The organism is Priestia sp. 3CA3 (assembly GCF_056836725.1).
Genome location: NZ_JBXENJ010000003.1, coordinates 57,672 through 115,342, shown reverse-complemented (window position 1 = coordinate 115,342; position 57,671 = coordinate 57,672). Strand labels below are relative to the sequence as shown.

Annotated in this window: 58 protein-coding genes, 1 pseudogene and 3 riboswitches (2 of these 62 cut by a window edge); of the genes and pseudogenes, 38 read left to right on the top strand and 21 right to left on the bottom strand. The window is 39.1% G+C overall.

The features are described 5' to 3' along the window. From AC1VNJ_RS10005 to AC1VNJ_RS09995, 3 genes are all read left to right on the top strand, one after another. On the top strand, positions 1–792 hold the 3' portion of the coding sequence (locus AC1VNJ_RS10005; RefSeq protein WP_208732696.1) for a hydroxymethylglutaryl-CoA lyase. The gene continues 165 nt to the left of window position 1, outside the view; only the last 792 of its 957 coding nucleotides appear in the window; its start codon lies off the left edge, out of view; it ends in the stop codon at positions 790–792. A gap of 151 nt (positions 793–943) precedes the next feature. After that, on the top strand, positions 944–2,392 hold the full coding sequence (locus AC1VNJ_RS10000) for an aldehyde dehydrogenase family protein (RefSeq protein ID WP_290097892.1): 1,449 nt from the start codon (positions 944–946) through the stop codon (positions 2,390–2,392). A gap of 91 nt (positions 2,393–2,483) precedes the next feature. Next, positions 2,484–3,347, top strand: coding sequence for a sugar phosphate isomerase/epimerase family protein (locus tag AC1VNJ_RS09995; RefSeq protein ID WP_482640752.1), 864 nt, complete (start codon positions 2,484–2,486; stop codon positions 3,345–3,347). Between the two features lie 252 nt (positions 3,348–3,599). Here the strand turns inward: AC1VNJ_RS09995 and atzF are convergent, their stop codons facing one another. From atzF to AC1VNJ_RS09970, 5 genes are all read right to left on the bottom strand, one after another. Then, positions 3,600–5,351, bottom strand: coding sequence for an allophanate hydrolase (atzF, locus tag AC1VNJ_RS09990; protein ID WP_482640751.1), 1,752 nt, complete (start codon positions 5,349–5,351; stop codon positions 3,600–3,602). Positions 5,352–5,365: 14 nt separating this feature from the next. Beyond that, on the bottom strand, positions 5,366–8,977 hold the full coding sequence (uca, locus tag AC1VNJ_RS09985) for an urea carboxylase (RefSeq protein WP_323873850.1): 3,612 nt from the start codon (positions 8,975–8,977) through the stop codon (positions 5,366–5,368). 16 nt (positions 8,978–8,993) lie between these two features. Beyond that, positions 8,994–9,647, bottom strand: coding sequence for an urea amidolyase associated protein UAAP2 (locus AC1VNJ_RS09980; protein WP_098626043.1), 654 nt, complete (start codon positions 9,645–9,647; stop codon positions 8,994–8,996). A gap of 20 nt (positions 9,648–9,667) precedes the next feature. Then, positions 9,668–10,405, bottom strand: a complete 738-nt coding sequence (locus AC1VNJ_RS09975) for an urea amidolyase associated protein UAAP1 (protein ID WP_033578194.1) — start codon at positions 10,403–10,405, stop codon at positions 9,668–9,670. Between the two features lie 47 nt (positions 10,406–10,452). Further along, positions 10,453–10,557, bottom strand: a riboswitch (guanidine-I (ykkC/yxkD leader). Between the two features lie 124 nt (positions 10,558–10,681). Continuing rightward, positions 10,682–12,031: an APC family permease gene (locus tag AC1VNJ_RS09970; RefSeq protein ID WP_482640750.1), complete on the bottom strand. Its 1,350-nt coding sequence runs from the start codon at positions 12,029–12,031 to the stop codon at positions 10,682–10,684. A gap of 63 nt (positions 12,032–12,094) precedes the next feature. Beyond that, positions 12,095–12,196, bottom strand: a riboswitch (guanidine-I (ykkC/yxkD leader). 211 nt (positions 12,197–12,407) lie between these two features. Next, a riboswitch (purine riboswitch) is annotated at positions 12,408–12,509 on the top strand. A gap of 509 nt (positions 12,510–13,018) precedes the next feature. On the opposite strand from AC1VNJ_RS09970, the gene AC1VNJ_RS09965 reads away from it, so the two are divergent. After that, positions 13,019–14,344 carry an amidohydrolase family protein gene (locus AC1VNJ_RS09965; RefSeq protein WP_482640749.1) on the top strand — a complete coding sequence of 442 codons (1,326 nt, stop codon included), beginning with the start codon at positions 13,019–13,021 and terminating at the stop codon, positions 14,342–14,344. Between the two features lie 47 nt (positions 14,345–14,391). Here the strand turns inward: AC1VNJ_RS09965 and AC1VNJ_RS09960 are convergent, their stop codons facing one another. Then, positions 14,392–14,589: a cold-shock protein gene (locus AC1VNJ_RS09960; RefSeq protein ID WP_013055689.1), complete on the bottom strand. Its 198-nt coding sequence runs from the start codon at positions 14,587–14,589 to the stop codon at positions 14,392–14,394. 422 nt (positions 14,590–15,011) lie between these two features. Here AC1VNJ_RS09960 and AC1VNJ_RS09955 point away from each other — a divergent pair, with 422 nt between their 5' ends. The 8 genes from AC1VNJ_RS09955 (at position 15,012) to AC1VNJ_RS09920 (ending at position 21,844) form a co-directional block, all read left to right on the top strand. After that, positions 15,012–15,644, top strand: a complete 633-nt coding sequence (locus tag AC1VNJ_RS09955; RefSeq protein WP_033578197.1) for an NAD(P)-dependent oxidoreductase — start codon at positions 15,012–15,014, stop codon at positions 15,642–15,644. Between the two features lie 173 nt (positions 15,645–15,817). Then, on the top strand, positions 15,818–16,804 hold the full coding sequence (locus AC1VNJ_RS09950) for a Gfo/Idh/MocA family protein (protein WP_482640748.1): 987 nt from the start codon (positions 15,818–15,820) through the stop codon (positions 16,802–16,804). A 573-nt stretch (positions 16,805–17,377) separates the two neighbouring features. Continuing rightward, the gene (locus tag AC1VNJ_RS09945; protein ID WP_014461319.1) at positions 17,378–17,920 is read left to right on the top strand and encodes a peroxiredoxin; all 543 of its coding nucleotides are present in this window, start codon (positions 17,378–17,380) and stop codon (positions 17,918–17,920) included. Between the two features lie 116 nt (positions 17,921–18,036). Further along, positions 18,037–18,480, top strand: coding sequence for a TlpA family protein disulfide reductase (locus AC1VNJ_RS09940; protein WP_013055693.1), 444 nt, complete (start codon positions 18,037–18,039; stop codon positions 18,478–18,480). 472 nt (positions 18,481–18,952) lie between these two features. Then, complete coding sequence (locus AC1VNJ_RS09935) at positions 18,953–19,564, top strand: sigma-70 family RNA polymerase sigma factor (protein WP_033578199.1); 612 nt, start codon at positions 18,953–18,955, stop codon at positions 19,562–19,564. Beyond that, the gene (locus AC1VNJ_RS09930; protein ID WP_013055696.1) at positions 19,557–19,703 is read left to right on the top strand and encodes a YvrJ family protein; all 147 of its coding nucleotides are present in this window, start codon (positions 19,557–19,559) and stop codon (positions 19,701–19,703) included. The genes AC1VNJ_RS09935 and AC1VNJ_RS09930 overlap by 8 nt, the downstream gene beginning before the upstream one ends. Before the next feature lie 4 nt (positions 19,704–19,707). Beyond that, positions 19,708–19,935, top strand: coding sequence for a helix-turn-helix domain-containing protein (locus AC1VNJ_RS09925; RefSeq protein WP_013055697.1), 228 nt, complete (start codon positions 19,708–19,710; stop codon positions 19,933–19,935). 376 nt (positions 19,936–20,311) lie between these two features. Continuing rightward, entirely contained in the window at positions 20,312–21,844 is a 1,533-nt protein-coding gene (locus AC1VNJ_RS09920) for a diguanylate cyclase domain-containing protein (RefSeq protein WP_230683443.1), read from the top strand. Positions 21,845–21,872: 28 nt separating this feature from the next. On the opposite strand, the gene AC1VNJ_RS09915 is transcribed toward AC1VNJ_RS09920, so the two are convergent. The 5 genes from AC1VNJ_RS09915 to AC1VNJ_RS09895 all read right to left on the bottom strand — a co-directional run bounded on the left by AC1VNJ_RS09915 (position 21,873) and on the right by AC1VNJ_RS09895 (position 24,147). Beyond that, complete coding sequence (locus tag AC1VNJ_RS09915; RefSeq protein WP_013055701.1) at positions 21,873–22,046, bottom strand: twin-arginine translocase TatA/TatE family subunit; 174 nt, start codon at positions 22,044–22,046, stop codon at positions 21,873–21,875. 73 nt (positions 22,047–22,119) lie between these two features. Further along, positions 22,120–22,434, bottom strand: a complete 315-nt coding sequence (locus AC1VNJ_RS09910; RefSeq protein WP_033578200.1) for a DMT family transporter — start codon at positions 22,432–22,434, stop codon at positions 22,120–22,122. A 1-nt stretch (position 22,435) separates the two neighbouring features. Next, on the bottom strand, positions 22,436–22,777 hold the full coding sequence (sugE, locus tag AC1VNJ_RS09905; RefSeq protein ID WP_028412237.1) for a quaternary ammonium compound efflux SMR transporter SugE: 342 nt from the start codon (positions 22,775–22,777) through the stop codon (positions 22,436–22,438). Between the two features lie 42 nt (positions 22,778–22,819). After that, on the bottom strand, positions 22,820–23,410 hold the full coding sequence (locus AC1VNJ_RS09900) for a TetR/AcrR family transcriptional regulator (protein ID WP_014461312.1): 591 nt from the start codon (positions 23,408–23,410) through the stop codon (positions 22,820–22,822). A gap of 83 nt (positions 23,411–23,493) precedes the next feature. Further along, complete coding sequence (locus AC1VNJ_RS09895) at positions 23,494–24,147, bottom strand: hypothetical protein (protein WP_034269809.1); 654 nt, start codon at positions 24,145–24,147, stop codon at positions 23,494–23,496. 908 nt (positions 24,148–25,055) lie between these two features. Here AC1VNJ_RS09895 and pgsB point away from each other — a divergent pair. From pgsB to AC1VNJ_RS09865, 6 genes are all read left to right on the top strand, one after another. Next, positions 25,056–26,237, top strand: coding sequence for a poly-gamma-glutamate synthase PgsB (pgsB, locus tag AC1VNJ_RS09890; RefSeq protein WP_482640747.1), 1,182 nt, complete (start codon positions 25,056–25,058; stop codon positions 26,235–26,237). Between the two features lie 16 nt (positions 26,238–26,253). Next, positions 26,254–26,703, top strand: coding sequence for a poly-gamma-glutamate biosynthesis protein PgsC (gene pgsC, locus AC1VNJ_RS09885; protein WP_013055707.1), 450 nt, complete (start codon positions 26,254–26,256; stop codon positions 26,701–26,703). Between the two features lie 40 nt (positions 26,704–26,743). After that, positions 26,744–27,940 (top strand): CapA family protein, encoded by a 1,197-nt coding sequence (locus AC1VNJ_RS09880; RefSeq protein ID WP_028412240.1) that lies wholly within the window; start codon positions 26,744–26,746, stop codon positions 27,938–27,940. 29 nt (positions 27,941–27,969) lie between these two features. After that, the gene (locus tag AC1VNJ_RS09875) at positions 27,970–29,532 is read left to right on the top strand and encodes a gamma-glutamyltransferase family protein (RefSeq protein WP_028412241.1); all 1,563 of its coding nucleotides are present in this window, start codon (positions 27,970–27,972) and stop codon (positions 29,530–29,532) included. Between the two features lie 20 nt (positions 29,533–29,552). Then, on the top strand, positions 29,553–29,756 hold the full coding sequence (locus AC1VNJ_RS09870) for a CapE family protein (protein WP_014461308.1): 204 nt from the start codon (positions 29,553–29,555) through the stop codon (positions 29,754–29,756). Between the two features lie 123 nt (positions 29,757–29,879). Next, positions 29,880–31,442, top strand: a complete 1,563-nt coding sequence (locus tag AC1VNJ_RS09865) for a gamma-glutamyltransferase family protein (RefSeq protein WP_034269815.1) — start codon at positions 29,880–29,882, stop codon at positions 31,440–31,442. 26 nt (positions 31,443–31,468) lie between these two features. On the opposite strand, the gene AC1VNJ_RS09860 is transcribed toward AC1VNJ_RS09865, so the two are convergent. After that, a complete protein-coding gene (locus tag AC1VNJ_RS09860; protein ID WP_482640746.1) occupies positions 31,469–31,918 on the bottom strand; it encodes a staygreen family protein in 450 nt (149 codons plus the stop codon). Between the two features lie 148 nt (positions 31,919–32,066). Between AC1VNJ_RS09860 and AC1VNJ_RS09855 the strand changes: the two genes are divergently transcribed. From AC1VNJ_RS09855 to AC1VNJ_RS09845, 3 genes are all read left to right on the top strand, one after another. Then, positions 32,067–32,234: a hypothetical protein gene (locus AC1VNJ_RS09855; RefSeq protein WP_460113644.1), complete on the top strand. Its 168-nt coding sequence runs from the start codon at positions 32,067–32,069 to the stop codon at positions 32,232–32,234. A gap of 222 nt (positions 32,235–32,456) precedes the next feature. Further along, a complete protein-coding gene (locus AC1VNJ_RS09850) occupies positions 32,457–32,930 on the top strand; it encodes a hypothetical protein (RefSeq protein ID WP_028412244.1) in 474 nt (157 codons plus the stop codon). Between the two features lie 129 nt (positions 32,931–33,059). Continuing rightward, a complete protein-coding gene (locus AC1VNJ_RS09845; protein ID WP_328240762.1) occupies positions 33,060–33,719 on the top strand; it encodes a haloacid dehalogenase type II in 660 nt (219 codons plus the stop codon). 30 nt (positions 33,720–33,749) lie between these two features. Here AC1VNJ_RS09845 and AC1VNJ_RS09840 read toward each other — a convergent pair whose 3' ends face one another. The 3 genes from AC1VNJ_RS09840 to AC1VNJ_RS09830 form a co-directional block, all read right to left on the bottom strand. Further along, a complete protein-coding gene (locus AC1VNJ_RS09840) occupies positions 33,750–33,932 on the bottom strand; it encodes a CsbD family protein (protein ID WP_014461302.1) in 183 nt (60 codons plus the stop codon). A gap of 140 nt (positions 33,933–34,072) precedes the next feature. Further along, entirely contained in the window at positions 34,073–34,564 is a 492-nt protein-coding gene (locus tag AC1VNJ_RS09835; RefSeq protein WP_328171665.1) for an NUDIX hydrolase, read from the bottom strand. An 89-nt stretch (positions 34,565–34,653) separates the two neighbouring features. Then, positions 34,654–36,204 carry a glycoside hydrolase family 10-like protein gene (locus AC1VNJ_RS09830; protein ID WP_247807307.1) on the bottom strand — a complete coding sequence of 517 codons (1,551 nt, stop codon included), beginning with the start codon at positions 36,202–36,204 and terminating at the stop codon, positions 34,654–34,656. A 215-nt stretch (positions 36,205–36,419) separates the two neighbouring features. On the opposite strand from AC1VNJ_RS09830, the gene AC1VNJ_RS09825 reads away from it, so the two are divergent. The 12 genes from AC1VNJ_RS09825 (at position 36,420) to rpiA (ending at position 46,714) form a co-directional block, all read left to right on the top strand. After that, on the top strand, positions 36,420–37,274 hold the full coding sequence (locus tag AC1VNJ_RS09825) for a MurR/RpiR family transcriptional regulator (protein WP_033578206.1): 855 nt from the start codon (positions 36,420–36,422) through the stop codon (positions 37,272–37,274). A gap of 14 nt (positions 37,275–37,288) precedes the next feature. Beyond that, positions 37,289–37,594 (top strand): PTS sugar transporter subunit IIB, encoded by a 306-nt coding sequence (locus AC1VNJ_RS09820; RefSeq protein ID WP_028412249.1) that lies wholly within the window; start codon positions 37,289–37,291, stop codon positions 37,592–37,594. An 80-nt stretch (positions 37,595–37,674) separates the two neighbouring features. Further along, positions 37,675–38,976 carry a PTS sugar transporter subunit IIC gene (locus AC1VNJ_RS09815; RefSeq protein ID WP_033578207.1) on the top strand — a complete coding sequence of 434 codons (1,302 nt, stop codon included), beginning with the start codon at positions 37,675–37,677 and terminating at the stop codon, positions 38,974–38,976. A gap of 54 nt (positions 38,977–39,030) precedes the next feature. Further along, a complete protein-coding gene (locus tag AC1VNJ_RS09810; RefSeq protein ID WP_033578208.1) occupies positions 39,031–39,297 on the top strand; it encodes a hypothetical protein in 267 nt (88 codons plus the stop codon). Positions 39,298–39,313: 16 nt separating this feature from the next. Continuing rightward, positions 39,314–40,630 carry a 6-phospho-beta-glucosidase gene (locus AC1VNJ_RS09805; RefSeq protein WP_482640745.1) on the top strand — a complete coding sequence of 439 codons (1,317 nt, stop codon included), beginning with the start codon at positions 39,314–39,316 and terminating at the stop codon, positions 40,628–40,630. A 1-nt stretch (position 40,631) separates the two neighbouring features. Continuing rightward, a complete protein-coding gene (gene anmK / locus AC1VNJ_RS09800) occupies positions 40,632–41,777 on the top strand; it encodes an anhydro-N-acetylmuramic acid kinase AnmK (RefSeq protein WP_228307515.1) in 1,146 nt (381 codons plus the stop codon). A gap of 17 nt (positions 41,778–41,794) precedes the next feature. Beyond that, positions 41,795–42,130 carry a PTS lactose/cellobiose transporter subunit IIA gene (locus AC1VNJ_RS09795; RefSeq protein WP_013055725.1) on the top strand — a complete coding sequence of 112 codons (336 nt, stop codon included), beginning with the start codon at positions 41,795–41,797 and terminating at the stop codon, positions 42,128–42,130. Beyond that, positions 42,127–43,215: a DUF871 domain-containing protein gene (locus AC1VNJ_RS09790; protein ID WP_328158052.1), complete on the top strand. Its 1,089-nt coding sequence runs from the start codon at positions 42,127–42,129 to the stop codon at positions 43,213–43,215. The genes AC1VNJ_RS09795 and AC1VNJ_RS09790 overlap by 4 nt, the downstream gene beginning before the upstream one ends. A 4-nt stretch (positions 43,216–43,219) precedes the next feature. After that, positions 43,220–44,113, top strand: coding sequence for a BadF/BadG/BcrA/BcrD ATPase family protein (locus AC1VNJ_RS09785; protein ID WP_482640744.1), 894 nt, complete (start codon positions 43,220–43,222; stop codon positions 44,111–44,113). 35 nt (positions 44,114–44,148) lie between these two features. Then, a complete protein-coding gene (gene murQ, locus AC1VNJ_RS09780; RefSeq protein WP_482640743.1) occupies positions 44,149–45,063 on the top strand; it encodes an N-acetylmuramic acid 6-phosphate etherase in 915 nt (304 codons plus the stop codon). A gap of 309 nt (positions 45,064–45,372) precedes the next feature. After that, the gene (locus AC1VNJ_RS09775; protein ID WP_482640742.1) at positions 45,373–45,963 is read left to right on the top strand and encodes a hypothetical protein; all 591 of its coding nucleotides are present in this window, start codon (positions 45,373–45,375) and stop codon (positions 45,961–45,963) included. A gap of 82 nt (positions 45,964–46,045) precedes the next feature. Then, entirely contained in the window at positions 46,046–46,714 is a 669-nt protein-coding gene (gene rpiA, locus AC1VNJ_RS09770) for a ribose-5-phosphate isomerase RpiA (protein ID WP_033578214.1), read from the top strand. A 32-nt stretch (positions 46,715–46,746) separates the two neighbouring features. Here the strand turns inward: rpiA and AC1VNJ_RS09765 are convergent, their stop codons facing one another. After that, entirely contained in the window at positions 46,747–47,340 is a 594-nt protein-coding gene (locus AC1VNJ_RS09765; protein ID WP_013055735.1) for a YdbC family protein, read from the bottom strand. A 136-nt stretch (positions 47,341–47,476) separates the two neighbouring features. Between AC1VNJ_RS09765 and AC1VNJ_RS09760 the strand changes: the two genes are divergently transcribed. Beyond that, the gene (locus AC1VNJ_RS09760; RefSeq protein ID WP_482640741.1) at positions 47,477–49,408 is read left to right on the top strand and encodes a hypothetical protein; all 1,932 of its coding nucleotides are present in this window, start codon (positions 47,477–47,479) and stop codon (positions 49,406–49,408) included. Between the two features lie 59 nt (positions 49,409–49,467). On the opposite strand, the gene AC1VNJ_RS09755 is transcribed toward AC1VNJ_RS09760, so the two are convergent. Then, a complete protein-coding gene (locus AC1VNJ_RS09755) occupies positions 49,468–50,523 on the bottom strand; it encodes a L,D-transpeptidase family protein (RefSeq protein WP_014461286.1) in 1,056 nt (351 codons plus the stop codon). A 565-nt stretch (positions 50,524–51,088) separates the two neighbouring features. Continuing rightward, positions 51,089–51,763: a class I SAM-dependent methyltransferase gene (locus tag AC1VNJ_RS09750; protein ID WP_328241140.1), complete on the bottom strand. Its 675-nt coding sequence runs from the start codon at positions 51,761–51,763 to the stop codon at positions 51,089–51,091. A gap of 131 nt (positions 51,764–51,894) precedes the next feature. Between AC1VNJ_RS09750 and AC1VNJ_RS09745 the strand changes: the two genes are divergently transcribed. Together AC1VNJ_RS09745 and AC1VNJ_RS09740 are read left to right on the top strand one after the other, a co-directional pair. Continuing rightward, positions 51,895–52,764 carry a LysR family transcriptional regulator gene (locus tag AC1VNJ_RS09745; protein ID WP_034269863.1) on the top strand — a complete coding sequence of 290 codons (870 nt, stop codon included), beginning with the start codon at positions 51,895–51,897 and terminating at the stop codon, positions 52,762–52,764. Positions 52,765–52,796: 32 nt separating this feature from the next. Continuing rightward, positions 52,797–53,150, top strand: coding sequence for a DUF4181 domain-containing protein (locus AC1VNJ_RS09740; protein ID WP_063248229.1), 354 nt, complete (start codon positions 52,797–52,799; stop codon positions 53,148–53,150). 37 nt (positions 53,151–53,187) lie between these two features. Here AC1VNJ_RS09740 and AC1VNJ_RS09735 read toward each other — a convergent pair whose 3' ends face one another. From AC1VNJ_RS09735 to AC1VNJ_RS09725, 3 genes and pseudogenes are all read right to left on the bottom strand, one after another. Then, positions 53,188–54,120, bottom strand: coding sequence for an aldo/keto reductase (locus tag AC1VNJ_RS09735; RefSeq protein WP_482640740.1), 933 nt, complete (start codon positions 54,118–54,120; stop codon positions 53,188–53,190). A 184-nt stretch (positions 54,121–54,304) separates the two neighbouring features. Continuing rightward, positions 54,305–55,027 (bottom strand): suppressor of fused domain protein, encoded by a 723-nt coding sequence (locus AC1VNJ_RS09730; protein ID WP_482640739.1) that lies wholly within the window; start codon positions 55,025–55,027, stop codon positions 54,305–54,307. 139 nt (positions 55,028–55,166) lie between these two features. Then, positions 55,167–55,877 (bottom strand): annotated as a pseudogene (locus tag AC1VNJ_RS09725) (M50 family metallopeptidase). A gap of 203 nt (positions 55,878–56,080) precedes the next feature. Here AC1VNJ_RS09725 and AC1VNJ_RS09720 point away from each other — a divergent pair. Further along, complete coding sequence (locus AC1VNJ_RS09720) at positions 56,081–57,280, top strand: amidase (protein ID WP_482640738.1); 1,200 nt, start codon at positions 56,081–56,083, stop codon at positions 57,278–57,280. Then, positions 57,277–57,671, top strand: partial view of a fumarylacetoacetate hydrolase family protein gene (locus tag AC1VNJ_RS09715; RefSeq protein ID WP_482640737.1) — the 5' portion only. Its footprint extends 490 nt past the window's final position; the window shows 395 of its 885 coding nt (coding positions 1–395); it begins with the start codon at positions 57,277–57,279; its stop codon lies beyond the right edge, outside the window. Before AC1VNJ_RS09720 ends, AC1VNJ_RS09715 begins: the two co-directional genes overlap by 4 nt.

Sequence of the window (57,671 nt, the reverse complement as noted above, 5' to 3'; positions counted from 1 at the left end):
TTTGTACATCCGAGAGCGATTCCTCAGTTAAAGGATGCCGAGCAGGTCGTAGAAAGTGTTCAAGATTTAACCAATATCAAATTTCGCGCGTTAGTGCCAAATGTAAAAGGTGCACAGAGAGCCATTGACGCCGGAGTGAAAAAGTTAAAGCTTATGCTTTCAGCTACAGATTCTCACAGCTTATCTAACGCAAATTGTTCTGTAGAAGAAGCCCAAAAAGGTTTTTACCCTATTATCGAATTAGCAGAAAAGCATAACGTTAAAGTGGGAGGTTCAATTTCGGTAGCGTTTGGATGTCCTTATGAAGGTAAAGTTGCTATAGAACGCATTTCTTCTATTGTAGAACGATACAGAATGATGGGTGTCGAAGAAATTTCTTTAGCGGATACAACGGGGATGGCAAATCCTCAGCAAGTGTATCGTATGCTAGGGTTTCTTAAACAAAATTATCCCGGCACTATTTTCTCTATGCATTTGCACAATACGAGAGGAATGGCATTTTCTAATGTAGTGGCTGCTTTGCAGCAGGGTGTTATTCATTTTGATAGTTCTATTATCGGTTTAGGAGGGTGTCCCTACGCTCCAGGCGCCACTGGAAATATAGCTACAGAAGACCTGGTTCATGGATTAAGTGAAATGGGAATTCATACGGGCATTGATCTTAACAAGCTTATTCAAGCAGCAAAAGAGGTGAAGCACGTAATTGGTCATGACGGTGGAAGCTATATGCTACAAGCAGGTCCTTGTTCAGAACTTCATGCCAAGCCAAAGGTTCAAGAGAAATTAGTATAACTAAGCCGTGAACATGATAGCCTTTTAGGAGGTGATGATAGCGTTTAAATTAAAATGAATTAGATCGATCTATTTCCCTCTCATGTAAAAACGTTCAGGCCTTGTTTTATATAAAAGTTTGTTTAATAAAAATGAAAAGTTGGTGCTAAACATGATAGAAACTATTGAAAAGAAATCACAGCCTTATATTAACGGTGAATGGATTATTGAAGATCGAGAAGTAGCTTTAATAAAAAACCCCTATTCTGGAGAAGTCATAGGTGAGCAGCTATTAGCGAATGAAGAAGATGTTGAAAAAGCATTAGCATCAGCCTATGAAGCAAAAAAACATGTCGCCGTCCTTTCTTCTTACCAGCGTTCTAAAATTTTAAAGAAAGCGGCTCTATTACTAGAACAAGAGAAAGAAAAATTTGCTCGACTTATTTCTTTAGAATTAGGAAAGCCTTTGAAAAACACGCTGGACGAAGTGGCCCGTTCAATCGAAACATTGGAACTGTCAGGGGAAGAGGCAAAAAGATTGATTGGTGAAACATTGCCTGGCGACGTTTCAGAACGGGGGGCACAAGCTATTGCATCTACTTTCCGAGTGCCTGTTGGTGTTGTAGCGGCTATCACACCATTTAACGCCCCTTTAAATCTTGTATGTCATAAAATTGGGCCGGCTTTTGCTGCTGGGAATAGCGTGATTTTAAAGCCATCTTCGCAAACAACTTTAATTGCAACAGAGCTCTTAAAGCTGCTGCTGCGGGCCGGCTTCCCTAAAAATGCTGTAAATATGGTGCTTGGTCGAAGACAGGTTGCACAGCAAATTGTAAAAGATGATCGTGTGAATATTATTTCATTTACAGGTGGAACAGTAGCTAGTAAGAACATCTGTGAGCTAGCTGGAATGAAAAAAGTATTGCTAGAGCTAGGAGGAAATGCTGCAACGATCGTCCATAACGACGCAGATTTAAATCGTGCTGCCGCTATGTGTGCGAAAACCGGATTTAGCAATTCTGGCCAGAGCTGTATCTCTGTTCAGAGAATTTATGTACATCAATCTGTGGTCTCTGAGTTTACCAATCTTTTAAAAGACGAGGTGCTGAAACTTAAAATCGGAGATCCTTTATTGCCTGATACGGATGTAGGGTGTGTAGTAGATGTCCATGCAGCTGAGCGAGTGACGAGCTGGATTGATGAGGCCGTACAATCGGGAGCACAAGTGATATGCGGAGGAAAGCGCCGCGGAGCTACGGTGGAACCTACTGTTCTACTAAACCCTTCTAAAGAAAGTAAAGTTATTTGTGAAGAAGTATTTGGTCCTATTATTAGTATTGTCCCGTACGGTACGATTGAAGAAGCTATTGAAGAGACAAATGATTCTGCTTTTGGTCTTCAAGCAGGGATTTTTACGAACAAAATGGATTTGGCTTATAAAGTGGCTCATTCTCTTGAAATGGGCGGTGTAGTTATTAATGGAACATCTAACTTTAGATTAGATCATTGGCCATATGGCGGAGTGAAAAACAGCGGTATTGGCAGAGAAGGCCCACGTTACGCCGTTGAAGAAATGACTGAAACGAAGATGATTGTATTAAGACTGCCTACGGAGAATTAAAACCAAATCAATATGTAGGACGCTTATAAATATATATCGTCATTTTGATTAGATCGATCTAATCCGTTTGAATAAAGGAGGAATTTATAAAATGCCTAATCAATTTTCCCTTGCATACCTTACTGTTCTTGGATGTTCACCGCCTGAAATGACGTATATGGCTGCAAAGGCAGGGTATGATTTTGTTAGTTTAAGGCCTATTTACATGGGGTTGCCTGGAGAGCCTAATTATGCGTTAGCTGAAAATAAGCAGCTGATGCGAGAAACAAAATCTGCCATGGCAGAGACAGGAGTGAAGCTCCTTGATATAGAGTTAGCACGTATCTATGAAGGAGTTGATCCAAAACGTTACTTACCTGCAATGGAAGCAGCTGCTGAACTTGGAGGACGTCACGTCCTTAGCAGCATTTGGACGGACGATCGCAATTTTGGTATCGAATGCTTTGCTGAACTCTGTGATCTAGCTAAGCCTTTTGGGTTAACCATTGAATTAGAATTTGTTCCTATTGCGAGCGTATACAACCTTAAAGGCGCAATGGATGTTCTTCATACCGCTAACCGTGAAAATGCAGGTCTTATGATTGATATTCACCATTTTCATCGATCAGGAGATAAGGTGGAAGATTTGGACGACGTGCCTCGTGAGTGGTTTCGCTATCTTCATCTTTGCAATGCTTCTGCGGAAATTCCAAGTTCAAAGGAGGAGATGACGCGAGTTCTTAGAGAAGAACGATTGTATTTAAATGAAGAAGGTATTGATGTTGCAAGTATGATTAATCGTATCCCGCAGGTTCCTTATTCTATAGAGTTACCAAATGTAAAACGTGCCAACGAATTAGGATATGAAGAGTTTGCGCGCCGATGTTTACAAACTGCTAAACAATACTTAGATAAGCATCCGCGCAAGAAGTATGTTTCTCATCAAGATCAGCTGCGTTTCCATTCTACACGATAGGTGCTCTGGAGAGTATTGTGCAGCTTGCCTTTTAGGTCTATTTAATTGAAGTACCCCCATTTAGCAAGCCTAAAGTGGGGGTATTCTCTGTTAAAACGGTAAACGTAAGAATCAAGAATAAATATAAAAGTGTGAGATCATACCTTCACTTTGTCATAGTTAATGCTAAGTTCTTATTTTTATATACATTGAAGGGTTGATGAAAAAGAGCTGTTGAGAATGTACTCAACAGCTTAGTAAATAATCGATTTATTAGTAAGTTGAGAGAGCCCGCCAGCTTCTATAAGACGTAATATCCTCCGCATCTTCTGTCGCATGAGCTTCACAAAGAAAGCCCGCTACTTCACTGCCGTCTTCGAGAGTGATTTTGCCTAGTCCAAGAGGAGAAGGGATAGAATCGGCAAAAGAGCCGAGTAGTGATAAAGGCATTTCCCAAAGTTCAACTTCAATTTTTTCTCCTTGTTGATGTGTTCGCAACAGCCCCGGTTTTGCTGGAGAAGTAGGCAGTTTAAAAAGCTGGTAATAAGGAGCGGTTTGGTCTTTTCGTACGAATGAAGCTCCGTGTTCAAGCATTTGAAATTCAAGTGGAAACCCGCGCATATGCAAACCGCAAACAGCTACTAAGGTTGTATCTTTTCTTGAATCAACCGTTCGTTCACCATTTAAAAACAATTCGCTAAGCCCACAAATGAATTGTTCGCCGTCAAATGTAGAGAAAAATGAAATGCCAAACGGTAAATCAAGATCTGCATCTTGAGATGGAAGAGAGACAGCGCATAAGTCGAGCAAGTTACAATGGTTTGTAAAACGCCCCATGTCACTGTTTGTTTCAATTGGATTTTCTCTTACTTGTTCCCGCGTCCACGTTCCGCCTGCTGTCGGCATAACAAGAACAGCATTTTTAAGCTGATGATATGCTTTATGTTTAAAGGATTGAAGCTTATGTGAAGCTTGAAATAAAGCAGCAGCATCATATTCTGATTTAGCTCCTGAACGAAGGACTTGCTCGGTTACAGGAAATGCTGTTTCTTCATGAGAAGTAATAAATTCTCCTAAGTCAGCCCAGCGCTCCGCTACGTATGGCCCGTCATACAATAAAGCAGCTGCTTCGCTTAAATACGAGCCGTCAATGTATTCAATGGGAATAGATAAATCTTCAATCTTTTTCACTGCTTGCTTCCAAGCTTCCTCGTACTGTTCAGCAAACGGTCCGTAAAATGAGAGCGGTTCTTTTACCATACAAATTTTTTCAGGGAGAGCCGAAGAAGCCCGAACAACAGAGCGTGACCATGGATCTTGATCGTCTACCCCTCTAATAATAGAATCTACAAGTACTACATCATTCCATGCATGAGCAAAAGCAGTGACGCAGTCTAAGCTTTTACACGCCGGAACTACACCTGCAGATGGCCACGCTCCGAGAGAAGGTTTATAGCCAATTAAACGGTTTAAACCGGCTGGAACGCGTCCTGAACCTGCTGTATCGGTGCCTAAAGAAAAAGCAGCATGCCCGCGAGCTACGGATACAGCTGACCCTGAGCTCGATCCGCCGCTAATGAGCTCGGACTTTAACGCATTGTGCGTTTCGCCGTAAGGGCTTCGTGTACCGACCAGCCCTGTAGCAAATTGGTCCAAGTTGGTCTTTCCAAGAGGAATAGCACCTGCATCAGTAAGGCGTTGAACAACCGTAGCATGTGCAGAAGGGATATACGTATATTCTTTACATCCGGCTGTCGTCGGTACATGGGCTACATCGATATTATCTTTAACGGCGAATGGAATTCCCCATAAAGGTAACGCTTCAGGGCTTAGGGTAGCTAAGCGATCGAGATAAGGTTTTAACTCACCGAGTGTAGGAGGGGTAATCCAAATATTCATGTCTTTATCAGCTTCTACACGCGTAAGAATTTGATGTACTACATCTTCCGGAGTTAATTCTTTTTTGATATACATATCACGTAACCATTGAACCGAAAATGTTTTAGGCAAGCTCACTGTTTTCATTGTATCCACCGTCCTTAATGAGTAATTGGAGCAAAGGCTTTTATACCGGCAATCAGCTGTCCAGCCTGTACTTCATCGCCGGGTTTTACATGAATAGAACTGATATATCCATCCATAGGTGCTAGCTGTGGAAACTCCATTTTCATACTTTCTTCGATAATTAACGTATCGCCTTTTTCAACTTTTTGTCCTTCTTCAACAAGAACTTTCCATACGCTTCCCGGCATTGTACAGCGCGCGGCTTCCGTACCTTCGGGCAGTTCTTGTTCCGTAATTTCAGCCGTTTCATGTTCAGAGACGTACTCAGCTAAGCCGAGTGCTTTCCAATCTTCTCGCTCTGTTTGAAAAGCAGCCTGCTGGGTGTGACGAAAAGCAGCCGTGCTTTCTTCAATAGATGAAAGAAAATCTAAATATTCTCCAAGTTTAAACGTTGTCTCCGTAATATCTGCTTCAAATCTCCCGCGAAGAAAATCTTCGCGCAGTTTTAAAAGCTCATCTGCTTCTACTGGGTAAAATTGAATTTGATCAAAGAAACGAAGAAGCCACGGTTTTCCTGCTTCAAAACTTTCCGTTTGACGAAGTCGGTTCCACATTTGAATCGTGCGTCCCACAAATTGATAGCCCCCAGGACCTTCCATTCCGTATACGCACATATACGCACCGCCAATACCAACTGCATTTTCAGGTGTCCATGTACGAGCGGGATTATATTTCGTTGTCACTAAACGGTGACGAGGGTCTAGAGGCGTAGCAACAGGTGCGCCTAAATATACATCTCCAAGCCCCATTACAAGATAATTAGCGTCAAATACAACTCGTTTCACATCTTCAATGTGATCCAGACCGTTTACTCGGCGAATAAACTCTAGATTGCTTGGACACCAGGGGGCATCTGGGCGAACGTTTTGCTGATAGCGTTCAATAGCCAATTGAGTCGCAGGATCATCCCATGAAAGCGGAAGTTTTACAATACGAGACGGAACTTCCATTTCTTCAAGAGGAGGAAGCTCGCGATCAATAGCTGAAATGTGCTGACACAGTTCAAGAATAGACATCTTTGTTGCATCAATATGAATTTGAAGAGAACGGATACCAGGCGTTAAATCTAGAACTGGTAAATCCTTACGCTTTTGAATAGCTTCCATTAAAGCGTGCACTTGGAAGCGAAGCAGCAGGTCAAGCTCCATTTCTCCGTACTCCACAAGTATATTCGCATCGCCTGAGCAGCGGACGGAAAATGGGAAGCGTCTATTTTCCGTTTCGTTAATCAGCAGCGGATAATCGCTTTTTAGCGGCTGTGCTACTGGATTTGTAAACATAGGAAGTGATGCGGATGTTCCGATATGCTGTAAAAAGTCTTCCTGCGTACATTTGAGTTTTTCAGCTTGTTCAAGGTCAATTAATTTAAACGAAATTTTATCTCCGGGGTGAAGCTGTCCTATTTTCCAAAACTCTGCTGAAGCAGTCGTAACAGGGCAAACAAAGCCGCCGAGGCTCGGGCCGTCTGGGCCAAGTAAAATAGGCATATCTCCGGTTAAGTCTAAGGTGCCGATGGCATAGGCGTTATCATGAATATTTGATGGATGCAAACCGGCTTCTCCTCCATCTTCACGCGTCCAAAAAGGAGCGGGACCTATTAACCTAACGCCTGTTCTAGAGCTGTTAAAATGAACTTCCCATTTTGTATCTGTTAGCTGCTGCAAGTACTCTGGCTGCAAAAACTCTTCTGTACAATGAGGGCCGGGAATCACTCCAATTGTCCATTCTTTAGACATGGTTGGCTGGTAGGAAAGAGCAAGTTCATTTTCAACGTGAGCGTAGTCAGAAACACGCAGTACATCTCCCGTGCGAAGTGCTCTTCCGCCGTGTCCTCCGAAGCTTCCTAGTGTAAAAGTAGAAGAACTGCCTAATATTTTAGGCATATCAAGTCCGCCGCCAATCAGTAAATACGTGCGCATTCCTTCGGTTGCTTCACCAAATGAAAGAATTTGTTCCGGCTTTGCTTGAATGGTTTTATACATGGGAATTTCAGCGCCGTCTAATGTAGCATGCATGTTAGCACCGGTAATACAAAAAGATACATCGTCTCTAAATTTATAAGAGCCGCCTCGGAGAGTCATTTCAATTCCCGGGGCATCCGGTGAATTTCCGAGAAGTTTGTTTCCTATGCGAAAAGCAAAAGGATCCATTGGGCCGCACGGAGGAACTCCTACATTCCAGTGCCCGGTGCGTCCCGGGTAATCTTGAACAGTAGACTGAACGCCGCCGTCTAAAACTTCAATTGCTTGTTCGCTCGGAGTATATGAGTTAAGCATTTGAGTATACACATCGCCTGTTTTACACGCTTTTTCTTCTAACAGTCCCTGCAAGTATTGAAGATTAGTAGTAACGCCGTATAATCTTGTCTCTTTTAAAGCAGCGATCAATTTTAGAAGAGCTTCTTCTCGTGTTTTTCCATGAACGATAATTTTAGCTAGCATAGGATCATAAAGTGATGTTACAGTAATGCCGTCTCGCACCCATGTTTCAACTCGAGCACTTTTAGAGAAAATGGCTTGGTCGATTTGCCCGCCGCTTGGACGAAAATCATTTAAGCAATCTTCGGCATAAATACGCGCTTGGATACTGTGACCTGAAGGAACAGGAAGCAAAGAAGGAAGGTTTACCAGCTCATCGCATGCTTCTTTAAGCATCCATTCTACTAAATCGATGTTTAACACTTCTTCTGTAACGCCGTGTTCTACTTGAAGACGAGTATTTACTTCTAAAAAATAAAACTTCTCCGCTTCGGCGTCATATAAAAATTCTACTGTTCCTGCACTTCGGTATCCCACTTCTTTAGCTAGTCGAGTAGCTGCTTGCAGCATATTTTCCCGTATATATGAAGGGAAGTTTGGAGCTGGACTTTCTTCAATTACTTTTTGATTTCTTCGCTGAATAGAGCAGTCGCGTTCCCCTAAAGCTACTACTTCTCCAAAAGAATTCCCGAAGATTTGAACTTCCACATGGCGAGCTTTTTGAATGTATTTCTCTAAAAAAACACCGCTGTTTTTAAAGTTTGTTTGTGCTAAATGGCAAACTGAGTCAAAAGCGGCTTGAAGCGCTTTTTCATCCTGGCAAACACGCATTCCAATTCCGCCGCCGCCAGCTGTACTTTTTAACATAACGGGATAGCCAATCTCTTCAGCAGCACGTACAGCTTCTGATACATCTGTAATAAGAGGTGTACCAGGAAGCAAAGGCACGTCCGCTTTTTGCGCAATTTCCCGAGCTGAATGTTTCAATCCGAATATTTCCATTTGCTGAGGTGTAGGACCAATAAATACAATTCCTTCAGCTCGACAGCGACGAGCAAATTCCGCGTTTTCGCTTAAAAAACCGTAGCCTGGATGAATAGCTTCTGCTCCTGTTTTCTTTGCGATATCTAGAATAAGGTCTTCGTTTAAATAACTTTCTTTGACCGGGCCGCTGCCAATTAAAATAGCTTCATCTGCTTCATCAACGTGCAGGCTGTCTTGATCAGCTTCTGTATAAACAGCCACAGATTTCACTCCGAAATGTCGTAATGTTCGCTCAATTCTAACAGCAATTGCTCCTCGGTTCGCAATTAATACTTTTGTAAACATAGATGAACACTCCTTTTTATAATGAATCCCAAATAACTAAGCGAATAGGGGTAGGGTTATAATCGTTGCACGGATTATTAAGCTGAGGGCAGTTGCTGATCAATACAAGTGTAGGATTGATCGCTTCCATTTCTACATAGTATCCAGGTGCAGACACTCCGTCATTAAACGTTAATCCGCCGCTTGGCGTCACGGGTACATTCATAAAAAAGTTTACGTTCGGTGCTAAATCTCTTTTAGTGTAGCGGCTATCATATTTTGATAGCTGCAGCATAAATGTATCTCGGCAGTTATGCATCGGAAGCGTGTCATGTGCATAACGTACGGTGTTGCTTTGTGCGGAACAAGCTCCGCCTAGGGTATCGTGGCGTCCGCACGTGTCAGCTACAATTTTGACTAGTTCTTTGCCAGATTGAGAAAGCAGCACCGTGCCGGTGGATAAATAAATATTTCCTTGATTAGCAATCGTCGATACTGCACTGTAATGATCTTCTGGATTTTCTGCATCAAAGAATAACGTATCCGCTGCTTGATTGCCTTCTACATCTATTATTCTAAGAGTTTGTCCTGGTTTAAGTTCGTGCATCCAGCCGTCCCCAGCCAGTACCGTTTCATCATAAATTGCGTTCTCTATTTTTCTGCTGCTTTCCACTCGGTTAAATACAGCCATTATAGAAGCCTCCTTCATTTTTAAATCGTTGATAATGTTTTATTTCCAAGCAATAGGTCATAAGACCATGTGTTTTCAAACGCTCGTTTATTTTCAGGTCTAAAATTTAAACAGTAGTCATCTGAGCTAACAGGAGCTGCTTCATCTACGGTTATCTCAATCGGAACAGAAGGATACGTTTTACTTGGGTCTAAAGGGTTAGGGGTATTAGACAGTACAAAAAGCAAATCCATTTCTGTTCTAAGCGTAATAAAATCTCCTTTTTTACAATGAGAAGAAACAAAATTCATATTGCCTTCTTCGTCGCAGTATACTTTTGAAAATAAGTTAAGATTAGGGACTAAATCCCGTGTTGTTAAACCGTTGCGCAGAAGCTCCATTGAGAAGTTTTCTTCGCCATTCCTTCGCCATTCGTTTCGGGATTCTTGATAAGTAGATGCACCGTATTTTTGATGAGTTAAGCTGCGCGTAGTATAGCCTGAAATGGTATCATGCCAGCCGGTGGTGTCAGCAGTAATGCTTGCAAATGCTCTGCCGTTGTCACTCATCAGAACGTGTCCTTTTGTTAAATGAGCAGTATGCTGAGCTTTTAAGGTATCAGGCATGTTGTATCGTTCCGTTAAATCATAAGCGTTGTACAATAGTAGGGATGCGTTTGCACCGGATTCTTGTGCGGTAAACGTCACTGATTTTCCTCTCCCAATTCGTCCTGACCATTTTCCGCCCGCTGGGATGGTTTGCTTCCAGATATAACTCATAAAATAACCTCCTTAGAATAAAAAAAGGATAAAAGCTTGGGAGAGTAGTCTCCCAGGCTTTTATCCTTCCGTGTTATACAGCATAGCGCCATATCGCTCTCTCTCGGACCAGTCTTTAACGTATGTTAAACGGAACCCTAGACAGCTTTTTTGTTCTTAACATCTGTAAGAACCTTTATCCATTTGTGGCTTTCGATTAATCGTAGTATAGTATGTTTGAAAATAAGTTGACAAGCAGTTTGTTAGAATACCTGACACAAAAACTGATTTTTCAGTTTATTTTTCAGGGACCGTCACTTTTGAATGATCTCTCTTTACAAAAGGAGCCGATAGTCGAGATTTTACAAATAAATAGAGAAACCCAACCGTAAGCCAGGCGACACCAATCAAAAGAGTGTCTTTGTTTAACAGTGTGAGCAGCCATCCGATAAATGCTGCTCCGATCAAAGGGAAGATTAAATAGAGTATTGTTTCAGTAAACGACCGTTTCTTTAACTTAATATAAAAATGGGCAATGACTGATACGTTAACAAATGTAAAAGCGGTTAAGGCACCGAAACTGACAAAAGTGACGGCTGTATTTAAATCGATGAACATTCCCAAAAACGAAAAAGCGGTAACAAGCAAGATATTCACCACGGGCGTTTTAAACGTTGGATGAATATATGAAAATACCTTTTGAGGCAGTACGGATTCACGGCCTAAAGCATATAAAAAGCGAGTAACGCTTGTGACTGAAGAAACTCCTTGAGTAAAGGTTGCAATAATTAATACCGTAATAAATAGACTGCTTAAAAGATTTCCGCCCACTAATTTTACAAGGGTGTAGGCTGCATTATCAGGGTTAGTAAACGTGAAGCCCGGATAGGCAATCTGTGTAAAATACGAGATAGCGATGTACATAACAGCTGCGATACAAACAATAAGGAAAATGGCTTTTGGAATGGTCCTTTCCGGTTGAATTGTTTCTTCCGCCATTGTTGTAACTGCATCAAATCCTAAAAAGCAAAAGCAAATGAGCGCAGCTCCAGAAAAAATAGTCGTAAACGGTACATCTGAAGCCAAAAAAGGATGAAGTGAAAAAAGAGTAGAAGAACTAGCTTGACCTGTTGCAATATCTTTGATGATAAATAAACAAAACAAACTTATAAAGAGAATCTGAACTACAACGGAGATGCCGCTTATACGAGCTACAGATTTAATACCAACAATATTGACTAAAGCTAATATAATGTTCATGATAATGACCCATACGTATACAGGAATAGAAGGAAATTCCGTATGCATAAAAATACCAAATGTTAAAATAGCGATAATAGGGGAGAAAATATAGTCTAAAAGAAGTGCCCAGCCTACTAAAAAGCCAAGGCGAGGATGTATAGCTTTTTTCGTATACGTATAAGCAGATCCTGCTATTGGATATGCTTTTACCATTCGGCTATAGCTATATGCGGTAAAAAAGATAGCTAAAAAAGCAATTAAATAAGCAAGGACCATTTGCCCTCCAGCCGCATCGTAGGCTACTCCGTAAACTGTAAAGAAAATCATCGGAGTCATCCAGGCAAGACCCAAAAATACAATTTGATATACCTTTAGCGATTTACTTAACGCTGGTTGGTTGTTCATATAAATCCCTTCTTTCCTCTATTTTATACTAGTAAAAAAGAAAAGCCTGGGAGAATGATGTCATTCTCCCAGGCTTTTATCCTTCCGTGTATACGGACCGTTCCGTACGCTCTCTCTCGGACCAGCCTTTAACATGTGTTAAACGGAACCCTAGATCGCTTTTTGTCTTCAACAGAGTGAAGACCTTTATAGATAATGTAAGTAGTTCGAAGTATAAGCAGGATTATAAGAAGATGCAACTACTGTGTTAGATAGTTTAACAAACTTTTAAAAAAAGTAAACTTTTGTAAAAGGCGAACTATATATAATTTTAGTAAAAAGATTATTCGTTTATATTTGACTTATAGAGAGACCTATAGTATATTTGTAGACAAGAAAAAGCTAAATACGGTTCACTCATATATGTTTGAGAATATGGCTCAGACGTTTCTACCTTATCACCGTAAATGATAGGACTATGAGTAAAAAGTGAATCTAGGTTCCCATTTTTACGTTAGTAGAAAGTTTGGTCCAAGCGATTCACATATTCATTTTTGAAAAGAAGTGGATATGACACCGAAGGGATAAAAGCCCAGGCGGGTAGGTTTTTGCTCATTGTATTTGAGAGACCTGCCTTTGTTTGGGCTTTTTCTTATGTGTCTATTTACAGTGTGAGCGAGTGGTGGAAATTTTTTGCTTGTATCTGCATTGCTTTCTGGGGAGAATAGCGATGCAAAGCATGAAATCACTCACTGAAGCTTTATCTGTAAGCCCTCATTTAACCATGGGAAGTACATTCTATCTATTTTCTAGCATTTTTTCTTTGATGAGCAGCGTGGGGACGCTGCTCCTTTTTTTTGTTCTTGCTTTTTTCTCTGTAAATAAAGGCCTTTAGAGAGAAGGTGATTCGCGAAATTTGGCGAATTAATGCTTTAAACAATAAATGATAAATAAGATAAAGCGGTCTATGAAAAATGAAGAAGTTGAAAAATTGAGGAGGGAATTATATTGCTTCACTTAATTAATGTTCGCTTGCCAATTATGCACGATCACGCTCTTTTTGAAGTGAAAATTTCAAATGGAATGTATACTTCTATCGTTTTACAAAACGGTTATCTTGAAGGTGACGAGTTTTTTCCGCTGCACGCGGCCGTGTTAGGAAAAGAAACGTCACTTGATGCACAGGGGCGTGTACTATTACCAGGATTTGTAGATATGCATATGCATTTAGACAAAGCTCATTCGCTTCCTCAGGTACCCAATCTATCTGGAACTCTTCAAGAAGCCATTAAAAATTACAGCAGCAGCCTGCCGGCATTTCCAGAAGAAGAAATTAAGCAGCGAATGTTAAAAACTGCTTTGCAGGCATTAGCTAACGGTACGACTACGATTCGAACGCATATTGATTTTGACTGCAGCATGGAAGAAGATAGCTTATTTCGAAGTTTACAAGCGGCTGTCGAAGTGAGAGATGAATTAAGCCCGTATATGGATGTGCAGGTTGTTCCGCTATTCTCTAACTTAGACATTGATGATATGCATAAGGTGACTAAAATTGAACGAGCATTCGACCTTGAAATTGATGCGATTGGAGGCTGTCCTCATTTAGCTGGAAATCCAGAAAAAGAGATTGATGCTCTGTTTTCGCTGGCTCAAGCCTATAATAAACCTCTTGACTTACATGTGGATGAAAGCGATGATCCATCTGTTGATACGATAATTAATATTGCTCATAGAACAATTGAATTGAATATGGAAGGAAAAGTGGTAGTGGGGCATCTTTGTTCGCTTGCAGGAATGACTGATGCAAAAGTGAAAGAAATCTTAAACCTTTTGAAACAGGCGAAAATTGGAGTTGTCACATTACCTGCTTCTAATTTATATTTACAGGGAAGGGAAGATAAAGGAATTGTAAGACGAGGCGTAACGCGTATTCGCGACATACAAAAAGCAGCGATTCCGATTGCTACTGCATCTGATAACGTGAACGACCCCTTTCATCCGTTTGGAAAAGCAGACTTGCTGCAAGTAGGGTTACTAACTGCCTATGCTGCACATATGGGAAGTCCAGATGATCAGCGGCAGTTGCTCCGAATGATTACAAGTATACCAGCCCGGCTGATTGGAAAAGAAAAGTATGGAGTGGAAGAAGGAAACGAAGCAAACTTTGTTCTGTTAAATGTCCAGTCTGTACAGGAAATATGGACTGAACTTCCTGAAACTCGCTTTGTTTTCAACAAGCATCGCTGGCTTAGCGTAAAAGAGACGCATCAGCGGCTCGCGGATACGAACTTGACTAATCTTTGGCAGGAAAATCAAATTTTAATTGGTTAAATAGACATAAAAAGAAGCTGTCACTAAAGTGACAGCTTCTTAATCAATTACTTTTGAACGTTAGCAGCTTGTGGTCCACGAGCTCCATCTTCGATTTCAAATGTAACTTCTTGACCTTCTTCAAGTGATTTGAAACCTTCGCCTTGGATAGCTGAGAAGTGTACGAATACGTCGTCTTGTCCTTCTACTTCGATGAATCCAAAACCTTTTTCTGCATTAAACCATTTTACTTTACCTTGTACCATTGTAGTACCTCCTGTGTGGAAAATCCACGAATATATTACTATCTCTGCTCAATTTCAATAAGAATCACTTTAAAGAAAGTCTTTCTATTTGTTAACACCGAACAAGAAATAATATACCTAGTATAACACTTTTTTATAAAAAAGAAACCTTTTTTCATAAAAAAGTACTCTGAGATAAAAATAAGTTGAAAATATGGTAATATTTTGAAATGGAAAATAAGCTATTGTTTTGTGGATTTTTTAGCGATCCCTAAAATCTTTTATCTCGTAAAAAATGAATAGTGAGGTTGACAAATTGAATAACATGTAACTATAATGGTTACAACGAGCTGAAAAGAAATATCAGTGTTATAAAAGCTCAAATTTTTTTGTGTGATGTGTAACTATTGTGGTTACAACAAAAATAAAAGGAGAGAATAAAAATGAAAATTGGCGTTATTGGAGCAACAGGAAAAGCAGGTCAATTAATTATGGAAGAAGCGAAACAGAGAGGACATGAAGTAACAGCCATTGTTCGAAATGCTTCTAAACTAAAAAATCAAACAAACGTAATTGAAAAAGATATTTTTGTCATTACTTCAAAAGACATTGAACAGTTCGATGCTGTGGTAGACGCATTTAATGCACCTCCCGGAAGCGAACAGATGCACGTTGAGTCTATACAATCACTTATTAAAGCATTTCAAGGTGTTCAAACGCGACTCGCAGTAGTGGGCGGAGCAGGAAGTTTATTTGTAGATGAAGAAAAAACAATGCCTTTAATGAGCACAGAAGGTTTTCCAGCAGCTTATTATCCAACGGCTTCAAATATGGGCAAAGGTTTAAAAGAACTAGAAAAATCAACTATAGATTGGACTTATTTAAGCCCAGCCGCTTTTTTTGACCCAGAAGGTGCTCGCACTGGAGCCTATCAATTAGGAAAAGATCACGTGATCACAAATAGTCAAAATGAAAGCTATATTAGCTATGCTGATTATGCGATTGCTTTAATAGATGAGTTAGAGAATAAAAACTATGTAAACGAACGTTTTGCTGTAGTGGGTGAGAAAGCATAAGCTTACGTTTGAGTCATATAAAAAAACAGCTTACATTTGTTGTGAGCTGTTTTTTTATATAGAACAAAATAGATATAAAGCAACGGAAAATGGTATAGATTTTTTATTATTTCTTCGTTTTTCTTTTTAAAAACGATACAATACAACATAGATGATAAAAAGGAGATGAAAAGATGATTCGTTTTGGTGTAATAGGAACAAACTGGATAACAGATCGACTGTTAGAATCAGCTCAGTATGTAGACGACTTTCAGCTTGCAGCTGTTTATTCTCGAACCATTGAAAAAGCAGAAGCATTTGCAGGTAAATATGATATTCCTCATATATTTACTGATTTGGAGGAAATGGCAGCGAGTGCTGAAATTGATGCCGTGTATATTGCTACTCCAAATGCTTATCATGCGGAACAAGCTATCTTATTTTTGAAAAATAACAAGCATGTACTGTGTGAAAAACCGCTCGCAGCCAATGCAGCAGAAGTAACTCGGATGATTCAAACAGCCAAGAATCACAATGTGTTACTAATGGAAGCGATGAAATCAACCCTTCTTCCTAACTTCAACGTGATTCAAGAGAACTTACATAAAGTTGGTCCAATTCGAAAATACGTGGCATCTTACTGTCAGTATTCTTCTCGTTATGATAAATATAAAGAAGGTATCGTGCTTAATGCCTTTAAGCCAGAGCTTGCCAACGGTTCACTGATGGATTTAGGTGTATATTGTCTTTATCCTCTGATTACGTTGTTTGGAGGGCCTCATAAAATAAAGGCAACGGCGTTTATGCTAGAATCTGGAGTAGATGGAGAAGGATCAGTTGCTTTAGAGTACGAAGATCGTGACGCGGTCATCATGTATTCTAAAATTACAAATTCGCATTTACCAAGTGAAATTCAAGGAGAAAAAGGCAGTATGATTATTGACAAAATACATACCGCTGAAAAGGTAGAAATTCGATACAATGACGGACGGGTAGAAGAGTTAACGGTCGATCAGCCTTATCCTGCTATGTACTATGAAATAAATGAATTCGTAGAGCTGTTAAAGCAAGGAAAGATGGAATCGGACACAAATTCTTATGAAAATTCATATCTAACAATGCACGTGATGGATAAAGTGCGAGAGCAAATCGGTCTTGTATATCCGAATGATAAGAAATAAATAAAAGAGGCTGGACAAAAGTAGTTTAGTTGAAGGAAGATCCGAACGAGTTTGATTCTTGATGGAGAATTAAACTCGTTCGGATTTTTTAATGGGTAGGGTAAAAGCAGGTTTTAAGTAACAAGTAGTGACCCTTATTAGATGATTTATACCATTTGTTCGTCTCTAAATTGGATTTAGATCGTTATGTCTCATTCTCTTTTATTATAGTTATAAAGAACATAATTGAGATTCGAAATCTTGTTGCAGCACACTGTAAAAGCAAATATGTTGAAACAAGGAAAGTTTTTTAGTATCTTCTATGTTCATTCATCCCTGCATACATAGGATTGATCAAGGGAAAGAATAAAAAGAGTGAGAAATATTCGATAATCAATCCTAGATTAAAATGATTATAAAAAAGTATTGACTATAATAATAGCTCGTGTATAATAAAGAATGTAATCAATAGTTATTACTAGTTTATAATGATACTAATAATCGTTATCAAATAGTAAATAGTGCTGATTGCATTAAAAATAATACATACAAGCATAGGCTTGTTAAATACATTGTACAAGGAGAGGTTTTGACATGGCAGAACGTATGGTAGGAAAACAAGCACCACGCTTCGAAATGGAAGCTGTACTTGCAAATAAGGAATTTGGAAAAGTAAGTTTAGAAGAAAATATGAAAAACGGTAAATGGACAGTATTGTTCTTCTATCCAATGGACTTTACATTCGTATGTCCAACAGAAATTACAGCCCTATCAGATCACTACGAAGAGTTTGAGGATCTAGATGCTGAAGTGGTAGGTGTTTCTACAGATACAATTCATACTCACTTAGCTTGGATTAACACAGATCGTAAAGATAATGGGCTTGGAGATTTAAATTATCCATTAGCTGCAGATCCAACTCATGCAGTAGCACGTGATTACGGCGTATTAATTGAAGAAGAAGGCGTAGCGCTTCGCGGATTATTCATTATTAATCCAGAAGGTGAATTACAATATGCAGTTGTAAACCATAACAACATCGGCCGCAGCGTAGAAGAAACATTACGTGTACTTCAAGCACTTCAAACTGGCGGACTTTGCCCAGCTAACTGGAAACCAGGTCAAAAAACACTTTAATAAATAACGGTAGAGTAGAGGAGAACCTCCTCTACTGCTGCCATTAAGAGAGAAAAGATAGTTTTCTAATTATAAAAGACGGAATATTCAGTTTTATTTATGAGGAGGATTTTAACATGAAATTACGTGAACAAATGCCTGAATTAACTGGAGCAACATCTTGGATTAACGACGAAGTAACAAAGGAAGATTTAGTAGGTGATAAAGCAACGCTTATCCACTTTTGGTCAGTAAGCTGCCATTTATGTAAAGAAGCAATGCCTGAAGTTAATGATCTTCGTGATGAGTATGATGATCAATTGAATGTTGTAGCGGTTCATATGCCTCGTTCGGAAGATGACTTAGATATGGGTGTTATTGAGGCAATGGCAATGGGACACGATATTACTCAGCCAATTTATGTAGACAGTGAGCATAAGTTAACAGACGCTTTTGAAAATAAATATGTACCAGCATATTATGTATTTGATAAAGAAGGTCAGCTTCGTCATTTCCAAGCGGGTGGAAATGGAATGCCAATGCTTCGCAAACGTATCAACCGCGTTTTAGGAGAAGAATAATCTATACATGAAGAAGAAATAAAAAGGGCCGGGATAAAAATATTTTAGCCGAAGTGAAAAACGAAACACTGATCAATATGTTTGATTAGTGTTTCGTTTTTTTGTTATGCAGAACGTAGATTTCATCTGTTTCGTTCCTTCTAGCAGTTGATTGGAGGGCAAGCGACGAGGAGGCTCAGCGGCCGCCCGCGGAAAGCGAAGTCTTGCACGGAAATCAACTGCGGTGTAATAAGCAGTCCAGCTCATGTATTCTATTTGTTCGTCTTTAGATTGGATCCATTTCGTTATGTCTCAATCTCTTTTTTTATTTTTACTGAGTCGTTTTGATTATTAATGAGCATTTCATCATATTGACATAAAAAACCTAATATAGTTAAATTTATATAAGAACAAACGTTCGTTTTTGGTGTTGTTATTTTACTCTTTTCTCCCTTTTTAATAAGTATAAGAAAAAAAGGAGGAGATTTGCACAATGACTCAGCTCTATTCGCAGCAAGAAAAGCGGCACGACAAAGAATGTACCTTTCATACATTTCTTACAAACCACAGCGCAACTCTTCAGACTCATATAATGAATACATTTTTGACACCAGAACGCTATGAGCGATTACAAAAAGCGGTTGTTAAAAATGATACAAAAGAACAAAGACTTCTAAACAAAGAATTTCATCAGTTTTATAGTGAAGTTAGATTGCTTCATTATATTAACAAGCTTTGCAGACATTATTCCAGAGATGTTATGCGTGTAAAAGAAAAAGAGCGTTCATATATTCCTCTTCGCCTGCAGCAGCCGGCTGCGCTAGATGGAAATCGAACAGTTGAAGATATGCTAGGAGTACAGGACGGAGCTGTATGGGAGCATGAATTTTTAGGAAATCAACTTGAAAATCGTATTCTTCATCATGCATTTCGCCAATTAACGGCCAAGCAGCAGTGTATGCTGCACTTGATTATTGTTGAACGCTGGACTCATAAAGAAATCGCTGCTTATTTTTCTATTTCTCAGCAAGCGGTTTCTAACCATTACCAACGTGCGCTAGGCAAGTTGAAAAAAATTATGAAGGTGAGTGATAGATATGTTTGATCCTCAGTGGCTTCAACTTGTTGGAAACGTAGGGTTTCCCGCTGTCCTTTCTTTTTATTTATTACTGCGTGTAGAAAACAATATAAAGCGACTTGAAGAAAAAGTGGAAGAATTAACAACTGATTTAAGAAAGAAGTGAAGAAATGGAAACTCTATATGAGCTTGTAAATAAAGTGAAAGCTGGAGATGAAGAGGCGTCAAGGCGTTTACTAAAAAAGCTGGAACCAAAACTAAATAAAGCTGTCCAAAGTTTTTCGCTGCATGAGAGAGAAGACGTAAAGCAAGATTTAAAGATTAAAATTCTTTCCGCTGTTAAGACGTTTGATTTTTCCAAAACGCCAGGGCTTTGGGAATTTTTACGCCATAAATAAAAAAGAGCGCTCGTTGTATCGACGCTCTTTTTTTATTTTTGCTGCATTTCGACTACGTACCTTTCAGTGAAAAATACAAAAAATAGAAAATGGATAAATATTTTAAAAAAGGTAAAAGGTGATGTGTACACATAGAGTTTAGTAGTATACTAACAAGTAGAATTTCTTGTAGAAAAGGAAGATAAACACTCTTTATATAGTGAGGATGGTCGGCAACAAATAGAGTGTAGAACAGTTTTATTTAATGAAGGAAAAAAATGATAGTGCTGTTCGATAAATCAAACAGTACTAGTTATAAAAAAGCAGCTGTAAACAATATGTAAGCTAAGAAGCCTATTGTTTTTGTTTTAGCTTTTGGAAAGAGGTGAAGAATAAAGTGAGTCAACTTCTCTTTAATATCACGTTAATTATTTCTTTCTTGTTTGCTGCGAGTATAGTTCGAGAGCAAATCATTTATAGAGTAGAAGGAATAAAACGGTATAAAATGTATCGCTTAATTTATTACGGATGTTCTTATGGACTATTAGGCAGCATTTTAATGATATATACAATTAAAATAGATTCTACTATTATTCTTGACCTTCGCTTTTTAGCGGTGACAATTGTTTGTCTTTATGCAGGAATGATACCGGCTATCATTGCAGCTTGTATTATAGGAGTAATGCGTTTGCTTTTATTTGGAATTACGGAAAGCGGAATAATAGGCGCTGCTACAATTATCGTAATGGCTTTACTGTCTGGGTGGACGGTTCGCTTACCTTATCGTCCATTTATTCGTTTTCAATTAATGAATTCTATTAGCTTGCTTTGCATATTTTTCTCCTTGTCCTTTCTTTTTAAAGATATGAAGCACGCCGCTGCGACTATCGTCTATTTACTCCCTGCTTCCTTTATAGGCGGGTGTTTAGTGTATCTAGCAGGTAGATATATATATGTATCTCGCGTAACGACAAGTCAGCATAAAAAACTGTCTAAAATGTTTTCGATTATGGTTCAAAATGCAAAGACAGGTACCATGATTGAAACGCCAAAGCGCGAGGTAGCCGTTATTAATCAAACTTTTTGTGACATGTTTGATATACCCGGGCCTCCTAATCAATACGTTGGACTGGAAAGTAATCAGCTGTTTTTATCTCACGCTCCTATGTTGAAAGATCCCGCTAGATTTTTAAAAACGGTAGAAAGCACCGTCTATTCAAAAGAGTCAATAGTAGATGAAGAAATTACGTTTATTAACGGTAAAATTTATGCGCGTGACTACATTCCAATCTATGAAGGTCATGTGTATATTGGCCACTATTGGGAATATCGAGATATTACGGAGAAAAAGAAGGCTGAGTGTGATCTTCGCAAAGCTAATAAAAAGCTTGAAATGCTGTCCATGAAAGATGGCTTAACGGGTCTGAACAACCGCCGATCTCTTGATAAACAGCTGGAAATCGAGTGGGAATACGCGCGGAAAGAAAAAGAGGCGCTTTCTTTTCTTCTATTTGATATTGATTATTTTAAAGCGTATAACGATACCTATGGCCATATTCAAGGAGACGAATGCTTAAAAGAAGTAGCGAAGATCGCTAAAAGCGTTGTCTTTGACGAATCGGTTTTTGTCGCAAGATACGGAGGAGAAGAGTTTGGTATATTGCTTCCTCGAGCTAATCAATATGAAGCGATCAGAATGGCAGAAGCTATTAGACAGCAAGTGGAGGACCGTGGAATTGTCCATCAAGCTTCTGAAGTGTTTAAGTGTGTCACAATCAGCGTTGGAATAATGACAGTCGTTCCATCCGAAAACATACGACCCATTTCAATTGTTCATCAAGCAGATCAGGCTTTATACGAAGCAAAGCGTACGGGTCGAAATCGAATTTCAGTATATTCTCACCACAAAGAAGCTGACTCAAACGTTTGAGTCAGCTTTTAAAAGAGATATAAGCCTCTTATTTAGGAGGGGCTTTTTCTTTTTCGTCTTCTTCCATAATTCCTTTTGTAGCGTTTTTAAACTCTTTTAACGTTTTTCCAGCAGCTTTTCCTAATTCCGGCAGTTTTTTAGGGCCAAAAAGCAATAGAGCGACAAATACAATTAAGGCAATTTCTCCAAACCCAAGGTTCATTGTCATCGTCTCCTATTTTTTGAAAGTGTTTACAAGTTTAGTATAGCACGAAAAGAGGGGAAGTAGTACACCCTTATCCAGTGATTTTAAGGCCAATTACACCTGCTACAATACAAAAAATAAATAGAATTCGACGCATATCTTTTGCTTCGCGAAAGAAAAGCATGCCGAGAAGTACACTTCCGGCAGCGCCTACTCCCGTCCATATACCGTAAGCTGTTCCAAGAGGTATTTCCTTTAACGCTAAGGAGAGAAGATAAAAACTTCCTGCACCAAAAAGGATAAATCCAATTGAAGGAAGCAATCGCTTAAATCCATCCGAAAGTTTTAAGAAAATCACAAATCCCACTTCGCAGAAACCGGCAGCTATTAATGCAATCCAGGCCATGTTAAGATTCCTCTCTTTCTGTTTCTTCAGTAGAAATTAACTTTAAACCGATAATTCCAAAAATCATTAATCCTAAAAATAAAATCTTTCCAATATTTACGCCTTCGTCTAAAACGGTCATACCGAGTATCGCTGTACCAGCAGCTCCTATACCAGTAAACACTGCATAAGCTGTTCCCACAGCAATTTTTTTTAAGGCATTTGAAAAGAAATAAAAGCTGATGACAATTGTGACGATCGTAATGATTGTTGGAGTTAATTCAGTAAATCCGTGTGAATATTTTAAGCCGATTGCCCATACAATCTCGAGCAAACCAGCGATAATAAGGTAAATCCAAGCCATTTTAATTCCTCCTTACATAATAATAAGCCCTTTTTACAGGGCCTATTTAGCGCGTATGCCTTCCCAAAATATTGTCCAAGCATCGTGGATTTTTTGATCATAATACTCTGGTTCATAGTAAAAGCGCTGAATGAACAGTCCGTCGGTTAAACAATAAAAGCTATTGATATACAAATCAATCGGACGTTCAATTATTTCGCCTTCAGCCATTCCCTGTGTAAAAATAGCATGCAGAATTTGATCAGACAATCGTTCGCTTCTTAAAAAAATAGCTTTTACTTCCGACTGCAAATGCTCAGGTGGAAACAAAATAAGACGACGGTACATCTGGCCAAAAGAATCTTTTTCAATCATCGTGCAGAAATCTACAACAAAGCAGTGAAGCTGTTCTTTAGCAGACTTTGTTTTATGCTGTTCGTATATAACAGATAACTTTGTTAAAAATAAATTCATTAAATCATGCACGGTTAGTAAAAATAAGTCGTCTTTGTTCTTAAAATGAGCGTACAGGGAAGGTTTTTTTATGCCTACTTTTGATGAGATATCAGCAAGCGATGTTTCTGTATAGCCTTTTTCTCCAAAGAGCTCCATTGCGGCAGCTCTAATTTTTTCTACAGTTGATAATTCACTCAAAAAAGCTCCTCCTCAATCTAACTAACGGTCGTTAGGTAAAAGATATCAAATATAAAAAAAAGAAGCAAGGGAATCGCTTCTTTTTAATGTATTTTTACTAAATGACGCTGAGTTAAAAATAAAGAAAAGATAAAAATAAGCTCAAACGTATTTGTTACGGCTGTGCTTGGTATAGGAATTGACACGGCACTTCCTACAATCATCACGGCTACTCCAATCATCATGCTGCTCCACCTGGTCTTGCGAAATAAGGAAATTCCAACAAAAAGCAAAATAATCGCCACAATAAGAACCATAAGAGGGGGACCGGATGATCCCACTAATGTATAGCGAACAATGCCATATTCACGTACAACTTCCATACGCTGACTAATCGTCTCGATTATTTCATAGCTAATTAAGGCAAACGTAGTCAGCAAAAAAACAATGCCGGCAACAGGTTTTTTAGCCCATGTAATCGTCGAATATTTCGCTACGCCATACGCAAAGAGCACCAAAGTAGGGGTAAATAAAGCGTGAAACCAAAAGCGAAGCATGCTGAGTGAACGTAAAGTATCGCCTTCACCGATAAATGAACCAATCCCAATCATTACATTATCGTAAATTAGTCCAGCTATTACTAAAGGAAGAAAGAGCATGTAAAACGGCGAAGTGTTTTTTCGTACTACATATATGCTAAAGAAAAACAGGACAATGTAGCAAAAAGAAAATAGAAAATAAAGGATTGTATCAACCATTGTTTTCCTCCTTTTGATGATACTTCTTTTTTTTATGATAACATCATATGCCAAAAAAGTGAGAAATCATGCATTTTTCTAGGCAATCTTAACGGACAAAAGATGCCTTTATCGGTAGAAAGATTCAGAAAATATTGAAATAAAAATAGGAAAAGAGGCCATAGTCAAGAGATTTAGATTTACTGAATTGATTATTAAATAAAGGAAATCTATAAAATAACAACAAAAGCACTAGGTACATATGGAGTCTAAATGCTTATAAAATTAGAAAAAAATATTTAATGTCCTTTCTATTTAAGTAAGTTAAATGTAAGCAGAAAATGATAAATAAATGTATTTTTTTTACTTTTATATCTATCTATCATCCTCACAAGTACGGTTGTTAGACAAATCCAATTGGTATATCCATAAAAAGGAATTAATGGGATAAACTATTTTTTATTCCACCTTTATATTACAAAACGTTTTCTAAAGTTAAGAAATTTTTAATTACGTAATATTTCCGTGTGTTAATTGTAAGAGTGATGTATAAAATATTCCTGTTGTTATGGTAAAAAAAGGTATCAATGGGATTTTTCTAGGTAAATAAACTTTAGACCTATTCTGTAAATTTTAAATAAAACGATGAGTTTTTAATTCTGTAAATAGACAATCGGAATTGTAAGAATATATAACATTTGAGCTATTGACCACTAATGAGCGCAGATGATAGTTTTAGAGCTGTTGAAATTGGTACTCGAGTCCATTTTTCAAAGCAGGTGTTTTAGCAGCATGCTAGCGCTGTTAATTGATTAGCTCCCATACATATATAAAGGGAGTGAAACTATGAAATCGTATATCTATCATTATGAATCAAAAGCATTCATAACGTATCCAACAGGAGAAGTTTGGAAGGAGAAGAATGAAACATGATCTTAATTATCCTATGCTGCCTATTTTTAGTAGGGTATGGCGTTTGGGAGTATCGCAGACATTTACGCAAGCTGCATTCAATTCCTGTACGAGTGAATGTTAATGGTATTCGCGGAAAATCCACCGTTACACGATTGATTACAGGTATTGTAAAAGAAGCAGGTTACAAAACAGTAGGGAAAACGACAGGAACACAAGCGCGTATGATCTACTGGCATACAAGTGAAGAAGAACCAATTATTCGTCGTAAAGAAGGTCCGAACATTGGAGAACAGCGACGAGTGGTAAATGAAGTTGCCGATATTGGCGCGGAAGCTCTTATTTGTGAATGTATGGCGGTACAGCCTGATTATCAAATCACATTCCAAAATCAGCTGATTCAAGCCAAGGTAGGCGTTATTGTAAACGTACTAGAAGATCACATGGATGTAATGGGTCCAACTCTAGATGAAGTTGCTCAAGCGTTCACTGCTACTATTCCTTATGATGGCCACCTTGTTACAATTGAAGGTCCATATTTGGAATACTATAAAAAAATAGCCGCAGAGCGCAACACAAAGGTTATTGTAGCTGACAATGATAAAGTATCTGAAGCGTATTTACGTGAATTTGATTATATGGTTTTCCCTGATAATGCTTCCATCGGTTTAGCAGTAGCAGAAGCACTTGGCATCGAGGCTGAAACAGCGATGAGAGGAATGTTAAATGCCCAGCCTGACCCAGGAGCTATGAGAATTACAACATTTGGCGATGAAAAAAATCCAGCATTTTTAGTGAATGGATTTGCTGCCAACGACGCTTCTTCCACGCTTCGTATTTGGGAACGTGTAGATTCAATGAACTATAGTGAAAAGCTTCCTATTGTCATTATGAACTGCCGTCCGGACCGTGTAGATCGCACCGAGCAATTTGCTGAAGATGTAATGCCATACATTGAAGCGGATGTAATGATTGCAATTGGTCAGACGACCTCACCAATCGCTGCTGCACACCAAAGAGGCGAATTGCCAACAAAAGAATTCTGGGATATGGAAGGCGCTTCTACAGAAGAAATTTTAGAGCGCATGAAGCCTTATTTAAAAGATCGTATCGTATACGGTGTCGGAAATATCCACGGTTCAGCCGAGCCGCTTGTTGAAGCTATTATTGAAATGAAAAAGATGAGAAAAGCAGTTTAATCTAGGAGGCCATTTCATGTTCGGATCAGATTTATATATTGCCCTTGTGTTAGGGGTTACACTAAGCTTAATTTTTACAGAAAAAACGGGCGTATTGCCAGCCGGTCTTATCGTACCGGGGTATTTAGCTCTTGTATTTGATCAGCCAATTACCATTTTAATGATTTTCTTAATTAGTATTTTAACGTATGTTATCGTCGTGTACGGAATCTCAAAAGTAGTTATTTTATATGGACGTCGCAAATTTACAGCGATGTTAATTACGGGTATTGTGATTAAAGTTGCATTTGATTATTTCTTCCCGATCTTGCCGTTTGAAGTGTTTGAATTACGCGGAATTGGTATCATTGTACCGGGCTTAATTGCAAATACAATGCAAAAGCAAGGTCTTCCTTTAACAGTTGGAACAACGGTTTTATTAAGTGGTGTAACATTTGGAATTATGCAAGTTTATTATTTATTTTAATACACAAACAAACCGCAGCTGGTAAAGGAAGGTGAAAGCGTTGAAAGAGAAAAAATTAAACTTTCAAGAAAAAGTATTGATGTTTATAAAGAAAACAAAGCCTACAACGGGCAAGCAAGCTCTTATCTTAACGCCAATTTTAATCGTAATTTTAGCTCTTTCAGGATGGATGGAGCGTTCGGACGCTCTTGAAAACCCTGAGACGGCTAATCCAGAGGCCAATAATGATTTAACGATGACTATGGTCGGAGACATTATGATGGGTCGCCATGTAAGAGAAGTAACTGAACGCTACGGAGAAGATTTTGTATTCCGCAACGTGGAGCCGTTCTTTAAAAATTCGGATTACGTAAGCGGGAACTACGAAACGCCGATTTTAACAAACGACGTAGATTCATATAAAGCAATGGAAAAAGGTATTCATTTATATAGTAAGCCTGCTGATCTAGCGACCGTTAAAAATGCGGGTTTCGACGTATTAAACTTAGCGAACAACCATTCAATGGACTACAGTGCAAAAGGGTTAGAAGATACGATCTCTACTTTTGAAGCAAACAAATTAGATTTTGTTGGTGCTGGCCGTAACTCTGAAGAAGCAAAGCATATTTCATATAAAGATGCTGACGGCATCCGCATTGCAACCGTAGGGTTTACGGATGTACATTCAGACGGAATGTCCGCTGGAAAAAACAACCCAGGTATTTTAAAAGCAGATCCGGATCTTATTTTCAGCACGATCCAGCAAGCGAAAGCAAATGCTGATTTAGTTGTAGTAAATGCCCACTGGGGTGAAGAATACGATGCACAGCCAAGTCCTCGTCAAGAAGGACTAGCAAAAGCGATGGTAGACGCTGGTGCGGACATTATCATCGGTCACCATCCGCACGTTCTACAGTCATATGACGTATATAAAGGTTCGGTTATTTTCTATAGCCTAGGAAACTTTATCTTTGACCAAGGGTGGTCAAGTACCAAAAATACAGCGATGGTTCAGTATCATTTAAACAAGCAGGGCCAAGCTAAAATTGATGTTATTCCAATGGTTATTAAAGCAGGTACACCAACTCCAACAGATAACCCTTGGCGCATGAAGCGTATTTATAACGATTTAAACAAGTTTTCTTCAAACCCTGAACTGTTAGAAAAAGAACGAAACAAGTTTGAATTAAACTTAGATCATTCTCGCATTATAAAACATGCAGAGGAGCGCAAAAAGAAAGAAGCACAAGCTAACTAATAGCCCGTCATACACAGAGGAGGTAAAAGATGATAAATAAACGTAATACGATTATTGTTTCCATTGTCATCTTTTCACTCATAGTAGGTGTATGTGTTTATCAATTTATGTTTCCAAAACAAGAATATGCAGTAAGTACTTCAGATCCTCGCGCCACAAAAGTAGGTATGGAAATTCTTAAACAAGGCGGTACAGCAGTTGATGCAGCTATTGCCATTTCCTACACGCTTGGTGTTGTGGAACCGTACGGATCAGGACTTGGGGGAGGCGGCGGAATGCTGATTGATCCAGCAGATGCCTCTCCAACATTTATTGACTACCGAGAAATTGCACCTAAGAATGATAAAGAAGATGAGATTGGCGTACCAGGGTTCGTCGCTGGTATGGATTATATTCAGCACCACTACGGATCTCTGTCGATGAGCAAACTAATCGACCCGGCCATTAACTATGCCGAGAAGGGGTACAAAGTGGACAAAGATTTGCACGATAGGCTGGTTTCATACAAAGGTAATGTGAATGAAGATGAAATTCCTAGCTTTTACCCAGATAAAGACGCCATTAACACAGGTGAAATTGTCAAACAGCATGAATTAGCGAACACGCTGCAAAAGATTAAGGAAGAAGGGCCAAATGCTTTTTATAGAGGGAAAATTGCAGACGATATTACAGAAGAAACGAAAGTAAGTCACAAAGACTTGCGAAAGTATGCGCCTGTTGAGCGCAAACCTCTATCAACTAATTATAAAGGTCATCAAATTATTTCAGCACCTCCTCCTTTTGCTGGTGCTACGCTCATTCAAATGTTAAAAATGACGGATCAAGAAGATATTTGGAAGCTGAAGGAATCGCATCCTAGTCTTTATTATCATTTTCTTGGTCAAATTTCAAAAGTAGCTTATCAAGACCGCTTGAAGAAAATTGCCGATCCGGCTTTTATAAAAGAAACGCCAAATGATTGGATCGACGATCATTACGTGCATTTACTTCGTAATAAATTAAATAATACTGAAACAGATCACACCAAAGTAAGCGACGTCGAAGAACATGAAAGTACCACTCATTTTGTTGTGATGGACGGTGACGGAACCGTTGTATCGACAACGAATACGCTGAGTAATTTCTTCGGCAGCGGTGAATATGTAGATGGATTCTTTTTGAATAATACGCTCAATACGTTTGGACAAGGAATTAACAAGCGTGAACCTGGTAAGCGTCCAAGAACATTTACAGCCCCTACCATTATTCGTGAAGGTGATGAATGGGTAATGTCGATTGGCACACCGGGAGGAAATCGTATTCCGCAAGTGTTAACGCAAGTAATTGGGGATTATTTTGAGGACAAAGATTCCATTAAAAAGGCAGTAGAAAACAAGCGTGTGATTTTTGATTCTCATAAGTTTTATTCAGAAGCTAAGCTTAAACAGTCAACTAAAGATGGTTTAAAAACGTACGGCTATGACTTAAAAAACAATGATAACGCAATGTTTTACGGAGGCGTTCAAGCTCTTGTGAAAGACTTAAAGAAAAATAAAATTCAAGGTGACGCTGATCCGCGCCGCCACGGTTTATGGGAAAAAAGTACAGACTAATTTAATTGGAGGAATAGAAAATGATCGCAAAACGTATCGTAGGGATTGTAGGACCAATTGCTATTGTAGCAGGAGTAGTAGCAGGACTTGGAGCTTTAAAACATCCGGCTACTCTTTCAACAGATGAACAGCAAAAAATCGAAAATAACGTAAAAATGATTGAACAAACAAAATCTGCTGCTACAGATGCAGTAAATGATGCTGCAGCAGCTTCTGGGAAATAAAACATATATAGTAATAAAAAGGCATCGTCCAGGGCGATGTCTTTTTTGTGTGCAATTTAATTTATGGATAAAAATGAAAGCGCTTCACAAAATATACATATAAGTAAAAATGGAGGGGAATGTGTGAATAAAAAATTACTGTTATTTAATATTGTTGCTGTTTTGTTGTTAATCGGGGTTATAGCCGCTTTTTTTATGACTCAATCGAGTACAGATCTTAGTCCTAAAAAGCTGCTTAAAAAAAATAATGATCATTCTTATGGTGTGAGTTCATCGAATTCTCTGGCAGCAAATGTAGGGATGGACGTATTAAAAGAAGGCGGGAATGCAGTAGATGCGGCCATTGCTATTTCGTATGCCCTCAACGTAGTCGAACCTTTTGGATCCGGAATTGGCGGAGGTGGAGGTATGCTGATTGCCAAAAAAGATCAGCCTGCTACCTTTATCGATTACCGGGAAACCGCTCCAACTTCTATGAGCGGTAAAAACGGCGTGCCGGGATTTGTGGCTGGCATGGAATATATTCAGCAGAAGTATGGCACAAAATCAATGAGTGATTTAATTCAGCCGGCCGTTGAATACGCTGAAAAAGGGTTTGAAGTAGACTCTCTTTTATCTTCGCGATTGTATTATTCTAGAGGAAGGATGGATGTGGATGATCTATCTGCTTTTTATCCGAAGGGAGAAGCAATCGAAGAAGGAGAAACGCTGTCCCAGCCAGTGTTGGCTAAAACGTTAATTAAGATTCAGCGAGAAGGTGCATCTGCATTTTATAAAGGAGATTTGGCACAAGATCTTGCTGATGCAACGCCTATTTCTAAAAAAGACCTATCTTCCTATCAAGTGACAGAAACCAAGCCTGTCGTTTCTGCTTACAATGGAACGGAAGTGATTTCAGCGCCTCCGCCTTTTTCCGGGATTACACTGATTCAAATGTTAAAAATGGCAGAGAAAGAAAATCTTGAAACAATGCCTGACAAAGACTATTACGAAACGATGAACAGAATTAAAAAAGCAGCTTACTCCGACCGGTTAAAACAAATCGGCGATCCTGACTTTCATAATCAAAACTCAAGTGAGTTAGTTAGTGATGATTATATAACAAACCTGGTCAATCACCCGACAAGTTCTTCAGGTGAAGGGGATGAAGAACACGAAAGTACAACACATTTTGTAGTTATTGATTCAGAAGGAACCGTCGTATCAACAACCAATACGTTAAGTAACTTCTTTGGTACAGGCGAACAAGTTGACGGTTTTTTTCTTAATAACAATGCTGATACGTTTGGAAGCAAAGAACCGAATAATCGTGAGCCAGGAAAAAGAGCAAGAACCTTTACAGCTCCAACTATTATAAGAGAAAAAGGCGAGTGGGCGATGGGAATAGGTTCTCCTGGCGGAACACGGATTCCTCAAATTTTAACTCAGGTACTTTCTAAAAATCTTGAAGGAAATGAACCGCTTCAAGAAGCTGTAAATGAACCGCGATTTATTTTTGACGATTCGACTATTTATATAGAGCCTGATTTAGATACAAAAAATATCCCTTCTGCGTTTCGGATAGAAACAAAGGAAAGCGACGTCTTTTATGGAGGTATCCAAGCGTTAACCATTAATTTTCAAGATAAACAAATGGAAGGGGCGGGAGACCCTAGAAGAAATGGAGTTTGGAAAACAGGAGATTAACGAAGTAAAGATCCCTTCTCATATGCTTAGGCATAGTGAGAAGGCGTTTGAAAATATCGAATGGAATGAAATTCTTTGTCACTGGAATGAAAATGTACGTAAATGGGGGAACGATCTAAAGCAGGGTGAGCGTTGAAAAACGTGGCATCACCGTAGCGCAATGCTTTTAGTAAGTAAGGCATTTCTTGTTTGAAAATAGCATACCGTATGGCTTGAACAGACTTTTCCGTGTGTTCATTTCCAATAAATACGTATACATACAGCGTATCAACACCGTCTTTGTGGAGCCATTCGGCAAAAAGCTCATTTCGCTGTTCATTTAATTGATCAACAGCAAACTTTTCGTCGATCCAAAGAAATAAATCGTCTGTTTGTTCAGAATGGGTGAGCGTATAGCGGCGCCCAATAAAAGGAAAGGTGGGCGTGCTTCCTTGCCGATATGTGACGCTAAATTGCTCAGGATTAAAAGCAGACAAAGGGCATCTTCCTTTCACGCTTTTAAGTAGTTTATGCATAAAAAAGAGAAATTTCACACATTCGTCAAGAATTTTAAGCTGCTTTTTTTACATGCATACTTATGAAAAAGTTGTTACACTGAAGAAAAGAAATAGTGGGTGATAGAAGATGGAGCCGCTGTATATTGTTTTAACGCTTTTTTTAGCAGCCATGCTATCGTATGATATTGCTAAATTTGTTCGAGGAGACCGGCCAGATTGGAAAGAGGGTCTCGTGACGGGCCTTGTGTTCGTGGGCTTTTTAGCAGCCATGCAAATGGCTTTTCACATTGTATAGCGCAGAAAGAGGCTGGGACAAACGTAGTTTAGTTGAAGGAAGATCTGAACGGTGAATTGTTCGGATCTTTTATGGTTAAGGTGAACGTAGATTTCATGTGTGTAGTTATGTCTCAATCTCTTTTTTGAGGATATGTCCGATAAGTTTAGTTCGGCAATACTAAAAAGCCCTGATATCGAATAAGCTGTTGTATACTGCATTTTTGATAAAGGGGCTTTTTACTTGTATCGAAAAAAAACACTGCTTTTGAAGCGAAGTTTAGGAGTAGCTGTGTTTCTTGCTTTGATTGCGCTGGGAATTTGGATGTTTCAATTTACATTCTTTTCTCCGAGTCATCAAGCCAAATCTGCTGTAAAAGAATTTTATACGCTAGAACAGGAAGGGAACTTTTCGGAATCATGGAACCTTTTTCATTCGTCCATGAAAAAGAAGTGGACAAAAGGTGCATACATACAAGATCGAGCACACGTATTTCTCAATCATTTCGGAGTAGACACTTTTACGTATTCCATTGAAGATGTTGAAAAAAGAAAGAGCTGGAAGATGGAAAATGATCGTAAAGCGTTTCCTGTTGTTTACGAAATGACCGTTATCCAAACGTATAAAGGGAAATATGGAAACTTTGATTTGGTGCAGAAAGTGTATGCTGTTCGTGAAAAAGGAGAATGGAAAGTCGTGTGGGATTATAAACAGTAGGAGAGCCTGCTGTTTTTTTATCTTCATAAGAAATGAGCATACTTCAGCTGGTAATATGCCTCTTTTTTAACAGAAAAAACGTTATGTTTTTTTACGAGTGGGTAAAATGAAAGAAGGAGGCGAACACAGATGAAATTTAAAACGATTTTATTTGATGCATATGGAACGCTGTTTGATGTACATACCGTTATTGAAACGTGTGATAAGCTGTATCCGGAACGAGGAGAAAGTATTAGCCATTTATGGCGTTTGAAGCAAATTGAATATGCAATGCAATATCAGCTGATGGGACGATACGTTGACTTTTATACATTAACAAATCAATCCCTGAAATATGCAGCAGAAGCAAATGATATTGATTTAACGGAACATGAAGAAAAAATGCTGATGAGTGCTTACATGAAGCTGAATGTCTACGATGAGGTCAAAGAGGTGCTCGCCTATTTAAAAGAAAAAGGATATCGTCTGGCTATTTTTACGAATGGTCCTAAGCATATGATTGATCCGCTTGTTTCTTATCACAATATGAATCATTTATTTGAAGACGTTATTTCCATAGACGAAATCAAACAGTACAAGCCTACAATGGCAAGCTATCATTATGCAAAAAATAAAATGAATGCAAAAAGAGAAGAAGTATTGTTTCTGTCATCGAATACATGGGATATTGCCGGTGCTAAAAACTACGGGTTCGCAACGGCTTGGGTTAACCGAAAAGGAAATGTAGCTGAGCATAAAGAGTTGCAGCCAAACGTAATGATTAAAAGCTTAAATCAGCTTAGTAAATAAAAAAAGAACGAGCATTAAGCTCGTCCTTTTTTATTTATTGCTAAATGTATCTTTTGTTTCGCCTACTGCTTTTTGAGCATTTCCTTTTGCTTTCTCAGCTTTTCCTTCACGCTGAAGATCGCGGTTATTCGTTGCATTTCCGACTTGATCTTTTACTTCACCTTTAGCTTTTGATACATTTCCTTTAACTTTATCTCCTAAACCTTTACTCATTTTAATCTTCCTTTCTATTAGTGATTAAGTAGTGTTACTTGTCTATTCCACCGTTAGAAAGAAATTAAACATATTTTCTGATTTTGGCCTAAACAGAAGCTAAGCCTGCGATATTTAGAAGTACTGTTTAGTCACTATCATCATTCGGAGGTTTTAAGCTCCCATTCATCATAAATCTGAGATTCATAAGGCCATGATAATAAGCTTAAAGATTCCACTGCTTTTAGAACAAGAGGAGAAGCATTATCGATGTTAAGATCTTGCGGTGCAATCCACAATGCTTCCAAAGAATCTTGTCCTTCAAACTGGACGGGGTTGGAAAGAAGCTCACCGCCGGCAATGTCTACGTAATAAAAAACAGCAATGTGATGTACATGGGTAAATTCTTTCCACTTACAGGGATACTGAAAATCCGTTGTACCGGCTTGAGAAATAATAGTAATTTCAAAGCCAGTTTCTTCACTAAATTCTCTTTTCATCGCATCTGTTAATGTTTCACCGTGTTCTAGCTGTCCGCCTGGCAAATCAAAGCGATGAATATACGGCCCTCTATTTTTTCGAATAACAAGCAGCTTTTCATCTCGCATACAAATTCCATATACGCCAAAGGCGCGATCATAGTTTGGTTCCATCTTTTTTCACTACTTTCTATAACAGAATGGCTTGATAAAGCATCATTTGATTTCTTTATCCTACCATACATTTTGTTATAGAACCTTTTTTAATGAGGTGCTTTTACAGTAAGCGTACGGGAAACAGCACTTTCGTTATGCAAACGGTCAACAGAGGTTACAACATATGTGTATGTTTGATTTTTGAGTGCGCTTTGATCTACAAATAATTGTGTTTCTCCTGTTTTCCGAACGGTTGTCAGTAAGTTTTCTGCGTTGTTGATGTCACCTCGTTTATTGCCTTGGAAGCGATAAATGGCATAATAGGCGGAATCATTCTGCTGATGATCTCGAATTTCAAACGCCGCTTCTTTTGTATGAGGGCCCGCGTTTTTTAATTTTGGTGCTTTTGGAGCCGTATCATCAAGCCAAGGCATTGCCGGAATAAGAGCAGGATGTTTATAAATATCGTTTTGCAGCTTATCTTTTATTCCTAGCGGGTTTCGGTTCAAATCTTTCAGGCTAAAATGCATGCTCCCGTGTACTTCTGGAAATTGATGATTCAGAGCAATTTGCCTTGGATACTCATCGGGATCAGACCATGCTTCCACCGCGTTGTTATTAATTTTATAAGCAGCTTGTCCAATATAAAGGTGAACTGGCTTTCCGCGAACTTCATCTCTCCACCAGTTGAGCAGCGTATCGTAAGCAGCGGGTTCAAATCCAATATTCCAATAAATTTGCGGAGTGATGTAATCAATATATCCATTTTGAATCCACGTACGCGTATCAGCATACAAATCATCGTAGTTTGTTTGTCCAGCAGTCGTCTCAGAGCCAGTTGGATCATTAGCGATGTTTCTCCACACGCCGAACGGACTGATGCCAAACTTCACGTATGATTTTGTTTTTTTAATAGCCGTATTTAAATCTCGAACAAGCTGATTAACATTGTCTCGGCGCCAGTCTTCAATATTCGAAAACGTTTGAGCACCGTAGGTTTGATACGTTTTTTGATCAGGGAACGTTTGACCTGCAATTTTGTAAGGATAAAAATAGTCATCCATATGAACAGCATCAATATCATAGTTTCTTACGACTTCGAGCACTTCTTCAATAATAAAGTTTTTTACTTCGGGAATACCTGGGTTGTAGTAGAGTTGTTTTCCATAGGAGACGACCCAATCAGGATGTTGTTTGGCAGGATGATTATCGGCAAGTTTGTTTAAATCAGTATGATTCATGGTAATGCGGTAAGGGTTAAACCATGCGTGGAATTCTAAGTTGCGCTTATGTGCTTCCTCCACCATAAAAGCTAGAGGATCGTAGCCGGGATCTTTACCTTGTGTACCCGTTAAATATTCTGACCACGGGCCATATTTCGACGGATAAAAGGAATCAGCGGTAGGTTTAATTTGAACGACCACAGCATTCATTCCCATCTTTTGTACTTCATCTAGCAAATAGGTAAACTCTTTTTTTTGCTGCTCAACCGGAAGACCAGGCTGAGAAGGCCAGTCAATATTGTATACGCTTGCAATCCAAGCCGCTCGAAGCTCCCGTTTTTGATACGTAGTAGGTACGTCTGCTTTAGCAGGTAATGTGCTCGAACAAAACAGCAGCAAAAACAAGATGCCTCCAATCCATTTTTTTATATGCATGTTCGTTCCTCCTTCTTTTTTGGTTGAGATAAAATTTCTTTCATAATATAGCATGCGGTCGTTATATTCACAATAGGTTTTAATAAAATATTCTGAAAAATAAAATAAAGTTTTAAAAATATCAGAAAAATATTGAAATTAAACTTCAGAAAAAATATAATAATGGTAATTTAAAGAATATTTTAGAAATACGTTACTTAACGATGGAGGAATTCATGCGCCAATTTTCCGTACTTACTTTAATCGATGCACAAATGAATCATTACAGTCCTGCTGAAGGAAGAGTAGCTGATTACGTGTTAGAAAATCCTACGACCACGTTGAACTTAACGACCAAACAGCTAGCTAAGCAGTGTCAGTGCAGCGAAGCTACGATTATCCGCTTTTGTCAGCGTGTAGGGATTAATAGTTTTAAAGAATTAAAGATTGAATTAGCAAAAGATGCTCATAAGGTGAATAACGAGCAGCTGCCGAATCTTCCGGTTAATTTTGAAGACGAGACCGAAGCTGTGCTTGAAAAAGTCATGAGCAAAAGTATGAGCGCACTTATGAACACGAGTCGTTTAGTGAGCTCTTCTGCAATTGATGCAGCCGCGGAAGCTATTCATAGAGCGAAGCGAGTGTTTTTATACGGAGCAGGAGGATCATCTGTAGTTGCGCTCGATGCGCAGTATAAACTGCTTCGAATTGATATTTCAGCGCTGTTTTCATTAGACAGTCATGTTCAAATGGTGATGGCTACGAATATGACAAAAGATGATGTGCTGTTTGTAGTATCGACTTCTGGTCAAACAAAAGAAGTGGTGGAACTGATGCAAATAGCCAAAGATAAAGGGGCAGCGGTTATTTTGCTAACGCAGCACGGATCATCGCCAGCTTCTAGATTAGCTGATATTCTGCTGACTATTTCGGTAGAAGAGCAGCATATTCGAATTGGAACGATGAGCGCTCGTATTGCTCAGCTAGCCATTGTAGATGCGATGTTTATACGGTTATGTATTCAAAAAGGCAATCAAGTGTTTGAGCGCATAATCGATACACATAATGTAATTCAAAAAATTAAGAGGTAGGGGGAAACGAGAAAATGAAGGTATTGTTTGTATGTTCTGGAGGAATGTCAAGTGCGATTGTGGTGAAAGCATTAAAAACAGAAGCACAAAAGCACGGAACGGATATGGAAGTGCTGGCAATTGGGACAAATGAAGTGGCAGAGGAAATTCAAAAGGGCTGGGACGTTGTAATGGTTGCACCGCAGATTCGTCACCGGTTTAACGCAGTGAAAGCGGAAGCGGATAAAGCTTCTGTTCCATGCGGGCCCATTCCGCCGCAGGCTTATACGCCGCTTGGAGGTCCGACGCTTTATAAAACGGTTCAACAGCTCGTTAGCTAAGGAAAGCAGGTTTCTTCCTGCTTTTTAAATAAATAAGGGGTTTATTACACAAGGGGAGAATATAGAGGGGGAAAGGGTATATGAGCAAATTTGTGTCGTTTTTAGAGAACAATTTATCGGGACCTATGGCCAGGTTATCAGAACAGCGGCATCTTCAAGCCATTCGCGATGGTGTTATTTCCGCTTTGCCGTTTATCATTATCGGAAGTTTTTTCTTGATTCTAGCGTTTCCGCCTGTGCCGCAAGATAGCACAATTGCGAAATGGGCAGCTGATAACAGCGCCAACATTTTAATACCATATCGAGTAACGATGTTTATTATGTCTTTATATATAGCCTTTGGGATAGGGTATAACTTGTCCAAAAGCTATAATCTCGATCCGCTGTCAGGAGCACAAATTGCAGTTGCTGCACTACTTCTTACGGTGACTCCAAAGCTGATTGAAGAAGAAGGATTTATGCTTCCAATGACCAACCTTGGAGGACATGGTTTATTTGTGACGATGATTGTATCGATTTTATCAGTCGAGATTCTCAGGTTTTGTAAAGCAAAAAATGTCACCATTAAAATGCCGGAGCAAGTGCCACCTTCGGTATCGAGGTCTTTTGAAGCGCTAATTCCAGTTGCGATTGTTGTTGTACTTATGACCATTATTACAATTGTTTTAGGTATCGATCTTCATCATTTAGTTGATAAACTAGTTGCTCCGCTTGTAGAGGCAGGAGATAGTTTAGCAGGAGTATTAATACCGGTTTTCTTAATTACGTTTTTCTGGTCATTTGGAATTCACGGCGTCTCTGTTGTTGGGACAGTGGCACGGCCTGTATGGGAAGTATATTTAGCGAAAAATGCTGAAGCGGTAGCAGACGGAGCTTCAACGCTCCCGTATATTGCACCCGAAACGTTCTTTCAATGGTTTGTTTGGATCGGAGGATCTGGAGCAACGCTAGGCCTTGCTTTAGCAATGCTGTTTTTCTCAAAATCTAAATATTCGAAAGCGCTTTCTAGGACATCTTTTATTCCAGCGGTTTTTAATATTAACGAACCAATTATTTTCGGTTTGCCAATTGTCTTAAATCCTATTTTAATTATTCCTTTTATTATCATCCCGATTATTACAACGATCATTTCATACGCAGCAACGGCGACAGGCCTTATTACTCCAACATACGTAATGGTTCCTTGGACGCTCCCGGCGCCGATTGGGGCATATCTATCGACCGGAGGAGACTGGCGGGCGGTTGTACTGGTCGTTGTCAATATTGCTATTTCTGTTGTGATTTATCTTCCGTTCTTTAAAATGTACGACCGAAAGATGGTTGAAATGGAAAGAAGCGATGAAGCAACGGTTACACCATCCGATAGCTCAGTTCAAATGTAAAGAAAGAGAAGCCAACTTGTTTGGCTTCTATCTCTTTAATAGGAGGGAAGATCAATGTTTGTTCGATTTCGATATAAAACCGTGTTTTTATTTCTGTTGACCATGGTTCTTTGTAACGTTATTTTTACACCTTTGCTGCAGTATGCTGGTTTGTCAGCGCAGCATAGTTTATTTGCCATTACAAGTCTGTCAGCAGCTTTGCTTACAACATTTATTTCTATTCGGCTTTCAACAGCAGCTTTATCTAAAACCGCTGTTTGTATACGCTTTGTTTTGCTCGGGGCAGGGTGCACAGCCGTTACATATTTAGCCGTTTTTTAACAAGGAGGGGCAAGGGATGAAAGTAGTGACAATAGGGGGAGGATCAAGCTATACGCCTGAATTGGTCGAAGGGTTTATTAAAAGGTACAATGAGCTTCCAATTCAAGAACTGTGGCTTGTAGATGTTGAAGAAGGAAAAGAGAAGCTTGAAATTGTAGGAGCACTTGCTAGAAGAATGGTCAAAAAAGCAGGTGTTGATATGGAAATTCATTTAACGCTTGATCGAAAAAAAGCGTTAATAAATGCTGATTTTGTAACGACACAGCTTAGAGTAGGCCAGCTTGATGCGCGTATTCAAGATGAACGCATCCCTCTTAAGTACGGAATGATTGGTCAAGAGACAAACGGGGCGGGAGGATTATTTAAGGGCTTGCGAACAATCCCGGTTTTGTTGAAAATTGCCGAGGAAATACACGAAATTTGTCCAAACGCCTGGCTTATTAATTTTACAAACCCTGCCGGTATGGTAACGGAGGCGCTGCTTCGATATGGAAAGCATTCTAAAGTAGTAGGAGTCTGTAACCTGCCTGTACATATGACGAACTCAATCGCCAGCTTGCTTCAAATCGAAAAAGAAGATGTGCACATTGAATTTGCAGGGTTAAATCACTTGGTATACGGGCTGCATGTGTATGCCAAAGGAAAGGAAGTAACGCAAGAAGTCATTCAGCGATTAAGTGATCCAAAGTCTCAAGTAACAATGAAAAACATAGCTCCTATTCCGTGGCAACCGGATTTTTTGGAAGCTCTTGGCGTGATCTTGTGTCCTTATCACCGCTACTACTATAAAACAAAAGAAATAGTAGCAGAAGAGCTTTTGGCCTTTCAGTCAGGTACTACGCGCGCTGAAGTGGTCAAAGCATTAGAAGCCGAGCTTTTTGAACTCTACAAAAACCCAAATCTAGAAAGTAAGCCTCCGCAGCTGGAAAAACGAGGAGGCGCTTACTACAGCGATGCCGCATGTAATTTAATTTCATCCATTTATAACGATAAAGGTGATATTCAAACATTAAATGTAAGAAATAATGGCGCCATTTCTTCACTGCCAAACGAATCTGCGGTTGAAGTAAACTGTGTTGTAACAAAGCAAGGACCAGTACCACTCGCTGTCGGTGAACTTCCGGTAGAAGTGAATGGACTCGTACAGCAAATTAAATCGTTTGAACGAGTAGGAGCAGAAGCCGCGGTTACAGGATCTTACGAAAAAGCGCTGGTTGCCCTGACCATTAATCCGCTTGTTCCAAGTGACGAACTGGCTAAGGCGGTCTTAGACGAACTGCTTCAAGCTCATCGCAAGTATTTACCCGTTTTTTTTAAGGAAGTGAATGCGTAGTATGTATGCCGTTGGACTTATGTCAGGAACGTCACTAGACGGAATTGATGCAGCTCTTGTGGAGATTGAAGGAAGCGGCTATGGAAGTAAAGTTAAGCTTCTTCAGTTCATTACCATGCCGTTTTCACCGCCGTTAAAAAAAGAAATTGAACAGGCGCTTTCTCTCGAACATTCAAATGTACAGCTGATCTGCAGCTTGAATTTTAAACTTGGCTACGCGTTTGCAGATGCAGTGAAAAGAGTGTGCCAAAAAGCCGGGTTTTCTCTTGAACAAGTAGATGTCATCGGATCGCATGGTCAAACCATTTACCATCAGCCGTATGCTTCAGGAAATACAGCGATGTCTACACTCCAAATTGGAGAGCCCGCTGTTATTGCCTATGAAACTAAAACGAAGGTAGTGGCAAACTTCAGAGTGATGGACATGGCAGCGGGCGGGCAAGGTGCTCCGTTAGTTCCTCACACCGAACGAATTTTGTACAGCCACGCTGACCGTACAAGGCTGCTTCAAAACATTGGAGGTATTGGGAATGTAACGTTGATTCCGCCAAAACACTCTCCTATACCCGTAGTAGCTTTTGATACGGGGCCGGGAAATATGATGATAGATGAAGCGTGTCAGCAGCTTTTTCATGTTTCATTTGATGAAAATGGGTGTTTAGCAGCTGGAGGAACTATTATTTCAGAGCTTTTAGAAGACTGTATGAACCATGATTACATGAATCTTTCTCCTCCTAAATCGACGGGAAGAGAGCTGTTCGGTACACAGTACACAAGGAGACTGCTAGAGAAATATAGCAACCATAAAAAAGAAGATTTGCTAGCTACGATTACCATGTTCACGGCATCATCCATTGTACATCACTATGAAACATTTATTTTTCCCGCCTATTCTATTGACGAAGTGATTATTGGGGGAGGCGGAAGTTATAACAATACGCTGATGAATATGATTAAAGCCAAGCTAGGGAAGCGCTGCAGCGTGTATACACAAGAAGAAATAGGGATGTCTTCAGAAGCAAAAGAAGCCGTAGCTTTTGCGGTGCTCGCAAATGAAACACTTGCAGGTTATCCAAGCAATGTACCAAGTGCAACCGGTGCTTTGTCTCCTGTAATATTAGGAAACATTACGCCTGCACCACTATAAAAAAGGGGATGGAAGAAATGACAGAAGCAGCAAATATGGAAAATGAAATTTTTGAACTTATTGCATACGGAGGAAATGCTAGGTCACTGGCATATGAAGCGTTAGAAGCAGCTGAAGATTATGATTTTAATAAAGCTGACGAACTTTTAAAGCAGTCTCAAGAAGAGCTCAGTCATGCTCATAAAACGCAAACTGCGCTTATTCAACGTGAATTGAACGGAAAAACAATTGAAAAGTCGCTGCTTTTAATTCACGCACAAGATCATTTAATGACGGCTATTTCAGAGCAAAAATTAATTGAACATATGATTAAGCTTATTAAAAAATTTAAAAAAGAAGGCGAAAATCAATGAAAAAGCTAGGTATTGCGATTTATCCGGAACATTCGACTGTGGAAAAAGATAAAGCGTATATAGCACTTGCGCATCAATACGGATTTACCCGCATTTTTACGTGCTTGCTTTCTGTTGAAGGCGATCAGAAAAAAGTAATGGCAAATTTTAAAGAAATCATTGAGTTTGCCAATGAGCTAGAGATGGAAGTAGTAGTGGATATCGCTCCTCGCGTATTTGGAGCGCTTGGCATTTCTTATGATGATCTATCTTTTTTTCAAGAATTAGGGGCTTATGCTATTCGTCTTGATCTAGGCTATACGGGAAATGAAGAGTCCATTATGACCTTTAATCCATACGGCTTAAAAATTGAAATTAATATGAGTAATGCAACAAAGTATGTTGATAATATTTTAAGTTACCAGCCGAATCGAAAACAGCTATTGGGGTCGCACAACTTCTATCCTCATCGATATGCGGGATTGTCGTATGATCACTTTATGAAGTGTTCAGCGTTGTTTAAAGAACATAACCTTGAAACAGCAGCGTTTATTAATTCACCAAATGCTACTTTTGGACCGTGGCCTGTTACTGAAGGGCTTTGTACGCTTGAAATGCATCGCACGCTTCCAATCGACGTGCAGGCTAAGCATCTTTTTAAAACGGGATTAATTGATTGTGCAATCATTGCGAATGCTTATGCATCGGAAGAAGAAATGAAGTCGCTGCGTGATGTTGTTCAGCAAGAGCGCTTTACCTTTAATGTGAACCTGTATGATACGATTACCGAGCTTGAGAAAAAAATTGTGCTAGAAGAGTTTCATTTTTACCGCGGAGACGTATCGGATTATTTAATTCGCTCTACGCAAAGCCGAGTAAAATATAAAAAAGAAGAATTCAAGCCTACGCATACTCCTTCCATTCGAAGAGGCGATATTTTAATAGAAAATGAACTATACGGTCAGTACAAAGGAGAGCTGCAAATTGCGCTGTTAGACATGGAGAACTCAGGTAAAACAAACGTAGTAGGCCGCATTGCGGAAGAGGAAATTTTCTTATTAAATGAACTGCAGCCATGGGATAAATTTGCTTTTTGTGAGCGGTGATAAAATGGACTATATTATTGGTATTGACGGCGGGGGAACAAAAACAGAAGCCGTTGCGTACAGCTTAGACGGCCAACAGCTCGCTGCTTCAAAAAGCGGTTACGGCAATTTACTCATTAATTACAACACGGCTATTACTCATATTGATGAATGTATTATGGCGTGCAAAACTGAGCTTGCTGGTCATACATGTAAAGGCATTTCACTAGGACTTGCTGGAAGTAAAGCATTATCCAAAGAAGAAATAAAAAGATATTTTTATAATCGTTATCAAGTAGAAGTAGGTTTATATGATGACGCCATAATTGCACATGAAGCACTACTGCATGGAAAAGAAGGGATTTTAACCATTGCAGGAACTGGAGCCGTCAGCATTGGTAAAAAAGATGGAGTGTATGAATACGGTGGAGGGTGGGGACACCTTCTTGGAGATGAAGGAAGCGGATATTGGATTGGTCTTCAAGCACTGATATTGCTGACGAAAGAGCATGATCAAAACCGTCCGTACAGCAGCCTTAGTCAGACAATCTTGCAACATGTAAAAGCAGATACCATACACGATATAAAAAAGTTTGTCTATTCATCTCCTAAATCAGAAGTTGCTTCACTCACTCCGCTTGTTGTAAATCAAGCGAGAAATCATAAACAAGAAGCAAGTGACATTCTTCAACGGGCTGGAAAGAACCTTGCAAACATGACGCTGCATTTGTATAAGAAGCAGCAGTTTGAAGGGAGCTGCTTGCTGGCATGCAAAGGCAGCATTTTAACGGAAGTTCCAGAAGTGTTTAATGTTTATAAAAAAACATGTGAAAAAGAAATAAACTATATCCAGTGGGCAACACAGCGAGTATCATCTGCTAAAGGAGCTTATCAGCTGTTCATGAAAGAGTATCAATAGAGAAAAAATGATCGTGGAAAAGGCAGGGGATCACAGTGAACTTAAATCATATCTTAACAGAAAAACGCAATCCGCAAACGTTAAACATTGATGAATTATCAAGCCTGGAAATTGTAAAAAAAATTAATGAAGAAGATCACCAAGTGACTCAGGCAATCAATAAGGTGCTGCCTGTTATTGCTTTGTTAGTAGATGAAATTGTCAGTGCTTTTAAACAAGGCGGACGTCTGATTTATATCGGAGCAGGTACAAGCGGGCGGCTAGGCGTGTTAGATGCATCTGAATGTGTACCAACATTCGGTACACCTGCCGAACAAGTAGTTGGGATCATAGCCGGGGGAGACAAGGCGCTTCGGCATGCGTTAGAAGGAGCAGAAGATAATAAGAAACAAGCGATAGAAGATTTGAAAGCGATTAATTTATCAAATAAAGATATTCTTGTAGGGATAGCTGCAAGTGGAAGAACGCCTTATACACTCTCAGCGCTTGCGTATGCAAACAGCCTGGGGGCAGTAACGGGCTGCGTTGTAAATTCTCCTCAATCAGCTATGGAACAAGAAGCAAACTATGCAATAGTAGCAGAATCCGGCCCGGAAGTTGTAACAGGTTCTACAAGAATGAAAGCCGGAACTGCTCAAAAGCTTGTTCTTAATATGCTGACGACGGCTTCTATGATTCAAATTGGTAAAGTCTACAGCAATCTGATGGTAGACGTACAGCCGACTAATGATAAACTTGTCCAGCGTGCTAAAAATATTATTGCAGAACTAACAGGCGTCTCATCAGAAGAGGCAGCCGAAAGTTTACAAACATACAAAACGCCAAAAGCCGCTATCCTTGCGCTTCTTACTTCTATAGAAGGTGATGAAGTGCACCGGCTGCTTGATAAACATGACGGACATTTAAAAAAAGCGATTGGAGAAGCAAAGGAACAGTCGACTAAAGATTAACCCCTAAAAGAAGTGCATACAGCACTTCTTTTTTTGTTGAGTACATTTTTTGCACAATGTATGTGGGTGAATTCGGTCTAATCATTTTGCGAGCAGGAATTACTAACGTATACGATAGAGCCGGGTGAGGCTAACCGGCTGTTAGCTCAGCGCTTGTTATTCAATTTACTATTGTAAAAAAGTTTATTTTCTCTAGTTAAATTAGCATGTGCGCTCTGATAATCCTTTGGTTATTTCTCCTTATGACGATGTAAACATGAATATGGTATTATCGAAAGTTAAAGGGGTATTAAAAGGTGTGTGGAAAAAATGGATCGAAAAAAAGCCGCATCAGTAGCTGGAGCATTGGTCATTGCCGTAGGAATTTGGCTGTTTCAAAGCGGGAAATTTAAAAGCGAAGCCCAGGCAGATAAGTTTACGAGTACGTTTTTGGTCGATCATGAACAAGCAGACAATGGATTTGAATTATTTACTTCGGATACCAATCAATATAGCATGTGGTTTCCGCTTCAGTATGTTATTCATAAATCTTCTTATAAAAGCAGTGAAGATGAAAGTGAAGTATGGACAGCATCAACGAAGGAAAATGATTCATACAATGCTGGGAAAATAACGGCTTTATTTTCTAAGAAAAAAAGCAAAGAAGCTCAAAAAAAAATGGATGCGTTTCAGCCTGATTACATGTTAAAAGGTAAAAATGCAACGATTTATGTGAAAAAACAAACAAGAGATGGAAAGTATAGCATTTATCATGCTTATGTGAATGATGATTATTCAAGCAGGTATATTTACTATACGTTTGAACTAAAAAGTAGCGAACAGACAAATAGTACAAAACAGCAGTATTGGGTAGAAAAAATTCTTCTAAATACACAGTTTCAAAAAAACTCAGCTGAATAGTCAGCTGAGTTTTTTCGTAAGGATTCATAATGCTTTTGCTTTTTTATGTAAACGGGTACAATATGAGTAAGGAGGCCTTCGTATGATTGAAAAACAAGCAGTTGGTGAAAAAGCAGCACAATTTGTTGAAGATGGAATGATTGTAGGGCTAGGAACAGGTTCAACAGCTTATTATACAATTGTCAAACTAGGTGAACGAGTAAAAAATGGATTAAACATCAAAGCGGTTCCTACTTCTCAAAAAACAGAAGAACTGGCAAGGAAACTAGGTATTCCTATTGTTACCTTAGCGGATGTTGAATATATTGATATAGCAATTGACGGAGCGGATGAAGTGGATAGCGAACTTTCTTTAATTAAAGGAGGAGGCGGCGCGCTGCTTCGAGAAAAAATGATTGCGTACGCAGCGAAGCGGTTTATCGTGATTGCGGATTCTAAGAAAATAGTGAAGACGCTAGGAGCTTTTCCTCTTCCTGTTGAAGTTATACGTTTTGGCTGGGAAATGACGGCGAAGCATATTCGCAGTGCAGGTTGTGTACCGCAGCTTAGGCTTTTAGATGATCATACGCCGTTTATCACCGATAACGGAAATTATATTCTAGACTGCCATTTTTCAGAAATTGAAAATCCTGCTTTGCTGGAAAAACAGCTTACAATGATTCCAGGCGTAGTAGAAAGCGGTTTGTTTGTAGGAATGACGGAGGAAGTCATTACCGTACAAAATCAAGAGGTTCATATCATAAAAAAATAGAAGCTTTGGCGTCGGGCCTAGGCTTCTATTTTTTAATTGGAAAGAACGTTCCAATTTTTCTCTAATTGGTATATGTATTGAGACGCGTTCAGTACATTTGGATGAACGAAAGTATCAATTGTTTTTTGCGGACAAGCAGATCCGTATAATGAAAAAATGACAAGCTTGCTATGCTCGATTGGTGATACAACGTGAGATAAACAGCGATAAGAAGGATTTATCAAGCTTTTTACCATCTCATGAATATCTTCTTTGTCGTAAAAATCGACTTCAATTTCCGTCTTTACTAAATAACGGCTTTCAATGGCGCTGCTTCTATAATAATTGTAGCGTGCTCCGATGAAGTAGGACGGATCTGATGTTGAAACGTCCAAATTCGTATATGTTTGATCCTGCTTGCTTTTATAAAAAATAGAATCATGAGTATGCTTCATGAATTCTTGATAAGTTGTTCCATCTTCCCACAGAGCTAGAATACAAGCATCTGTTTCATCTTCCACGTTCCAACCCCCTAATTGGCCAATGAAACCATTCACGTGTGCAAGAGCAGCCCAATGCTGTTGCGTATATGAAAAAGATGCTTTTTTATCAGTCGGTATGCTGCATTTCACAATTTTTGTCAACATTCTCCCATCACCTCAATTAATTACTTCGATAAATGCAGGAAAAATCCTTCTAAAAAGAGGAAAATGATAGACATATCCCCCCTTTAAAAGCCATACATTTCAAATAGGACAATGTTAGGGAAAGAAGGGGAAATGAATGAAAGTTTTTCGTGCAAAAGCCTGTCAGTCTCCTACGCGAAAAGGCTGGTCAATTATGTTTCAGCATCCGTTTAAAAAAGATGAAAGAGGAAGATCGCACCCGTTTGTTAAACGGTTTATGTATACAGAGCAACACGATGAAATTGACATGTTGGTTGAAGAGATGAATGAACTGCTGAGAGTGCAGGATTTTTGGACAAGTACTGCAAAAGGAAGAGCAAAAGCAAGGTATGATGAACGAGTAGTGAATGCTTTTTATAACGATATTGAAAAAAAGACAAGCGAACAAATTGACAGCGAGTATGAGTACGTTCATGTAATAGGAGAACAAGGAAGCGGCAAAACATCTTTAATCCGCCAGCTTCTTGGTATAAAAAAGGAGTGCGGCTTTCTAGGAATAGGCAGTAAAGGCGCTTATTCTGCTACGTATAAGGTGAAGGATTCCCAACACTATGAAGCTGCCGTCTCTTTTTTTTCGCGAAGTGAAGTGCAAAGGAAAGTGGAGAATATCCTACTAAGAAGCGCTGAAGTGTATGCTGAAGGAGGCACGGATTATGACTTAGTCTTTGAGTTATTACACGGAGATTCCTCTTTTAATCTGCGCGCTCTTTTGGGAGATATCCCATACAAAGCCCGTTATTTTAATGATGATGTTCCTTTAAGAATGAGCGACGAAAATAGTTCATTCAAACAATTTGTAGATGCAATTAAACGAGAAAGTGAAATAGTAAAAGACGCTGTTGATCAAGAAGGAAGAGATTTTGCAGAGGTATGGCATAAGCGGCTTGAATGTAGGAAGATCACTGAGCAAATGCTTCTGGCAATTGAATCTCGGTTGAGAGAATACAAGGAAGGAACGTGGGAAATAGGAGAAGACGACTGGCCAATATCCTGCCGTCTCACAGCAAAAGAGCTGTCTTTCTTTGATCCGCTAACAAATGAAGAAGAAGAAAATAACGGACGCCTTATCTATCCATTGTTTCGTAGAATTGAAGTTTCCGGCCCTTTTTCTTTTAAAAAAGGGGTAGCGATTTGCGAGCATCCATCTGTTGAATATACGGGCACCATCCACGATTCTTTTAAACAAGCAGCTTCCATTTTATACGTACATCATGGGCTTAAAGAATTAGATATTCAATTTCTTCAGCAGCTCATCGTACATGGGCACGGTGCTAAGGTAAACGTTTGTGTTACACACGGAGATTTGCTTACCTCTCCAAGCTGCCGTACGGATTATGCTAAAAAACATGCCATGGCTAAATTGATAGATGGTGCGCTTAAAAGCGTTTCACCTCTTATGAGAAAGCAGCTTCACTACTATTTAACAGTAGGGAATACGTCTGTTTTAGAATGTGTACACGAGGAATCCGAAGAGAGTCACTTTCTGTATAAAGACTTAAAGGCAGCTTTAGTATCAGAAACGAGAAAAAAGCAGCAAGAGCTGCATCCTATTTATTTAAACTTGACTGTCTCGCAGGCTTTTTATGAAGCAATGGAGTCGCTGAACATTCCTTATATGGACAGAGAAACGTGTTTAAACATTTCCTTAGGAGAGAATGAAGGACCGGTACCAGCTATTGCGTCCGCCGTTATTTCATCTGTGTATGAGCATTTTTTAAGTCAGCCGTCTGGATGGTCAAGTACTTATCATTCGGTCACCGACCGACAGCAGGTTATTCAAGAGTTGGCAGGTGAGTTCGCAACCGTCGTTTATTCCTATTTCAACGAACAGCTGCTTGAAAATCCCCGTAATGACTGGCGCGCTCTTTATAAAGAAAAAGAAGACGATCAGCCGTATAAATATAGCAGGGTCATAGAAAGTGTGATTCCTGCCAAAAACGATATCTATCAGCAGCAAATTCTTATGAGAACGGTTTATCAATTGATTAAGTATGTGGTAGAAAAGAAAGACGGCGTAATGGTTCATTAAGGAGCCCGTGTAAAAAGAGGTTTATAAATAAAAAAAACAGAGCCTGATTTCAGGCTCTATTAGCGTTTGGAAATAGCAGTTAACGTATTAGGTCCGGCAACGCCGTCCACTGCTAGCTTATTGTCTTTTTGAAACTTACGCACAGCAGCTTCAGTATTGGCGCCGAAAATACCGTCCGTGCCTTTTGTATCATAGCCAAGCGCCGTTAATTTCTTTTGAAGAGCTTGAACATTGCTGCCTTTGCTGCCTTTTTTAAGCGTTTGTTTTGTGTTAATTGTTGTATCCGCTGGTGGGTTTGTTGGCTTTGGATTTGTCGGATTTGTTGGTGTCGGGTTGGTTCCAGGGTTTCCTAAAGCTTTATACGTTGATGGACCAACAATACCGTCAGCCGTTAAGCCGTGGTCTTTTTGGAACTTACGCACAGCTGAATCTGTATTGGCACCGAACACACCGTCCGTACCTTTTGTGTTATAGCCAAGTGAAGTTAGTTTCTGCTGAAGTTCTTTAACTGCATTTCCTTTACTGCCTTTCTTTAAAACAGTTCCTGTAGAAGGAGCTGGAGTAGAACCTGAGTTTCCAGAAACGTTGTACCCGTTTGCTGCTGCAATGTCATTAAATGATTTAGAAGAAGTTGTAATCACAACCGGTGTACCGACGGTCACTTTACTAAATAACCATGCCACTTCTTCATCGTACATACGAACGCATCCGCTGCTTACATATTTGCCAATGGAAGCAGGATTATTATTTCCGTGAATAGCATACGTCGTGCCGTATGTACCTCTCGCATTTAGACCCAGCCAGCGATTGCCAAGAGGGTTTCTAGGATCTCCACCAGGAATGTTCCCTGAGTAATAAGGGCGATTGACAATTTTATTCACTACTTTGAAATGCCCTTCTGGTGTAAGAGACTGCGTGCGCCCTGTTGCGACTGAAAACGTTCGGACAAGTGAACCATTTTGGTAATAAGCGAGTTTATTTGTTGCTTTGTTAATGATAATTAAATGAGATGGTGTTGAAGCAGCTTCTGTTTTTGGAACCCCTACAAACAAGCAGGCTAGAGCTAAAATAGCCGCTATGAGTACGATTGTTGTTCTTGATATTCTATTTGCCATGTGCTGCGCCTCCTTAGGCTGCATTAATGAAAAACGTATGGTGCGGCAGTGCTATAAATTCTTCACTAATAAAATAAAAGACGAATAGCTGCATTTTCTACACCTGTATGTATGCGCTTAATAAGGAAATCATTAAGTAGAAAGACTTTACTAGCGGGAATTTATAATAATAAGAATAACTAAGTTTTTCTTGATGATTTGTACAACTTTAAGAATATAAGTTTACTAATCTAGCGGATTTATATTTACATAAGCAGCACATCCTTTCCAGTTCTTCATTTTCGTGTAAAGAAATGAAAGCGTTATACAGATTGTTTTGTAATCATATTGTAACATAGTTGTATTTTTTATACCATAAAAAGACATAAAATAGTATAAAAATACTTTATATGGGTTTTATGTACAAAAAATTCAAAAGTTCAGGAGAACGAAGCTATTATTAGATATACGAAACTGGAAAAGAAGTATGCGTAGTTTTGCGGAAATAGATAAATATTCTTATTCGAATATAGGGAGGAACAGAGTAAAAAAACTACTTGCAAAGAGACAAGTAGTTTTTAAAGCGTTATTTTTGAGCATACATTACAACAAAATTAAAAAATTTATAAATGCAATCCACTGTGCTGAACCCGCTTGCTGTTAGCCAATTTAACTGATCATGTAAAGTTGCCATTTTATCTAACTTCGTACGTTCATGAGCAGCCTTAATTTGCTCATGCGTTAATCCGCTTGCGGCAATTCTTTCACTCCAGTCTTTTTTATATAACTCTTCAATAATGGAAGAATGGCCTAATACTTGATCGGCATTAATAAAGATTCCTCCTGTATGCAGCAAATTATGAATTTGACCATACAGCTTTTGCTTTTGTTCGTCTTCTAAATGATGAATAGCAAGTGAAGAAATCACAATGTCGAATGAGTACTCAAATTCGTAGCTTGTTATATCTGATACAATAAATTCCATGTGCTGTTCGTTTTTAAAGCGCTCCTTGGCTTTTTCAAGCATTTGATCTGACACGTCAATCAACGTGAAATGAGCACCTGGGTATTTTTCTTTGACAAAAGAAGAAAACAATCCTGTACCTGCTCCGATATCAAGTACGCGAAGCGGCTTATTTGAAAAGTGAAGAAGAGAAACGGGAATGGAATAAAAATCAAAAAAACAAGGAATAAGTTTGCGGCGCTGCTCATCATACTGAGAAGCATGAGCATTGAATTTTTCTTTAACGTTATTTTTCATTTTTACAGCTCCTTTATTTGGTAATATTGAGATACATATATCGTATAGAAGTTTGGTAGAAAAGAAAATAAACAAAAATAAGCAGTATTGATTCCAGTTTGTTATGAATAGAAAGAGATGGAGAGAAGAAAATGGAGATCAAATGGTTAAAAACATTCATCATAGCGGCTTCTTATGAAAATTTCAGGCAAGCGTCTGAAGATTTATTTTTAACACAGCCTGCTGTATCAAAGCATATTCAGCGACTGCAGCAAGAGTTAGGTGCTGAGCTTTTTGAAAAAAAAGGTAAATACATCACGCTGACTGAGGCAGGACGCTTTTTTTTGCCTCATGCTCAAAAAATGGTGAGGGCATATGAAGAAGGAGTAGGAAATTTTAAGTTATGGAAGCAAGGATATAACCGAAAACTGACTATATCCGCTGCTCCTCAAATAGCAGCATCTGTTTTACCAAGCCTCATCAAACAATTTGTAGAGAGATATCCCCATATTGAAGTAACGGTTAATATCACAAATTCGTTTCAAGTGGGAAAAGACATCAGCGACAGAAGGTCAGATATTGGATTAACAAGGATGCTTCCGGGTCAGGCAGACGTTTTTTATGAGTTAATTCATAAAGAAAAAGCAGTCTTAGTTGCCCCGTTTTCTGCAGAGGCACGTACGGAACAGGAGCTGTTATCTTCCTACCGGCTGCTTACGAATAATCATCCTGTTTATTGGGAAGATTTACTCCTTCAAATCAAGGCTTGTTATCCTCACATTCAGCTGCTTCCTGTGACGCAAGTAGAAATTACAAAGCGCTTTATTGAAGAAGGTTTAGGCGTATCTTATTTGCCATTTTCTATGGTGAAAAAGGAAGTTGAAAATCAAACGTTAAGCGTCATTTCACAGCAAAAAATTATCCGGCCTTCTTCACATACGTATATCGTAACAAAAGGTGAAACGGAAGAAACAAAGCAGTTTAAGCACTTTGTAGCTGAGACCTTAACAGAAACGAGTTGAAATGATACCATAAAAAGGAAGGGGGGATGGCAATGTATATATTAATAATACTTGTAGCAGCAGCGGTCTTAGCAGACTTTATTTTAAGAAAAGTCCTTGATATCCCTCGCAGCAAATTTTGGGGAAAATATGAGTATGAAAGTCTAGCTTTAGGCCGATGGGATAAATATGTGACGATAGCTTTTGTTCTTTGTCTGTTACTTGATATGATCTTTATGTTTGTAGAGCCTTATATCGTATCTTTCCTATTTTTAGTCGTGAATATTTTGTTAAAAAGTATAGATGAATGGAAATACAAACAAGAAACGAAAGAGTACGTAACAAGCTTTGTACAGATGGGATTCTTCTTTACAGCTTTTGTTCTATTAGTCAGCGGAATTGTATAGAAAAAAGAGCTTTACCTATGGCAAAGCTCTTTTTGTATTATTTAAAAATATGATCAATGTCTTTAATTTCAGAAGAAGTGAGCTGAACATCTAATGTTTTTAAGTTATCAAGTACTTGATCAGCGCGTTTTGCTCCTGGAATTAATACATCAATTGAATCGCGCGTTAAGTACCAAGCCAGAACAAGATGAGCTACTTCTACGCCTTTTGCGCTAGAGATTTGACGAAGACGCTCTACTTTTTCTAGGTTTTGCTGAAATGCTTCGCCGATAAAATGAGGCATATCTTCGCGCAGGTCATTAAACTTTGTGTTTTTATCGTATTTCCCAGCAAGTAAACCAGCAGCTAGCGGGAAGTATGGAATAAATGAAATGCGGTTTGCAGCCGTGTAAGGTAAAATATCGTTTTCTGCTTCTCGCTGAATTAAGTTATATTGGCCTTGCACCACGTCTACATAACCATCTTTATTTGCTTCTTTTAACTGATCTAACGAGAAGTTTGATACGCCAATAGAACGGATCTTACCTTCGTCTTTTAATTCTTTTAACGCACCAACTGCTTCGTCTTTTGGTGTGTTTTTGTCTGGGAAATGAATATAATACAAATCGATATAATCTGTTTGAAGGCGTTTTAAGCTATCTTCAACTGACTGTTTTAAAAACGCAGGAGAGTTGTCTAGCAGTACCTCATCTCCAACAATTTTATGTGCTCCTTTTGTGGCGATAACCGCTTCTTCACGATTTCCACGTTCTTTTAGCACTTCACCAATTAGTTCTTCAGAACGTTTTGGACCATAAATGAACGCTGTATCAAGGAGGGTTATGCCATTATCTAGCGCCTTATGAACAAGGTCCTTGCCGACTTCTTCGTTTAGGTTAGGATATAAGTTATGTCCTCCTACAGCGTTTGTTCCAAGTCCAATAGGATTAACATATAATTCGGATTTTCCAATCTGTACTTTTTCTGCCATGTCTAACGTCCATCTCCTTTTTTATATCTTCTTTTTTACTATAGCAAAATATACCACGAATCAAAAATAGTACGCTCATATGAAAAGCAGCTTTAAAAAAGTATGTGAACTTGAGTTACATGTAAATAAGGAGTATATTCTACACGGCTCTATTTCAATAGCAGAAATAAAAAAAGAATCTCTTTTAAATAAGAGATTCTCTTTTAGTCATGGTAATGTGATAACTTTTTGACAGTTGAAATGTTTCAGCAAGCTGCCTGCGTCCTTGCGCTCCTTGTTCGCGTACATACTCTAATTCGTTTGGTGTAAGAAGCTTCATGCTAATCAGTTTAATAGATTCGTAAGGTAAAGAGAGGCTAGCTGAAACAGAAGGAGACTGAACTCCTAGCAATACACCAATATCTCCATTTTTATTTACAAAATGAGGCGGTACGTCCAAATCCGTAAATTCAATTGAAAGAACATCATGTTTCATGAATAGTTCTAGCATATTAGGGTGAGCGGCAGCATTTTGACTCATTTGATAAAGAAGGTCAAATGCCCAGTGATCCTGAATATCCGATAAAGGTCCGCGAAGAGATTCATCATCGCATTCGATATAGAATTCTAAACCTTTTCCTTGCTTTTGGCTCTTTTCTTCGGGGGATTGAAACGGATCGGACAAGCCGTCGCTTGCTAAAATAACCGTCTCTGTTTTTTGGACGCGAATAAATGTTTGACGTCCAGATGGCCAAGCAGGCCCGCCAAAAAACATGGGATTTAACAAATGAGTTAATACGTCTCCGTCTACATGTCCAATTGTGTTCCAGTAGTCTTTTCTTTTTGAGATTGACTCCTCAAGAACACGCTCTGCTTCTTTTTCCTGCTTCTTTTGTTTCCACTTTAAAAATAATGACAAGTATCCCACACCTCTTTACGACTTCATAGTACCCAATATATACCTCATTCAGGGAATTCGTAAACCACTATTAGCGTATAAAAGTAAATTATTCCTTTAAATTATAAAAATCCCAAAGTTTTCTTAGGGGAATCATAGAATTTTGTCCTTAATAAATCAGCTGGAAAATCAGATAAGCCACATACACGGCCTGTGCGAAAAATAAAAAACCCCAAAAGCGTGCTGAAAGATGGGTAAGCTGCTTTAAACTCGTAGCGTCACCCGCATCGTTTGGGTATTTGATGCTTAACACAAAAATAATAAAGGCAGAAAATAGAGATTCTACAAGTAACAGCGCACCAACAAACATCATGCTGTAGCGCATAAGCTGTGGGTCTTGTAAATAATAAATACCTCCGAGGATCAAACCGATAGAAAAAAGCCACACAATTCCGTATCCGTTACGTACCTAAAGCAGTAAATTAATAACAACCACACCTCCTAACCCGTAAAAAAGCCAGTCGTAGTGGTGGTGAACGAGTAGGTAGAAAAACAAATAAGCCATTGCTGAGCTGAACGGGTAGCCGGCTAAAGCAATAATAACGCGCGGCAGCCATCCACGGGATCCCGCGTAGGTGGCAGTCACAGCTACGCCTTCATTATTGGTATAAAGCTCAATGCGATTGACGCCTTTTCCGACAATAAGCCCCATTAGCGCGTGGCCATCTTCATGAAACATCGTATTTAAATTTGAAAAATAACGTCCAACATGCCGAAGCAGCTGATTAATGCTAGGAGCAAATGAACCTATAAATGGAATGCCTCTTGTTAGCACAAAAGCTAATAAAATAAATAAGAAAAGCGTAGTAGATTGTTCCATCGCGATAGTCCTTTTCGTAAAATGATATGTTTCTACTTTACTCGCAAACGTGCTAAAAGGGAAATAAAACGGCTAGTTTCTCTAGGAAAAGAGAAGCTGGAAGATTTGCATAATATTAATGTTAACAGACCTGACACATTCATTGACCAGCTTATTCCAAATTTTATATTCTAAACAGATATAAGAAATGAGGAGATGGTTGAATGAAAGATACGTGGAACGCATTTGTAGACAGTGACCTTTACGTACCTCCAACGGGAACGGGAATGTTAAATAACTTGAGTTTTGCGTTAAAAGACGTATTTGATGTACAAGGACATATATCAAGTGCGGGAAATCCGGATTGGCTCTCCACGCATCAGCCTGCAAGTGAACATGCAGACGTAGTAGCTGCTCTTTTAAAAGAAGGAGCTGCGCTAAAGGGAGTTACGCATACTGACGAGCTTATGTACGGATTAAATGGAGAAAACGCGCATTACGGAACACCGGTAAACCCAAAAAGCCCAGATCGAATTCCGGGAGGTTCTTCGAGCGGATCAGCGGTTGCTGTCGCTGCGGGAATAACTGATTTTGCGATTGGAACAGATACGGGAGGATCGGTTCGAATTCCGTCAAGCTACTGCGGTATTTTCGGGTATCGTCCTTCTCACGGACGCATTTCTACAAACGGTCTAATTCCACTGGCTCCAAGCTTCGATACAGTTGGTGTAATGGCTAGAGACGGCCACACTTTGCAAAAAGTAGGAGCGGTTTTATTGAATTCAACGTCGCGTGCTAGTGGATTTACACGGCTGTATGTACCAACAGATGCAATGGAACTTGTGGATGAACCAAGCATGCGAGCTCTTGCGCCTTCTATTAACCACGTAATGGAGTCTTTTTCTACTATAGAAGAGATAGCGATTGCTCCTCAGGGTTTTTCTACATATATGGAAACTTTCCGTTTGCTGCAAGGAAAAGAAATCTGGCAAACGCACGGAGAGTGGATTCAAAAAGAAAATCCAACCTTTGGAGAAGACATCGGAAGCCGCTTTCAATGGGCTAGCACTCTTACATTATTAAATATGAATTATATAGAAGAAAAGCGTTGTGAACTTCGCTATTTTATGTACTCACAGCTTGGAGAAGAAGGAATATTAGTACTTCCTACAGCTCCAGGACCCGCGCCTGTAAAAGATGCAAAAGGACCGGAGTTAGAAAACAGAAGATTGCGAACGCTTCAAATGACGTGTATTGCCGGCCTAAGCGGCCTTCCCCAAATTACGATACCTGCAGGAGAACTAGACGGTTTGCCAATCGGCTTATCTTTTATTGCAGGATACAACCAAGATGAAAAATTATTAAATTGGGTAAAAGAAAACAGCGATCGTATCATTCAAGCATCGGTAAGGAGCGTATCATGAAGTTAGTAAATATAATAGAGCAAGGGAAAGAACAAGCAGCCATTTTAGACAATGACAGCATTCTGCTTATAGAAGATATTAATACCAAATATTTAACAAACTGGTCTACAACAATTTGGGCTCTAATTCAATATAAAGAACTTCGCCACCTTGAAACATGGTACGCCCATAATAAATTTGGTATGAACAGCTCTTTTCCCGCACTGCACTTGCAGGGCAGAAAAACAGCTCCTATCATTAGTAATCCGTCGAAATTATTAGGCATTGGGTTTAATTATGCCGCTTCTGAAGAAAAACTAAAAGACTACGACCGTGCCATTGATCCAGTTAGTTTTTTAAAACCCGCAACCGCCATTATTGGACCAGAAGACAGCATTCGTATTCCAAAGCA

Excerpts from the sequence above, each read along its gene's own strand:
- AC1VNJ_RS10000 (WP_290097892.1), top strand. The coding sequence starts at position 944 with ATGATAGAAACTATTGAAAAGAAATCACAGCCTTATATTAACGGTGAA.
- AC1VNJ_RS09995 (WP_482640752.1), top strand. The coding sequence starts at position 2,484 with ATGCCTAATCAATTTTCCCTTGCATACCTTACTGTTCTTGGATGTTCA.
- atzF (WP_482640751.1), bottom strand. The coding sequence starts at position 5,351 with ATGAAAACAGTGAGCTTGCCTAAAACATTTTCGGTTCAATGGTTACGT.
- uca (WP_323873850.1), bottom strand. The coding sequence starts at position 8,977 with ATGTTTACAAAAGTATTAATTGCGAACCGAGGAGCAATTGCTGTTAGA.
- AC1VNJ_RS09980 (WP_098626043.1), bottom strand. The coding sequence starts at position 9,647 with ATGGCTGTATTTAACCGAGTGGAAAGCAGCAGAAAAATAGAGAACGCA.
- AC1VNJ_RS09975 (WP_033578194.1), bottom strand. The coding sequence starts at position 10,405 with ATGAGTTATATCTGGAAGCAAACCATCCCAGCGGGCGGAAAATGGTCA.
- AC1VNJ_RS09970 (WP_482640750.1), bottom strand. The coding sequence starts at position 12,031 with ATGAACAACCAACCAGCGTTAAGTAAATCGCTAAAGGTATATCAAATT.
- AC1VNJ_RS09960 (WP_013055689.1), bottom strand. The coding sequence starts at position 14,589 with ATGGTACAAGGTAAAGTAAAATGGTTTAATGCAGAAAAAGGTTTTGGA.
- AC1VNJ_RS09955 (WP_033578197.1), top strand. The coding sequence starts at position 15,012 with ATGAAAATTGGCGTTATTGGAGCAACAGGAAAAGCAGGTCAATTAATT.
- AC1VNJ_RS09950 (WP_482640748.1), top strand. The coding sequence starts at position 15,818 with ATGATTCGTTTTGGTGTAATAGGAACAAACTGGATAACAGATCGACTG.
- AC1VNJ_RS09945 (WP_014461319.1), top strand. The coding sequence starts at position 17,378 with ATGGCAGAACGTATGGTAGGAAAACAAGCACCACGCTTCGAAATGGAA.
- AC1VNJ_RS09940 (WP_013055693.1), top strand. The coding sequence starts at position 18,037 with ATGAAATTACGTGAACAAATGCCTGAATTAACTGGAGCAACATCTTGG.
- AC1VNJ_RS09935 (WP_033578199.1), top strand. The coding sequence starts at position 18,953 with ATGACTCAGCTCTATTCGCAGCAAGAAAAGCGGCACGACAAAGAATGT.
- AC1VNJ_RS09930 (WP_013055696.1), top strand. The coding sequence starts at position 19,557 with ATGTTTGATCCTCAGTGGCTTCAACTTGTTGGAAACGTAGGGTTTCCC.
- AC1VNJ_RS09925 (WP_013055697.1), top strand. The coding sequence starts at position 19,708 with ATGGAAACTCTATATGAGCTTGTAAATAAAGTGAAAGCTGGAGATGAA.
- AC1VNJ_RS09915 (WP_013055701.1), bottom strand. The coding sequence starts at position 22,046 with ATGAACCTTGGGTTTGGAGAAATTGCCTTAATTGTATTTGTCGCTCTA.
- AC1VNJ_RS09910 (WP_033578200.1), bottom strand. The coding sequence starts at position 22,434 with ATGGCCTGGATTGCATTAATAGCTGCCGGTTTCTGCGAAGTGGGATTT.
- sugE (WP_028412237.1), bottom strand. The coding sequence starts at position 22,777 with ATGGCTTGGATTTACCTTATTATCGCTGGTTTGCTCGAGATTGTATGG.
- AC1VNJ_RS09895 (WP_034269809.1), bottom strand. The coding sequence starts at position 24,147 with ATGGTTGATACAATCCTTTATTTTCTATTTTCTTTTTGCTACATTGTC.
- pgsB (WP_482640747.1), top strand. The coding sequence starts at position 25,056 with ATGATCTTAATTATCCTATGCTGCCTATTTTTAGTAGGGTATGGCGTT.
- pgsC (WP_013055707.1), top strand. The coding sequence starts at position 26,254 with ATGTTCGGATCAGATTTATATATTGCCCTTGTGTTAGGGGTTACACTA.
- AC1VNJ_RS09875 (WP_028412241.1), top strand. The coding sequence starts at position 27,970 with ATGATAAATAAACGTAATACGATTATTGTTTCCATTGTCATCTTTTCA.
- AC1VNJ_RS09870 (WP_014461308.1), top strand. The coding sequence starts at position 29,553 with ATGATCGCAAAACGTATCGTAGGGATTGTAGGACCAATTGCTATTGTA.
- AC1VNJ_RS09855 (WP_460113644.1), top strand. The coding sequence starts at position 32,067 with ATGGAGCCGCTGTATATTGTTTTAACGCTTTTTTTAGCAGCCATGCTA.
- AC1VNJ_RS09845 (WP_328240762.1), top strand. The coding sequence starts at position 33,060 with ATGAAATTTAAAACGATTTTATTTGATGCATATGGAACGCTGTTTGAT.
- AC1VNJ_RS09840 (WP_014461302.1), bottom strand. The coding sequence starts at position 33,932 with ATGAGTAAAGGTTTAGGAGATAAAGTTAAAGGAAATGTATCAAAAGCT.
- AC1VNJ_RS09835 (WP_328171665.1), bottom strand. The coding sequence starts at position 34,564 with ATGGAACCAAACTATGATCGCGCCTTTGGCGTATATGGAATTTGTATG.
- AC1VNJ_RS09830 (WP_247807307.1), bottom strand. The coding sequence starts at position 36,204 with ATGCATATAAAAAAATGGATTGGAGGCATCTTGTTTTTGCTGCTGTTT.
- AC1VNJ_RS09825 (WP_033578206.1), top strand. The coding sequence starts at position 36,420 with ATGCGCCAATTTTCCGTACTTACTTTAATCGATGCACAAATGAATCAT.
- AC1VNJ_RS09820 (WP_028412249.1), top strand. The coding sequence starts at position 37,289 with ATGAAGGTATTGTTTGTATGTTCTGGAGGAATGTCAAGTGCGATTGTG.
- AC1VNJ_RS09815 (WP_033578207.1), top strand. The coding sequence starts at position 37,675 with ATGAGCAAATTTGTGTCGTTTTTAGAGAACAATTTATCGGGACCTATG.
- AC1VNJ_RS09810 (WP_033578208.1), top strand. The coding sequence starts at position 39,031 with ATGTTTGTTCGATTTCGATATAAAACCGTGTTTTTATTTCTGTTGACC.
- AC1VNJ_RS09805 (WP_482640745.1), top strand. The coding sequence starts at position 39,314 with ATGAAAGTAGTGACAATAGGGGGAGGATCAAGCTATACGCCTGAATTG.
- anmK (WP_228307515.1), top strand. The coding sequence starts at position 40,632 with ATGTATGCCGTTGGACTTATGTCAGGAACGTCACTAGACGGAATTGAT.
- AC1VNJ_RS09795 (WP_013055725.1), top strand. The coding sequence starts at position 41,795 with ATGACAGAAGCAGCAAATATGGAAAATGAAATTTTTGAACTTATTGCA.
- AC1VNJ_RS09790 (WP_328158052.1), top strand. The coding sequence starts at position 42,127 with ATGAAAAAGCTAGGTATTGCGATTTATCCGGAACATTCGACTGTGGAA.
- AC1VNJ_RS09785 (WP_482640744.1), top strand. The coding sequence starts at position 43,220 with ATGGACTATATTATTGGTATTGACGGCGGGGGAACAAAAACAGAAGCC.
- AC1VNJ_RS09775 (WP_482640742.1), top strand. The coding sequence starts at position 45,373 with ATGGATCGAAAAAAAGCCGCATCAGTAGCTGGAGCATTGGTCATTGCC.
- rpiA (WP_033578214.1), top strand. The coding sequence starts at position 46,046 with ATGATTGAAAAACAAGCAGTTGGTGAAAAAGCAGCACAATTTGTTGAA.
- AC1VNJ_RS09765 (WP_013055735.1), bottom strand. The coding sequence starts at position 47,340 with ATGTTGACAAAAATTGTGAAATGCAGCATACCGACTGATAAAAAAGCA.
- AC1VNJ_RS09760 (WP_482640741.1), top strand. The coding sequence starts at position 47,477 with ATGAAAGTTTTTCGTGCAAAAGCCTGTCAGTCTCCTACGCGAAAAGGC.
- AC1VNJ_RS09755 (WP_014461286.1), bottom strand. The coding sequence starts at position 50,523 with ATGGCAAATAGAATATCAAGAACAACAATCGTACTCATAGCGGCTATT.
- AC1VNJ_RS09750 (WP_328241140.1), bottom strand. The coding sequence starts at position 51,763 with ATGAAAAATAACGTTAAAGAAAAATTCAATGCTCATGCTTCTCAGTAT.
- AC1VNJ_RS09745 (WP_034269863.1), top strand. The coding sequence starts at position 51,895 with ATGGAGATCAAATGGTTAAAAACATTCATCATAGCGGCTTCTTATGAA.
- AC1VNJ_RS09740 (WP_063248229.1), top strand. The coding sequence starts at position 52,797 with ATGTATATATTAATAATACTTGTAGCAGCAGCGGTCTTAGCAGACTTT.
- AC1VNJ_RS09735 (WP_482640740.1), bottom strand. The coding sequence starts at position 54,120 with ATGGCAGAAAAAGTACAGATTGGAAAATCCGAATTATATGTTAATCCT.
- AC1VNJ_RS09720 (WP_482640738.1), top strand. The coding sequence starts at position 56,081 with ATGAAAGATACGTGGAACGCATTTGTAGACAGTGACCTTTACGTACCT.